The 57671-nt window shown below is 44.5% G+C and carries 47 protein-coding genes (2 of these 47 running past the window's edge); 5 read left to right on the top strand and 42 right to left on the bottom strand.

Annotated features, from left to right (window positions below):
• From S4054249_RS24220 to tssJ, 29 genes are all read right to left on the bottom strand, one after another.
• Positions 1-210, bottom strand: partial view of a hypothetical protein gene (locus S4054249_RS24220; RefSeq protein WP_069949116.1) — the 5' portion only. 66 nt of this gene lie to the left of the window's left edge; 210 of the gene's 276 nt are visible here — the first part of the coding sequence; it begins with the start codon at positions 208-210; the stop codon falls past the left edge of the window.
• A gap of 91 nt (positions 211-301) precedes the next feature.
• Positions 302-751 carry a hypothetical protein gene (locus tag S4054249_RS24215; RefSeq protein WP_063881421.1) on the bottom strand — a complete coding sequence of 150 codons (450 nt, stop codon included), beginning with the start codon at positions 749-751 and terminating at the stop codon, positions 302-304.
• 23 nt (positions 752-774) lie between these two features.
• Positions 775-1248: a hypothetical protein gene (locus tag S4054249_RS24210; protein ID WP_069949115.1), complete on the bottom strand. Its 474-nt coding sequence runs from the start codon at positions 1246-1248 to the stop codon at positions 775-777.
• A gap of 53 nt (positions 1249-1301) precedes the next feature.
• A complete protein-coding gene (locus tag S4054249_RS24205; RefSeq protein ID WP_069949114.1) occupies positions 1302-2186 on the bottom strand; it encodes a hypothetical protein in 885 nt (294 codons plus the stop codon).
• Between the two features lie 36 nt (positions 2187-2222).
• A complete protein-coding gene (locus S4054249_RS24200; RefSeq protein ID WP_235611273.1) occupies positions 2223-2669 on the bottom strand; it encodes a hypothetical protein in 447 nt (148 codons plus the stop codon).
• Positions 2659-3057, bottom strand: coding sequence for a hypothetical protein (locus S4054249_RS24195; protein ID WP_069949112.1), 399 nt, complete (start codon positions 3055-3057; stop codon positions 2659-2661). The genes S4054249_RS24200 and S4054249_RS24195 overlap by 11 nt, the downstream gene beginning before the upstream one ends.
• A 34-nt stretch (positions 3058-3091) precedes the next feature.
• On the bottom strand, positions 3092-4009 hold the full coding sequence (locus S4054249_RS24190) for a hypothetical protein (protein ID WP_069949111.1): 918 nt from the start codon (positions 4007-4009) through the stop codon (positions 3092-3094).
• 57 nt (positions 4010-4066) lie between these two features.
• Entirely contained in the window at positions 4067-7882 is a 3816-nt protein-coding gene (locus tag S4054249_RS24185; RefSeq protein ID WP_069949110.1) for a toxin VasX, read from the bottom strand.
• The gene (locus S4054249_RS24180; protein ID WP_046357738.1) at positions 7879-8901 is read right to left on the bottom strand and encodes a PAAR-like domain-containing protein; all 1023 of its coding nucleotides are present in this window, start codon (positions 8899-8901) and stop codon (positions 7879-7881) included. Before S4054249_RS24180 ends, S4054249_RS24185 begins: the two co-directional genes overlap by 4 nt.
• Positions 8888-9832, bottom strand: a complete 945-nt coding sequence (locus tag S4054249_RS24175) for a hypothetical protein (protein ID WP_046357737.1) — start codon at positions 9830-9832, stop codon at positions 8888-8890. The genes S4054249_RS24180 and S4054249_RS24175 overlap by 14 nt, the downstream gene beginning before the upstream one ends.
• Positions 9829-10875, bottom strand: coding sequence for a DUF2169 domain-containing protein (locus S4054249_RS24170; RefSeq protein ID WP_052961111.1), 1047 nt, complete (start codon positions 10873-10875; stop codon positions 9829-9831). Before S4054249_RS24170 ends, S4054249_RS24175 begins: the two co-directional genes overlap by 4 nt.
• Positions 10862-12013: a hypothetical protein gene (locus tag S4054249_RS24165; RefSeq protein ID WP_046357736.1), complete on the bottom strand. Its 1152-nt coding sequence runs from the start codon at positions 12011-12013 to the stop codon at positions 10862-10864. Before S4054249_RS24165 ends, S4054249_RS24170 begins: the two co-directional genes overlap by 14 nt.
• A 10-nt stretch (positions 12014-12023) precedes the next feature.
• Positions 12024-12446: a hypothetical protein gene (locus S4054249_RS24160; protein WP_046357735.1), complete on the bottom strand. Its 423-nt coding sequence runs from the start codon at positions 12444-12446 to the stop codon at positions 12024-12026.
• Between the two features lie 13 nt (positions 12447-12459).
• A complete protein-coding gene (locus S4054249_RS24155; RefSeq protein WP_046357734.1) occupies positions 12460-14490 on the bottom strand; it encodes a type VI secretion system Vgr family protein in 2031 nt (676 codons plus the stop codon).
• 16 nt (positions 14491-14506) lie between these two features.
• Positions 14507-17224 (bottom strand): type VI secretion system ATPase TssH, encoded by a 2718-nt coding sequence (tssH, locus tag S4054249_RS24150; RefSeq protein WP_046357733.1) that lies wholly within the window; start codon positions 17222-17224, stop codon positions 14507-14509.
• A gap of 69 nt (positions 17225-17293) precedes the next feature.
• The gene (gene tssG / locus S4054249_RS24145) at positions 17294-18262 is read right to left on the bottom strand and encodes a type VI secretion system baseplate subunit TssG (RefSeq protein ID WP_039610627.1); all 969 of its coding nucleotides are present in this window, start codon (positions 18260-18262) and stop codon (positions 17294-17296) included.
• A gap of 2 nt (positions 18263-18264) precedes the next feature.
• Positions 18265-19989 (bottom strand): type VI secretion system baseplate subunit TssF, encoded by a 1725-nt coding sequence (tssF, locus tag S4054249_RS24140; RefSeq protein WP_052961110.1) that lies wholly within the window; start codon positions 19987-19989, stop codon positions 18265-18267.
• A 2-nt stretch (positions 19990-19991) separates the two neighbouring features.
• Entirely contained in the window at positions 19992-20396 is a 405-nt protein-coding gene (gene tssE, locus S4054249_RS24135) for a type VI secretion system baseplate subunit TssE (RefSeq protein ID WP_039610626.1), read from the bottom strand.
• Between the two features lie 63 nt (positions 20397-20459).
• Entirely contained in the window at positions 20460-20945 is a 486-nt protein-coding gene (locus S4054249_RS24130; RefSeq protein ID WP_046357732.1) for an Hcp family type VI secretion system effector, read from the bottom strand.
• A 234-nt stretch (positions 20946-21179) separates the two neighbouring features.
• Positions 21180-21572, bottom strand: coding sequence for a hypothetical protein (locus S4054249_RS24125; RefSeq protein WP_046357731.1), 393 nt, complete (start codon positions 21570-21572; stop codon positions 21180-21182).
• Positions 21573-21772: 200 nt separating this feature from the next.
• Positions 21773-22261, bottom strand: coding sequence for a hypothetical protein (locus S4054249_RS24120; RefSeq protein WP_230851946.1), 489 nt, complete (start codon positions 22259-22261; stop codon positions 21773-21775).
• Between the two features lie 308 nt (positions 22262-22569).
• Positions 22570-24096 (bottom strand): type VI secretion system contractile sheath large subunit, encoded by a 1527-nt coding sequence (gene tssC, locus S4054249_RS24115; protein WP_039610624.1) that lies wholly within the window; start codon positions 24094-24096, stop codon positions 22570-22572.
• A 9-nt stretch (positions 24097-24105) separates the two neighbouring features.
• Positions 24106-24633, bottom strand: coding sequence for a type VI secretion system contractile sheath small subunit (tssB, locus tag S4054249_RS24110; protein ID WP_039610623.1), 528 nt, complete (start codon positions 24631-24633; stop codon positions 24106-24108).
• 58 nt (positions 24634-24691) lie between these two features.
• The gene (locus S4054249_RS24105) at positions 24692-26254 is read right to left on the bottom strand and encodes a TssA family type VI secretion system protein (RefSeq protein ID WP_046357729.1); all 1563 of its coding nucleotides are present in this window, start codon (positions 26252-26254) and stop codon (positions 24692-24694) included.
• The gene (tagF, locus tag S4054249_RS24100) at positions 26254-27246 is read right to left on the bottom strand and encodes a type VI secretion system-associated protein TagF (RefSeq protein ID WP_046357728.1); all 993 of its coding nucleotides are present in this window, start codon (positions 27244-27246) and stop codon (positions 26254-26256) included. The genes S4054249_RS24105 and tagF overlap by 1 nt, the downstream gene beginning before the upstream one ends.
• Positions 27247-27255: 9 nt before the next feature.
• A complete protein-coding gene (gene tssM / locus S4054249_RS24095) occupies positions 27256-30981 on the bottom strand; it encodes a type VI secretion system membrane subunit TssM (RefSeq protein WP_046357727.1) in 3726 nt (1241 codons plus the stop codon).
• A 4-nt stretch (positions 30982-30985) separates the two neighbouring features.
• Entirely contained in the window at positions 30986-31708 is a 723-nt protein-coding gene (gene icmH, locus S4054249_RS24090; RefSeq protein ID WP_046357756.1) for a type IVB secretion system protein IcmH/DotU, read from the bottom strand.
• Positions 31709-31723: 15 nt separating this feature from the next.
• On the bottom strand, positions 31724-33061 hold the full coding sequence (tssK, locus tag S4054249_RS24085) for a type VI secretion system baseplate subunit TssK (RefSeq protein ID WP_046357726.1): 1338 nt from the start codon (positions 33059-33061) through the stop codon (positions 31724-31726).
• A gap of 3 nt (positions 33062-33064) precedes the next feature.
• Entirely contained in the window at positions 33065-33517 is a 453-nt protein-coding gene (gene tssJ, locus S4054249_RS24080) for a type VI secretion system lipoprotein TssJ (RefSeq protein WP_145925132.1), read from the bottom strand.
• Between the two features lie 490 nt (positions 33518-34007).
• Between tssJ and S4054249_RS24075 the strand changes: the two genes are divergently transcribed.
• On the top strand, positions 34008-36083 hold the full coding sequence (locus S4054249_RS24075; RefSeq protein WP_046357725.1) for a contractile injection system protein, VgrG/Pvc8 family: 2076 nt from the start codon (positions 34008-34010) through the stop codon (positions 36081-36083).
• A gap of 25 nt (positions 36084-36108) precedes the next feature.
• Here the strand turns inward: S4054249_RS24075 and S4054249_RS24070 are convergent, their stop codons facing one another.
• Positions 36109-36525 carry a BLUF domain-containing protein gene (locus S4054249_RS24070; RefSeq protein WP_046357754.1) on the bottom strand — a complete coding sequence of 139 codons (417 nt, stop codon included), beginning with the start codon at positions 36523-36525 and terminating at the stop codon, positions 36109-36111.
• Between the two features lie 101 nt (positions 36526-36626).
• Between S4054249_RS24070 and S4054249_RS24065 the strand changes: the two genes are divergently transcribed.
• Entirely contained in the window at positions 36627-38411 is a 1785-nt protein-coding gene (locus tag S4054249_RS24065; RefSeq protein WP_046357724.1) for a sensor histidine kinase, read from the top strand.
• 63 nt (positions 38412-38474) lie between these two features.
• Here S4054249_RS24065 and S4054249_RS24060 read toward each other — a convergent pair whose 3' ends face one another.
• The 6 genes from S4054249_RS24060 to S4054249_RS24035 are packed head-to-tail and all read right to left on the bottom strand — an operon-like array spanning position 38475 to position 45655.
• Positions 38475-39791 (bottom strand): sensor histidine kinase, encoded by a 1317-nt coding sequence (locus S4054249_RS24060; RefSeq protein WP_080928439.1) that lies wholly within the window; start codon positions 39789-39791, stop codon positions 38475-38477.
• The gene (locus S4054249_RS24055; RefSeq protein WP_046357752.1) at positions 39781-41046 is read right to left on the bottom strand and encodes a sigma-54-dependent transcriptional regulator; all 1266 of its coding nucleotides are present in this window, start codon (positions 41044-41046) and stop codon (positions 39781-39783) included. The genes S4054249_RS24060 and S4054249_RS24055 overlap by 11 nt, the downstream gene beginning before the upstream one ends.
• Positions 41047-41106: 60 nt before the next feature.
• On the bottom strand, positions 41107-42330 hold the full coding sequence (locus S4054249_RS24050; protein ID WP_046357723.1) for an FtsX-like permease family protein: 1224 nt from the start codon (positions 42328-42330) through the stop codon (positions 41107-41109).
• A 10-nt stretch (positions 42331-42340) separates the two neighbouring features.
• Complete coding sequence (locus S4054249_RS24045; protein ID WP_046357722.1) at positions 42341-43630, bottom strand: ABC transporter permease; 1290 nt, start codon at positions 43628-43630, stop codon at positions 42341-42343.
• 9 nt (positions 43631-43639) lie between these two features.
• A complete protein-coding gene (locus S4054249_RS24040; RefSeq protein ID WP_046357721.1) occupies positions 43640-44362 on the bottom strand; it encodes an ABC transporter ATP-binding protein in 723 nt (240 codons plus the stop codon).
• Between the two features lie 24 nt (positions 44363-44386).
• Positions 44387-45655: an efflux RND transporter periplasmic adaptor subunit gene (locus S4054249_RS24035; RefSeq protein WP_046357720.1), complete on the bottom strand. Its 1269-nt coding sequence runs from the start codon at positions 45653-45655 to the stop codon at positions 44387-44389.
• Between the two features lie 440 nt (positions 45656-46095).
• Here S4054249_RS24035 and S4054249_RS24030 point away from each other — a divergent pair, with 440 nt between their 5' ends.
• Both S4054249_RS24030 and S4054249_RS24025 read left to right on the top strand, forming a co-directional pair.
• Positions 46096-46662 (top strand): hypothetical protein, encoded by a 567-nt coding sequence (locus tag S4054249_RS24030; protein ID WP_046357719.1) that lies wholly within the window; start codon positions 46096-46098, stop codon positions 46660-46662.
• Positions 46663-46717: 55 nt separating this feature from the next.
• Entirely contained in the window at positions 46718-47284 is a 567-nt protein-coding gene (locus S4054249_RS24025; protein WP_046357718.1) for a hypothetical protein, read from the top strand.
• A gap of 111 nt (positions 47285-47395) precedes the next feature.
• On the opposite strand, the gene S4054249_RS24020 is transcribed toward S4054249_RS24025, so the two are convergent.
• Together S4054249_RS24020 and S4054249_RS24015 are read right to left on the bottom strand one after the other, a co-directional pair.
• Entirely contained in the window at positions 47396-47860 is a 465-nt protein-coding gene (locus S4054249_RS24020) for a hypothetical protein (protein WP_046357717.1), read from the bottom strand.
• 21 nt (positions 47861-47881) lie between these two features.
• Entirely contained in the window at positions 47882-48520 is a 639-nt protein-coding gene (locus S4054249_RS24015; RefSeq protein WP_052961108.1) for an NAD(P)H-dependent oxidoreductase, read from the bottom strand.
• A gap of 493 nt (positions 48521-49013) precedes the next feature.
• On the opposite strand from S4054249_RS24015, the gene S4054249_RS24010 reads away from it, so the two are divergent.
• The gene (locus S4054249_RS24010; protein ID WP_046357716.1) at positions 49014-51191 is read left to right on the top strand and encodes a fasciclin domain-containing protein; all 2178 of its coding nucleotides are present in this window, start codon (positions 49014-49016) and stop codon (positions 51189-51191) included.
• Positions 51192-51258: 67 nt separating this feature from the next.
• Here S4054249_RS24010 and S4054249_RS24005 read toward each other — a convergent pair whose 3' ends face one another.
• The 4 genes from S4054249_RS24005 to S4054249_RS23990 form a co-directional block, all read right to left on the bottom strand.
• Entirely contained in the window at positions 51259-52134 is an 876-nt protein-coding gene (locus S4054249_RS24005; protein ID WP_052961107.1) for an ROK family protein, read from the bottom strand.
• 2 nt (positions 52135-52136) lie between these two features.
• Complete coding sequence (locus S4054249_RS24000; protein ID WP_046357715.1) at positions 52137-53390, bottom strand: MFS transporter; 1254 nt, start codon at positions 53388-53390, stop codon at positions 52137-52139.
• Positions 53391-53916: 526 nt separating this feature from the next.
• Entirely contained in the window at positions 53917-54390 is a 474-nt protein-coding gene (locus S4054249_RS23995) for a YbaK/EbsC family protein (RefSeq protein ID WP_046357714.1), read from the bottom strand.
• A gap of 454 nt (positions 54391-54844) precedes the next feature.
• A protein-coding gene (locus S4054249_RS23990; protein WP_230851945.1) for a TonB-dependent receptor crosses the window boundary here: on the bottom strand, positions 54845-57671 show its 3' portion. Its footprint extends 149 nt past the window's final position; 2827 of the gene's 2976 nt are visible here — the last part of the coding sequence; its start codon lies beyond the right edge, outside the window; it ends in the stop codon at positions 54845-54847.

Raw genomic sequence — 57671 nt, 5'->3', positions numbered from 1 at the left:
AATGTACACCAACTCAACATCGGCGTTGTTATTGTTTTGTGTGGTGTTGGCAAAGCCCAGTGGAATTTTATAAAAACCGGTTTTAGCCTGATCTTCGCTGTAATCTTTGATCATCAATGAGACTTGCTCTGAGTCACTGGCATAGCCTTCAAACACCAATTCGCGATAAGCGCCTTGCTCATTGACGCTAGTGGGAGCTGTACTTGTCATCCGATCTTTTCCTTGATCTATAAAATACTACTGGTGCTTTTTCATTCAAAAAGCTTCTACTTTAGTTGAAGTGTATTTTTACGGTTTCTAACTACCAAACCTCAAATCGGTTTATCTGCTTATCCTCTGCATCCAAGTACTTTTTCATTGATTCAGGAAAAGGGCCTGTGCCCATGGCGTTTTTATTATCACGAAAATGCTCTTCTATGGTTGTGTGAACATCCATGTCTATCGGTTCATTAATATCCATAAACCTTACAATGCTGGCCCAATGCTCTTGCTCCATCCCACCAAATACCGTAATGGTTGGCCTAAACCAGTAGCGCTTAGGGTATTTGGTTAACACTAGACTGCCTGTGGCCATTTCTCCGCCGCCTCTTGCGGCTTGTACCACAGGACCTTCACATAGCTCTATGTCTTCAATTGGCACATAAAAACGTCGTCTCAGAAATGAAAAAGGCATACGCACCAATCCGGTGTGGCGATTAAATTCTATTTTATCTATCCATGCCCCCCACTCCCAAATTTTGTGAACCGCCATGGGACCTAATATACTTACGGGGATTAAATATGCGTACGAAAACTCCCAAAAAAAGACAACATTAACAACACTAAAAAAAGCATATAGACACATAAGATAAACCATAAAAAACAAAACCCACCCCAAAATGGTGCCCTGCGGATCCCAACAATTTGTCCATCGCACCAGCCAATGTGGTTATCTGTACCATGGTGCTCCCGCGATGAAAACGGCTTTTTAAATGGCTTAGCTTCTTTAAACTCACAGCCATTTAGTTGTGCAGCTTTTGCAAGGCGTTGCTCATATGTCTGATGATGAAGGTGGTCTTTTGAAAGCTCATCAAAAAATACCCCCTGTTTATCATATTTCTCTCGATTGCGACTTTTTCTCTCAAGCTCATCATAAGCAGCTCGCATATGACTCGGGGCATTCGCTTTCTCTTTTTCAAATTCTCGTCTCCGTCGCTCTTTTTTAGACAAACTTTCAGAAGAAGGTGAACCAACTTTTTTCACGTTCATGACATTCCTTGCTACAAACTCAATCCTTTTAGCTCGGCTTGACAGCAAAACCGCTACCAAACCTTCCACCGATTAATTTGCTTATCCTCTGGGTCAAAATACTTTTTCATTGACTCTGGAAACGGGCCTATGCCCATGGCATTTTTATCTCTTTTGTAATGCTCTTCGATCTCGGTGTGAACATGCCTATGAATCAACTCATCACTGTCCATAAATTTAAGAATGGCCGTCCAATGGTCTTTTTCCATCCCACCAAAAGTGGCAATGGTTGGTCGCCACCAAAATTTAGCTGGGTATTTAGTCAACACTAAACCACCCGTTCCCATTTCACCTCCTCCTCTCGCCGCTTGAATGATTGGCCCTTCACACATTTCAACATCTTCAATCGGGACATAAAATGGCCGTCGTAATAGTGTATGTGAGGTGCGTACAAGCCCGGTATGGCGGTTAAACTCAATCTTGTCTAACCAATCCAGCTGTTCCCATAACTTATAAGTCAGCCATGGGCCGATAAAGAATAATGCTATACTTGCCAACATCCACCAAGCGGGCCCTGTGATTAGTCCAACGATGAATAGGCCAAAACCACCCAAAAAGCCAAAAAGAGAAAGAAAAAAACAAACAAGCCAAATTCCGGGCGCTCTGCGCAAAGCCAACACTTGTCCATCACATTTACCGATATGATAATAACGATCTGTGTGTTCTCGCGATGCAAACTTTCGTTTAAAAGGTTTTGCCACTTTAAATTCACAGCCATTCAAGCAAGCTGCAAACGCCAATCGCTCCTCGTAACTTTTATGGTGTAAATGCTCCTTCGAAACATCAAAATAATAGATACCTTGATCTGTATATTTACTAATATTTTTCGCATATAACTTTATTTCTTTTGATTTTTCTAGCCGCCATTGTTCGAGCGACTCATCAGATTCTTCTTGCATATTCAACCCATTTGGCTCACTTTAACAATAATCTCACTACCACACCTTCCAGCGGCTTACTTGCTTGTCTTCTGGATCAATATACTTTTTCATCACTTCAGGAAAAGGGCCCGTACCCATAGCATTCTTATTTTTTTTATAGTGATCCTCTATTGAATCATGTACGTCTTCATGTATCGGCTCATTGATATCCATAAACTTCAAAATGGCTGTCCAATGATCTGTTTCCATCCCCCCAAAAGTGGCAATGGTTGGGCGCCACCAAAATTTAGCTGGGTACTTAGTCAATACTAAGCCACCCGTTCCCATTTCACTTCCCCCTCTCGCCGCCTGAATGATTGGCCCTTCACACATTTCAACATCTTCAATCGGGACATAAAATGGCCGTCGCAATAGTGTATGTGAGGTGCGCACAAGTCCGGTATGGCGGTTAAACTCAATCTTGTCTAACCAATCCAACTTTTTCCATAACTTATAAGTCAACCAAGGGCCGATAATAAATAATGCTATACCTGCCAGGATCCACCAAGCGGGCCCTGTAATTAGTCCAAAAACAAAAAAGCCAAATGCCGGGTGCTCTGCGCAAAGCCACCACTTGTCCATCACAATCGCCAATATGATGGAATTCATCAGTATGTTCTCTATCACTAAATGGTCTTTTGAAGGGTTTTGCTACTTTAAATCCACAACCATTAAGTTTTGCAGCCATAGCCAAACGGTCTTCATAGTTACTATGATGCAAATACTCTTTTGATAAATCTAAATAATAAAAGCCTAAATCTGTGTATTTTGAAACATTGCTACTTCTCAAGCGCATTGCTTCCAGCTGCTGCTCTCTAATCTCTTCTTCTGTTAGCGCTTCTTGGCTCATCTTCATCCTTAAATTTGTAAATCTCCGTTATTTGCTACCAAACATCCCTTCTGTTTACCTGCTTATCCTCTGCATCCAAGTACTTTTTCATTGATTCTGGAAACGGACCTGTGCCCATGGCATTTTTATTATCACGAAAATGGTCTTCAATTGTTCTATGTATATCCTCATGAATAGGCTGAGAAATATCCATAAACCTTACAATGCTGGCCCAATGCTCTTGCTCCATCCCACCAAATACCGTAATAGTTGGTCTAAACCAGTAACGCTTTGGATATTTGGTTAAAACTAGGCTGCCGGTGGCCATTTCTCCGCCGCCTCTTGCGGCTTGTACCACAGGGCCTTCACATAATTCTATGTCTTCAATTGGCACATAAAAACGTCGTCTCAGAAATGAAAAAGGCATACGCACCAATCCGGTGTGGCGATTAAATTCAATTTTATCTATCCATGCCCCCCACTCCCAGACTTTATAGACCGCCATGGGACCTAATATACTCACAGGGATTAAATATGCGTACGAAAATTCCCAAAAAAAGACAATATTAACAACACTAAAAAAAAGCATATAGACACATAAGATAAACCATAAAAAACAAAACCCGCCCCAAAATGGCGCTCTGCGGATCCCAACAACTTGTCCATCGCACCAGCCAATGTGATTATCTGTACCATGGTGCTCCCGCGATGAAAACGGCTTTTTAAATGGCTTAGCTTCTTTAAACCCACAGCCGTTTAACTGTGCAGCTTTTGCAAGGCGTTGCTCATATGTCTGATGATGGAGGTGGTCTTTTGGCACGTCTTCGTAAAAAACATTAGATCTTCGATAAGAAATACGATTCTTTCTCCTTAGTTCCAGTAACTCAAAAATTGCTTTCTCGTCACCTGTAGCATTTTTTTTCTGCTCTTCCATATCAGCTCTAATTTGCTCGATACTTTTTTTAGCACTCATAATTTACTTTGCCTTATTACCCCAGTTAATACTAATTTCACCTTAATCGAGAGAAAATCAATGTATGACTGGAAAGTCAGACATTAAAAATACCTTTTTAACATATATACCACCTTGAAACTCTTGAATTGGCTTTGGCTTGTCTCTTATCTGTTGCCACAAACTGTCGTATTCTTTTTTCATTCTTATAGGCAATGCATATTCTTGCTTAGTATGCTCTAGAATCTTGGCGCCTTTTCCATAAGGGAAAGTCACAAACTCTGCTTTAAATTCAATTTCTTGATTGTGTGCCAAACCGAGTACCTGTTCTAACTTGGTATATGTGGTGCTAAATTGCCATCCTGTTCTACCTGGAAAAATTTCTATTTCCGAGGTTAGCAAGCTAATTTGATGATCAGTTATGCGTTTAAATGTTTGCTCCCCTTGACTGATATTCCTCCAGTACATTCGGACATCAGCACCATTTTTTTTGTTTACCATGGGCGCAAAAAGCTGGTATTTGACTGTCCCAAAACTCGACGTCACTTTAAACTGTGGAGCATACAGGGCATTGTACAAATCATGGATAGCCAACTCGGGGTTATCCTTCCATAGTGATGCACGCATTGTAGACTGATTACCATCGTCATCTTTAAATCGGGTTTTATATGTCCCCCAATGGCAAGCTTCTAACCAGCCTTCAATTGGTGCTTCTGAAAACGCCCACACCACACCAGCGCCAATTAGCAATAGTAATAAACCTACAATTGCCAACGCAGGTGCTAACACAGCCACGGCAGCCCCTTGCAAACTGGTGGTAAAAACAGCCCCAATAGCAATAGCAGATGACAAAGTCATGCCCGCAAATCCTGTCATCATTAACCCATGGCCTATGGCCTGAGCGGTATCTCCTCTTCCAAGCGTCCCCCGCATGTTATAAAACGATACATAGGCGCTCACGGCACTGGCTAAAAATGTCGCGGCATTGCCAAGCAAACCAAAATACACTCCAAATTTCAGTTTTGAGACCAACCAAACACGCTTCTTGAAAGCGCTCGCTGGCACAGGCTTATTCCGAAGTACCGCATAACTTTGCTTAACTGATGGTAGCCCCATGCGCCTTTCAACCATATTCAGGCCAATATTCCCTCCAATATCTAGCGCATCTAGCCATGCAGATAAACGATCTAGGGGAGTTGATGAATCATCACTGAGTACATCGAATAAGTTCGCAGCCTCTAGGATACCTACAGCAGGAAGCACCCCCTTTAATAAACTATCAAACTTTTCAGGGTGAATATTCATTGAGGCCATTTTATTTAATGCACTATTATCGCTTTTTAAGCCTTTTAAGGACCATTCCGTCTCAAGTTTTTCTAGCTTTTTTTTGTCAATAGATTCGCTATCTTTGTCAATAGAATCTTCAAGCCCCTCAATGGCACTCACATCCAAAACTAATAACTTCTTTTTAAGGCTTGCTTGACCACTTTTCATTTCAGCTTGATGCCTCTCTATCGCATCAAGTATCTCATCTAATGCCCCATCAAGCGCTATCATTTGGTCAATTCTAGATTGCACGCTGTGCAACTTATTCATTTTTAAAGTAACCGTTGGCCTTCGAGTTTTTTGTTCCTTATATGCATCATCAAATCGCTCAGCCAAACGTCCAAGTTTTTCAATCCGCTCTTCTGCACGCTTTGCTCGGTCTGTAAAGTTTAAAGGAAGCTTTCCATCTGGCAGTTTATTTGAGTAATAATCACCTACATCAATCTCAATCTCTTGAAGCAGGTCACCAGTAGCGACTTTGGCTAAATGTCTGAATCGCACATATGGGCGCAAATGTACTTTGACATTCCTAAAATCAACTTTTTCATGCGGCATGCTGGCAATACGCATATTTTTTACACTTTGCTGTGCGCGAATAATTTGAGCCTGTGCTTTCGTATGACCATCGTGTAGCGCATCAAGTTCTTGTATTCTGTCTTGTAAATAAAGCTCTAGTTCCTGAGGGAATGCTTGACGACCTTTAATTCCCATAGCCTCTTCCAATGCTTCACGAACTTCATTGTGAGCACGCTTTATCTCATCAATTTCGCCATTCTTAGATTTAATGTCTTTTTTGAGTTCTTTTATTTCATTATCCAAATCTCTGATTTGGTCTTTTAATTTAGCCTCCTGTTCATTTCGATCTACTGTACGAGCTTTTAAATTCGTTCCAGCACCACCTACGGCAAAAAAACTTGCTGGCGCTGCGAAACTAATCGCCAGCACCCCCCAAATCATTTGCGAAGCACGGCGCCAAAATTCGCGCTGCTCGCCAGACATTAAGCCTTCGTCTATGTCTTGCTGAATTTGTTGCTGTAATTCAACTGAAAAAACCGTATCAAATGGGTCACTGCTTTCTCTGCGCGCGCACTCATAATCGCTCAATGCAGTGCCGGTCTTTTTCGGGTACATCAGTGCCGTCAGTTTTAAGCTGTTGGCTGCGTTTTCAGTATCTAGGGGATGCGTGCCCAGCACTTTTAACATCAGCTCTTGGCCCATGTCCTCTTCGTCTATTTGCTTGGCAGCCCTAAAATCTGAGTCATGTACTAAAAAGCTTTCAATTAAGGTTTTGGTGAGATCGGTGTAAGGCGCGGTGACATCGCTTATCAGCTCATACACAAAGTTTCGTCTTACATCTTCGTAATAGCCATAGTCCTTCACCGCTTGGTAAAAGCTCATTGGCTCGTCTTCGCGGGTGATATGGTCAAAGCCAAATGATTTTTGCACATTGATGGCGCGGGCAGAGGTCAGTGCCTGTTCGGTCTTTAAGTAGCGTCTAAACTCATACTTTGAAAAACCAGCGCGCACCCAGCTTTTGTAGTTTTGTGCCATGTCTTGCTCATGCTCAGAGACCGACATGCCAAGGTCCACTTTTTGCTGGGTGGTATTGGGAAACGCAAAAAACTGCGACTGAATGGTGGTCGCCAGCACATGTTTAGAAATGTTTTTTTGCTCTGGTGCAAAGTCTTCAAAATCATCTGGGGTGAGGGGCGCGCCTTTGATAGACTCCATCGACAATTGCTGGATGTTTTTACGCTCTGAGACGATTTCAGCGGCAAGATAACGGGCTACGCCGATTGGGTCTTTTAATACCGGGCGGTGCAGGCCATTTTTTGGCATACGCGGTAGCGGGATGTGCTGTGGCGCCTCATCATTGCTGTAGCCTTGTGCATAGTTACCCAATTTATCAAGCACTTGCATACGTTGTCTGCGGCGCTCGCTGGCGGCGTCATCATTGGTGCCCGGCTTTACGCTTGGCCCATAGTTTAAGCGCGGATCGTTTTCGCTCATGCCGCCAAAGGCTTCAATTTGCCGCCAGCACCACTGAGTTTCACTGAATGCAATTTCTACTCGGCATGGCTGACCATACAATTTATTGGGCACCAAAACTTGCTTGAGCTGCTCACCCGTTGCCACGCGCTCACCAACTTGGCCGTGCTCATCAATGCGCCACGCTTGCGGGCCTTTTTGGTACGCGAGGTTCACATCTTTAAAATAAGAAATGTCTTCTTCTTCGTGCTCTGTGACTTCCAGCTCGCGCCATAAGTGACCGTCCACATAAATGTATAAATATCCGGGTCTTAAGTTCGTTAGTTTGCGCTCAGCGGCGCCATCTGGGGTGCACTCACACAAGGGGTAAATGTACACCAACTCAACATCGGCGTTGTTATTGTTTTGTGTGGTGTTGGCAAAGCCCAGTGGAATTTTATAAAAACCGGTTTTAGCCTGATCTTCGCTGTAATCTTTGATCATCAATGAGACTTGCTCTGAGTCACTGGCATAGCCTTCAAACACCAATTCGCGATAAGCGCCTTGCTCATTGACGCTAGTGGGAGCTGTACTTGTCATCCGATCCTGATCCTTTCCTGTGAATTACTGACACCTGATACCACCAAGGTGATATTTTTATCGCCCTCTTGCGGTGCTTGAGTGGGGCGGTTTTCAACGCGCAGTCGCTGCACTGGCATACTCCCTGACTGCATTAATGGCGAAGGCGGGGTATTTTTGTTGTTCGATATCATGATATCCCCTTGGCGCACCGCTGGCTGGTTTTCAATAAACACATTGAATGAGCCCAACATAAACTCCGCTTTGCCTTCGGTTACACCGCTCATAATGCCTTTTTTGTCGCCGGGTTGATCGCCTGTACTCTCGGTAAATTCGCTATCTCTTGTCCCTGCTGGGTTACCGTTAATTTTCACTGAACTGGCGGTGTTGGTGATGTCATCGGTTTTTGCCACATTGCAATAGGGAATGGGCACCACGGGAATGCCTATGGTGGTTAAGCAAATATCCAAACTCATCAGTTTGCCTTTGCTTTCAACATGGACTGCGGAGCGGCCATTGATCAGTACATTTTTCCCACTGGCCATGCGCACTTGTTGCTCGTTTGCCTCTGTGTCTTTAGTTATCTCACTTTGCTCACCGGCCTCCCAGCCAAGTTCTTCGCTGGCAAGGCGCAATAAGGCATCGGCATCGTTCACAGGCTTGTTGACGTCCATGCCCGTTACAGGCTCGATGTGCGGCAAGATGGGCTGATTGGCTTCTTCATCCCATTCTGGGGGCGGAATAATGTAGTCGGGAATAAACTCTGTGATCAGGTCGCCCAAAGTATGGTCGCTGTATTTGGGCCTATCTATTTCGTCACGAAACGCGCTTTCGCCACTGCTTTTATCAGCAAATATCGCCACGCCACTGGCTTGGCCAAGTGCGCCATTGCGCTTTGCCGCTGCGGTTAAGCCCAGTAAAACAGGGTTGTTATGACGCCAAGTTTGGCTGCCGCCACTGCGCAGCTCTGCACTGATGGCATCAATGTCATATTGTACCGTTCCGGCTTGCTTTCCTTGGCCGGCATTAATGTAACTCATCATCACTCCTTGTCAGTTGCCAAAGTTGTGGTTGCGTGTGCTCAACTATCAACCACACTTTGGGGGATGTGTACTGAATGGGTAAATCTAAATAGGCAAAGCCAAGTACCAAAGCCATTAATGTTTGCGCGACCCCAGCATGACCACATAACCTGCCCGGCTCTTTTAATTTAATCAAAGAGGCGGGGTCGCTGCTGTCCGACTGCGTTGCTGCTTGGTACAGATGACAGCTGGCATCAAACCACATATTGTGCCACGCCTTGGTACTCGACATATTGGAAATATAAATGTCTTTTAGGCCTGCTTTGACTTGTTTTAACTGGCTTTTTAACGGGTTATTGCTGCTTTTTAAGCGCATGGCTTGTTTGTTTTTACCGAGCAGTAACGCACAGGCTCCTTCGCTCATGATCATGCCTTCAGTGCCATCTTGGCGCTGTAGCTTGTCTTGCCAATCACCGTCATACAAAATTTCATGGCCTGTACAGGCATCTGCCGCCACCACCACAGTGCCATCGGGCAGGGTTAAATCAATATCGTCACTTTGACTTATCAATACATCTTGTAACTCGCATTGCTGGCAAAGTGCGCTGAGGGCTTCATCATTGATTAACGGATCTGTGCCTTGCTGAGGGAGCACAAAATGAATACGGTTAGACCATGCGATGGCACCCGTTTTTTCTCCCCGCAGCAAAGCAGGGATAGCCAATCTTGTCATCAAGTCGCCCAGCATCAATTCAATACGGGCAGCGCGAGGTAAATTGGCCAAAGGTCCAAGCTTGGCGACAATGGCTTTCGCCATGCCTTCTTCTTCCTCTAGGTTACTGGTGGCGGTATAAGTCATGCCATTTTCAATGGCGCTATAAAACGCGCTTAAAGTTGTGCCCGACGTATTAATATGTCCTAAATAGCTAATGTAACGTTCGCTGCTCATACGCTTGACTCTGTTTCCGGCAGTGGTGCTTGCTCCGGCATGACTATCAAGGTATCCATTGGGTGGATCCCGTCTTGTTTCACCGTGGTGCGCCATAGCAAAGAAAACTGCTGAGTATGGGTGTCGAGAATTAAGCTATCACACACCATATTTAACGAGGTTTGCATGGCGCCACGCATCATCACCAACTCAGGTTTAATATAAGGCAACTCAAAGGTGACTTTTTGGCCATACGGCTGGCCCTTGGTTAAGCCACTCAGTGCGATTGTGGTATGTGGCTTTAAGGTGCAAGGCAAGCACTGATCCGCTGGTGCATAATTATGAAAATGCGCGCACAAGTCTTCACTATATGGATAGTCACCAGCGACCACAGCCTGAACATCTAACTCAGGTTGCAACTCCAAACGCGGTGACCAAAAATGCGGAATGGGTGCAAAGCTGGCCACCGGTGTGGTATCTCGCGGCTTTCTTAACACCTGATCGGCATACTCCACTTGCGGTAGTAGCAGCCCAATACCGTCTCGATTTCTGAGTTTAAAGCCACGGCCTATGGGGTTTGCTCTATCCATGATTTGTGGCTTATTGGGAACTTGCCCACCAAAAGCCAATGCATAGCTGAGCAGTGTAGGTTTGAGTGGCTGTAAATCTTTTGCTACTGCGCCAAATAAAGACCAACGCCAACGGCGCTCTCCAGTTACTCGCAAAGTTTTATTCATTAATACGCCATGCTCATTAATTAACTCGACGCTGACTTCCATCACATGCGCTGCGCGATCCGTTGGTGGAAAGCACGTCAAATGACCGTACCATTCAAACCCTTGCTTAAATGGCACCATATCATTGGCGGCAATCAACTCACAGAGTGCTCCCTCTCCTTGGTAGCCATCACCCATCGTGATGTCAGGACCCGAAGGCTCAACACTCACCTCGCCTTGATTGCTGTATTCAAAGTTTTGCTTTACCACCACCACGTAACATGGCTGAGAGTCTTTATCCCAGCTTGGAGCGATTTCAGCAAACCATGCTGAGTCATTCACTAACATCCGTTGTTCTCCTTTCTATAAACTGCCAGTGCCTTGGCGTACAGGGCAAAAAGTACAACATGGCGGCGATTTTGTTTTCGTACTTTGCAGCCGTCAGCCTTTGTGCCAATGTGCCCTTAAATTGCTTTATCAGCTGAGCATCCAAAGCCGCAAAGCTTTTTCCTTGCAGCACATAGTCGCCTTGCTCCAACAATATTGTCTGACGGCAAGTCTCAGCCTGTTTTACACACGGGATCTGTAAGCTTGTCTCAGGTTGTCCCTCCCCTTTTGCCAATCTGATGGCCGCCACCCACTTAAGTTCTTTATCTGTGAGTATTTGCCATGCCTGATAAGCAGGCTGACTCATAGGCTGCTTATCGAGCCAACTGACTAACAGTTTGAGCGTTTTTTTATGGGCAAAATGGCTAAGTACATGCGCACTGTGCAAGGGGTAATGCTCACAAAATGCCACACAGGCATCTTGCCAATCAGGCAGCTGTGCAATACCTACAAGACAAAGTAATTGCGCTTTATGCTCCGCCTCATCGGTAGCACTGAAAGTTTTTAATAACCGCGCAGCAAATTCATCATGCTCAAACAACCACATGTTGACTAACGCCGCATGAACAAACTCAAAGTTGTTGCTTGCAAGGGCTTGCTGAAGCTGTAAAGCATTTAACGGCTGGCCTGCAAACGCCAATCTCACCAGCCAAGGCTCTGGCGTTTCAATATTGGTCAGCATAGTCTGGCGCTCAGCGTCGCTAAAATCGCTCAGCCACGCTTGTGCACTCATTGCAAACAGCGCACTTGCGCCACTTTGGCGCCAAATGGGCAGATCTGTACTGGGCACCTTGGCCTCTACCAGCCACATCGCTAAAAAAGTATCTAGCCAAGGGGCTTGCTGCGCGTTCTGTGCATGCCAAGGCAGTAACGTCTGCCAATCCGCTTTAATCATTGCATTGAGCGCTTGCTCATCTAACCACTCAAACTCGCTGGGCTGTGCTTGCGCCAAAGTGTAAACATGGTTAACCAGAAAGTAGTGTAAGTCATCAAACCTTTGTTGACGCTCAATCCCTGACTTTTTAAGCTCGCAAAGCTGTCGCCACAACTTTTTTATCTGTTGCTTGTGAAGTGGCACCTTGGTGACTGCTGAAAACATACCTACCCTGCTAGTTCAATCTAATTGGCCAGCCTTGCAGGCTCAGATCTTTTTTGGTTTCAGCGGATAAGCTATCACCTTCCAGTAAAATCGAGCCATCACCATAAATCTCAATCGAGCCTTTGGGCGTTTTAATGCAAATGCTTTGGTCAGCTTTAATGCTCACTTTGCCTCGATTATCATCAAACTTGGCACATGGAAAACCGCCGCTGGTTGCCAGTTTGCCAATCACCACCGGCTCTTTAATGCTCAGTAACACCACTTGATCGCCTTTTTGAGCACGCGACACACTTTCCAGCTGACCCACCACATCGACCTCTCGGCCACTGTTAGCCAACATCACACTGACTATTTTGCCCACCTCATCCACCAGTAATACGCTGGCCACCAACTGACTGGCCGCAGGTAAATACGCCAAATTATGACTGTGCATTTCCCATCTCCTCTTAATTGTTCGCTAATGCATTGCCAGAAATAGAAATGTTGCGCGCGCTTAAGGTCAGGTTGGTGCCGTTAATGGTAATGTTGCCAGCCCCATCAATTTCGATGCTGCCACGCCCTTGCACCAATTGAATAGACCCTTGACCTTGCGTTGATAACGTCAGGTTATTACCACTGCTTAAGGTAATTTCACCGGCGTTTGCGCTCATTTCGATGTTGCCTTCCTGGCTGTGAACATTGATCTCTTGGGCTGCTTCCATACTCAATGCTTGTGTTGCTTCGAGGTCAATATCGCCATCCGTTGCTTGAATTTTAAAGTTTAAGTCCGCGGTTAAGCGGATCCCCCGCGCACCATGCAGTTCAAGTTCTGCATCTGTACTTTGAATCGCAATGCGATCTGCGGCTTTGACTGTTAGCTCGTCAGAGGCGGTGACATTGAGGTTGCCACCCGCTTGCATGGTCAGATCTTCTTGCGCCTGCAAGCGCATTTCTCCGCGACTAGATTGCAACATCACCTTTTCTTGTCCATCGGTTGCATCTAACAGCAGGCTATTGTCATCACTGGCCGTGGCCACTTTAATTTTGCGCTCTCCCTCTTTGTCACTCATCACCAGCGTATTGCCAGCACGGGTAACAATTTTGTTTTCATAGGGATTATTGCTGCTCACAGGGCTTGGGGCTTGGGCGTTATAAAGCGCGCCTAAGATCACCGGACGATCCAAGTCGCCATTTTCTCCACACACTAAGACCTCTGTGCCTTGGGTGAGCGGAAAATGCATGCCATGGCCTTGACCACCATAGGTTTGTGTTAATCGGGTTGGTCTGCTCTGCTGGCCTTCGCCATCTTGGTTAAAAGGCAGTTTGACTTGATATTGACCTGTCTCATCCACCTCTTGCTCAATGGTGGCGTTAAAGGTGGCAAAGACCCGTCTTTTTGGTCTGGGCTGGGCACAATAATCTTGCGCAATTGGCAGTAACACGGCCTGATTTTTATAAGTTAGCCCAGTGACTTTGCTGCCATATGCCACGCTGCCAGCCTGACAGCCTTGATGGGATACATGCGTCACTAGATATTCACCGGAATAACTGGGATGATCTGTGACGGTTAAGCATACGCCCGGGCGCAATGCACGGCAGTCCGTATCTGCGATCAGGGTTTCTCGCTGGCAATCTAGGCTGCGTTGATGCACTTCAGCTAAGTCATTGCCATCACCGTCACTGGCCAAGTTGTCACCAAAATGCGCGCTTTCGCCAAAGCCGCTGATGTCTGTTTTATTGCGGCTACTGCCCTGTATCTGGCCGCCACGCTCGTAATGGCTGTCGTAATAGCGCACTTGCTCGCTGAGCATGGTGGCTTTTTTAGAAAACGCGAACACGCTTTCGCATGTGCGCACCTGCCCGCTCGGTGAAACAAAAGGCAAGGTGATCTCTTTCAGCGGTCTGGCAAATTTATCGCTCGACTCGCAAATGGCCAGCTTGGCAATGCCATAGTCAGTTTCTCGCCAGCCGTATACATAGCCGTATCGGCGCATCAAACGAGTGATAAAGTCGTAATCACTTTCATCATATTGCACCACCATATCAAGCGTTGGGCCGCTGACTTGTAAGTCGAGCTGAGCCGATGGGAAATCACACTTTTGCAGCACGCTTTGGATGATCTGCCCGGGGTTCATATCGGTAAATATCCGGTTTGAACGGTGCTGCTTAAGCTTTGCAAGGCCTGATTGCAAAGTTAAGGTATACACATACCCCTGATGAGACTGACCATGGCAAATATAGTTGGTTAAAAATCCGGTCACGGTAAGATCTTCAGTGCTCCACGCAATGATCAAGCTGATGTCTTTGCCGATCAATACATCCGGCTCCACCAGCTCTTCGCTCAGTACTTGAATGTCAAATATGCAATCATCACACAAGGCATCAAGATCCGCTTGAAAGGATTGCACCTGAAACAGCGCATCACTCAGCCCCGCAATTGTCACCCCAAAGTGGCTTTCATCGGCGCCGGTCAGTTTTCCCGCATCTAGTCCAAACATGGTGCTGCTCCCTCAGTTAGGCCAGATCGGCAAATACAGCTTCAATTTGCCCGTCATCATTTAAGGTTAAAGTCAGCAGATCTGGCATATCTTCTTCGCTCAAAAAGCCTAAAATTGAGCGGGCAACACCCGGCAATATCTGCTGTTCTATGGTGGCATTAACTAAGCGAGCGCCGCTGTCAGACAGCGCACATTGCTTTGATAAATGGCTCAATACACTCTGATCAACCCGCAGTGTAATTTGATGGTTCTCACTTAAGCGTGCAGCCACTTTCTCAAGCTTTAAGGCGACAATATTCTCTAGTGCATCGCTGTCTAGCGGCTTAAATGGGATCACCTGCATACGCGCCAACAATGCAGGCGCAAAATGATTCAGTAGCTCAGGCTTAATCAAGTTATTTAGCTCAGATAGGCTTGGCATGGTCCAAGGCGTTTGCGCCTCTTCGTCGCAGCCCTCGTCAGCGGTTGGCGTCTCATCTGCTTGCTGGTTTAACAAACCTTGCGCCTCACTGATGGCTTTGGCTAACACGTCTTCGTCGTCTTGATTTGGCGCACGGCACGCCTTAGAGATTTGCTCAGCGGCGATGTTAGAGGTCATGATGATCACGGTATTTTTAAAGTCGATTTCTCGGCCTTCGCCGTCGCGCATCATGCCCAGCTCAAACACCTGATAAAACATGTTTAATACATCCGGGTGGGCTTTTTCGACTTCATCAAGTAGCACCACAGAATAAGGACGCTGGCGCACCGCTTCGGTCAACACACCGCCCTCACCATAGCCCACATAACCCGGTGGTGACCCCTTAAGCTGCGACACCGTATGTGACTCTTGGTATTCGCTCATATTGATGGTGGTTAAAAACTTATCACCGCCAAATAGCACATTGGCCAAATGTCGAGCGGTTTCTGTTTTACCCACCCCAGATGGACCACTGAATAAAAACACCCCAAGCGGGCCTGAAGATGCCGATACCCCAGCTTTGGCCACACGCAATGACTGCGCCAGCGCACTTAGCCCTTGCTCTTGGCCTACCACCTGCGCACCTAAGCTTTGCTCAAGCGCAAGGAGGTTTTGCAGCTCATCTTTGACCATATTACCCACGGGGATCCCTGTCCAGTTAGCAATCACTTGTGCCACGGTATCTTGATCAACTTCGCAAAAGACTGCATTGCCCTCTTCGTTTAACGATTTCAATTGGCGGCGATATTCTGGCAATTGGCTTTGCTGTGCACTGGCAATCGAGGCATGGGTGTCTAGTTGCTCAGCGCGGCGCGCTTGCATTGCAGCGAGCTCTGATTGCGCTTGGTCAAGTTCAGCGGCTAACTCTGCACTGACCACATCGCTCTCAATGCCCAGCTCTGCCTCTTGCTCTAATCGCGCCAAACGCTCGGTTAAATAGGTGACGCGCTCTTGGGCATTTTCGATGATCACAGGAGAGGTGGCGGCGCCCATTCTCACTGCTGCCGCCGCAGTGTCGAGCACATCAATGGCTTTGTCTGGCAACTGTCTGCCCGTGATATATCGCGCCGATAAACTCACTGCCGCTTCAATGGCGCTGTCGGTAATATGAATTTGATGGTGTTGCTCGTACTTTTCTTTAATGCCACTCAACATCAGTTTGGCATTGTGCTCGCTGGGCTCGTCGACTTTAATCAACTGAAAGCGTCTTTCAAGGGCAGCATCGCGCTCAAAATACTGTTTGTACTCGCTCCAAGTGGTGGCCGCCAGTGTACGCAGCTCGCCTCGCGCCAGTGCGGGTTTCAGTAAGTTCGCTGCATCGCCCATACCGGCATCGCCACCAGCACCGATCAAGGTATGCGCTTCATCAATAAAGAGAATAATGGGCGTGCTGGATGACTTCACATCGTCAATCACTTGCTTTAAACGGCGTTCAAACTCGCCTTTTACCCCAGCGCCCGCTTGCAGCAAGCCCATATCTAACACCATGATCCGCACACTCACCAATTCATCTGGCACCGTTTTGGCAACGATGCGCTGTGCAAGGCCTTCCACCACCGCCGTTTTGCCAACCCCTGGGTCGCCGACAAAAATCGGGTTATTCTTGCGCCTTCTACACAATACATCGATTGCCAAACGGATCTCTTCGCTGCGTCCAAGTACCGGATCAATGCCGCCACTGGCCGCTTTTTCAGTTAGGTCTTCACAAAATGAGTCCAATGCCGTTTGCTCTGCATCTTGGCCATTTTGCAGCAACGTGCTCGCTCTGCCCGACTCCACAGGTTGAAACGCCATGCGCTCAGTCGAGCCTTTACAAATTTTATCGAGATTGTCTTTTAAAAAGTGAATATCGAGCTTATCAAGCTCTCGCGCCAACCCAAATGCAGGGCTAAATGGAACGAGATCTTTAAACGCATCAAGCAAGGCAGCCCCAGTGATCCACTCACTGCGGTGCTTCACATTGGCAGTGAGCCAAGCACGCTCTAATAATTCATATAAACGACGGGAAAACACAGGTTTGCCCTGATTGGCTGCGTCTTGTTGATTAATAAAGTTCAGCGCTTCGTGCCACAGAGTATCTTGGTCAATTTCAAAAAAAGGCAGAATTTTAGCCACATCACCTTCGTGGTGATCTTCCATCAGCTTAAGCAGTAGATGTTCAGGCAAGACTTCATAGTGCTGGCGGCTAGCTGCAAAGCCTGCCGCTGCTTCAAGCGCGCTTGCGGTATGTGCGTTTAATTTATCAATAAGTTGCTTAATGCCTGTCGCGTCCATTTTATTTCCTTGCGATTTAAAATTATTCTGACTCTTTCCTACTTCAGAGCGCGCTCTGAAGACGCCTATTTATGACTGATAATCACTGTCTAAAAAGTTTCTTTGCGCAATGTGCGCTTCTACAATGCCCATACAACTGCTGGTGCCAAGCTCACATTCCCCCAAGGGCACTGGATGCTGCTCTTTCACCTCAATTAAAATTTTGACCTGCCATGCCATTTTGCTGCCGGTATGCCACGTCAGTAACTTATGCATTTTTTTCCCTTCGTCGCCATTGGGAAACAACGCGCGAGCCTGCGCTTCACTCAGCGGACCTATGTCAATTTGCACACGATTGCCTGTGATCAATACCTGCCCGCCCAGCAAGCTGTCTTGGCCTAATGTGACGCTATTCTCAGCGCTGATAGGCGGTTTTTCTGTGACTTCTTGCCACTCCACCATGTTGTCAGCAATTTGCAAATTCGGCTGTTTTAGCCCTTGGCGCAGCACTTGTTGCAAGCCCGCCGCACTGGTTTGATTAGCGCTGGCCAAGTTGAGTTTGCTGCTTTCGCCTTGGCTATTTTCATAAATCGCCGCCACCATTTGGTCAAACTGACGCGCGCCGACGCCCGCTAAATTGATCTGTGATTTTTTCCATGCTTGGTACAATTGGCAGTACAAAATATGATTAAAAATATCTAAAAATGCCCGTGTACGTGCGCCCATTTCTTCATCGTTTGCGGCCTGCTCAAGCAAATAATGGGGCATGGGCGCATCCACGCCATACAAGCCTAAAAATGCGGTTTCTAGCTTCAGCTTACCGCGCTGGCTGAGCAGCAACTCACAAGCGCGAATATCCGATGCTGGAAAGCCTAACTCTTTGAAGGTGCTCACCAGTACACGTTGGCTTGCGCCTTGCTCTAACTCCCCCTCCATCGCCCAATGCTTTTCGATTAACGACATGGCTTTAAACAAACTAAATTGCCATGGCGCGTCCAGCAATGCGGCGATCGGAGCGGGCAGTTTGGCCCAAATTGGGTGCTTTTTTTGCTCTGTCATGGCTATATCTGATAACTCTCGCCGGAACTTATCTGCCAACACCAAGTGTGGTAGCTAGGTACGCATGTCACCTTGGTTTGCAAACACTCGTTAATGGGCGCATAAAGCTTAAAAAACTGATGCAATACATCACAAAAATGATATGCATCTGACAAGCACACAAACTGCTTTTCATTGATGGTCAAATGAATTTCCAGCCCTTTCACAAACACCCCTTTTTGCAGCATGGAAATTGGCTTTGAGTGGGCATCAACAATACTGGTGATCCGACTTTGGTTTTCTGAGCGCCCTGACCAATCAAACAGCGCTAAGAGTTTTTTTAATTGGATCGGATCGGCAAGTTGAGAAAAGCGCATATTCAATAGGCCAATCAACAGCCAGTGTTTTTGCTGCTTGGGACAGTGCAGCATCTTACTTGGGCGGATCACATTTTTCATCGTCAGCGCAAAAGGGGCATTGGCTTTGGGAACATGAATGTCGCCCTCTTTTAACAGTTGCCTTGGCCACACGGCATTGTGTGCAAGGGTGCTCGCTGACAGCGTTTGCACAGCATCAATATCATCCATTGAGATCTGCACATACACCTTGGGGGCAGCGCCCCCCGTGTCTTTGGATACCAAGCTGTAAAGGTGCTTCTCGTCTTCAAATACACTGGTATAACGAGACTGAAAATCAACGCTCTCTCCTGAGCTGCGGTTTTTCCCCTTGAGCTCGGTGACCTCAAAGCAAAATGCCTCTGCGGACTTTTCTTGTATTGGGGTAATAGGGTATTCGGTTTGATTATCTAAGCAGCGCATTGGCTCTGCGTCACACGCAAACAAATTGACTGCGGGCACACAGTTGAGCATGATATTTTCATGGCTGACTTTATGCCCAGGTGGCAGCTTCACTTGGCTGGTGATCTCAATATCGAGGGTGTTGAGATTGGCGTCAAACTTCAAAAGATGGAAGTTGTTTAGCTCTACAAAATAAAAGCGCTCACGACTATTAAAGTAATCAAGCAGTAGCGCGTAGCCCGGATGGCACTGATCGCTGTTGGGTAAGATACCAAACTCGCCATGACCAAAGGCACTGCTCACCGATGACTTAGGGAGCAGCTGGGTGAGTTTGTCAAAGTGGCTGCCATAACTGACTTCAATGTGTTCACTGGCGTTGGTCATTAGGTGATATAAGCTGGCACACAGTGGCGTGTCACCACACAAGTAAAACCGCAAAGATTTTAACTCATAGTCACTGACCACACCTTGGCCCAAGCGCTTGAGCTTTAAACTTAATTTGGCGCCACTGTGAAACTCCTGATAATCCACCGCATAGACTTCAAACGGGGCAATCGGTGTATCTGTCGATGTGGTAAAGTGGCATACCACTGGGGTGGTTTTATCCCCATGGGAGCTAATTTGCGTACCCGATTCGACCGTTGTGGCCCCTTGCATCGTCATCTTAGGGGTAAATTGCATAATGGTCGTGGACGGATAATTACTCAGCATCAGCGGACACACTTGTCGCAATACTTGCTCAGAGACTTCTGGCAATGACTCATCAAGGCGCTTTTGCGTATATGCCGTCATATAGGCAACGCCTTCTAATAAGCGCTCAACATGCGGATCGCGGTCTTTGAGCGCATCAATGTTAAGCTGCCCCGCATGCTCTGGATATTGCTGAGCGAACTCCTTGCCAGCTTGTGTTAAGAGACGCATTTGCGCATCAAAATACTGTTGCATATCCATGTTTATTCGTCCTTGATCTGAGTATCTACATCGGCTTTGCCGCCTGATGCAAAACGGGTATTCAGTCGAATGATCTCACCGCTTTTTAGCTCTGCACGAATATCAAAGCGGATCACGCAATTATGTTCTTTAATCTCCACAGGGCGTACAACAATATTGGCAATACGTGGCTCGTATTTTTCTATGGTTTTTTTTACTTCGTTGGCCAACGTATGTTGTGAATAAGGCAGTCCTTCGTAAATATCTTCTACATCGGGTAAACCATAATCTTCTAAATGCCCCAACACACCGCGCCGTGCATTGAGCAACTGCGTTAGATGTTCACACACGCTCAATGAGCGCGTCGCTGTTTTATTGGGGTTATATGCTTGTTGTTGAGACTGCGCCAACAGATCAAATAAAGCCATATTGCGTCACCATGGAGTTGTTTAAAAAGAGGCAAAGCACTGCTTTGCCTCTGATGAGTGGTCTTAACGACCCTCAGTCCAAGAATCAGAAAACTCAATGTTTCCGTCTAGGTAAGTCCAGGTGATACGCTTATAACGCATGTTCACTGTTTCAAGATGCGGATAACGCTCTTTGTCCAGATCTTTTACGTTGTGCATGGTTGGCGTAATAGATGTGATCTTTACATCTTCAAGCGTGTGGCGGAAATACTCGCGCTCAGTACCAGTGTCATCAATACGGTACCACTTAAGCTCTAATTGCTTTAGTGTTTGACCATTTGAACACGCTTTGTACAAATACGGTGTAGATGCATCCACAGCTTTTGTGATGATGAAAGGTTCGTGCTTACGAGTCCCTGTTAGCTCTCCTGTGTCATTGTCCGTTGGGATACGGAGTTCATGGTCAAAGTGTAAAATTTCAATTGACCCTTCACGCTCAGCCACAGTGACTGAACCTTTTACTTCATTCCCTTGGTCATCCTTTAACCACAAATACGCTGGAATTGCCATTTCTATATTCTCCTTTTAATATAAGTTGTTTCCTGATAATTAATGGCATCGCTCTAACACCGCCTCGGCTGTGTTAGATCCCAAAAAAAGCGCCACGCTTCATGCCAATTTGGGAACATGTCCTGGGTTGGTTGCCGCCAACCCAGGGCAATCTTTCAATACTTTATAAATCCGTTTATTTCATTAGCGGCCTAACGCACACCAAGCTGTAATGGCTTATACAATCAACTTTATTCATGTCTTCGCTGTATCACTTACAAAAGCGCCATACTTGAGTACAGGCAAAGAAAATAAAATTAAAATCCAAATTATATTCCCCATAAATAACATTTCAGATGAGGTATAACCGCCCAAGTAAAACTCGTTTAATAAACAAAAAACATTAACAAACCACCACAATAAAACTATCAAAAGCCACACTTTTTGACTTAGAACGCGCACTTGTAAAATCAGAAAAATATTTGCAGCTAAGACTAAAAAGTCAGTTACCAAAAGAAAACTCTGCATAAATGAAGTACTCGCTTCATAAAAAGCCGAGCTTTGATTTTCGTATATTGAAAACAAGGTCACAGCCACTTGCACCACACAAATAATTTTCCAAATAAAATGATCTGCTTTTATATTCATCGATACACCAATTAGCGCAGCTAGCCATGCGCATCACCGCTTGCTATTTCTTCTTTTTATATGCAGTGTGTCCAAACTAATAAGGCATAACTCAACTCTGAATTTGTATACACAATCACTTTTACAGATGCCCCTTCTATACAAACTGAAAAGCATACTCTGAGCTGATTTCAAGCATCTCAGAGTAATATCCACCTCTTTTACAAATCACCACGTAATTCCATCACTAGCGTGGCCACGTCAAATGGCACTTTTAGTACATCCAGCTGTAAAAAGTGCTGCTGGACCTCTTCTGGCAGCTGTTTAAATTCTAATTCCCCTTGTACCTCCTCTTTTAAGGAGTCAGTGACAAAACTTCCAACGGTAAGTTTTTCATCATTACTGACAAGGGAGTTATAAAACTCAACCGCGCTTAAAAAACGAATATATTCGTCTTTCATGCAATGATTAAGTGCCACGTAATGCAAATAATTTACTGCATTTACAACTAATTCTGTTTCAAGCCCACCTACCTCTAGCTGTTTTGGCCTAACTCGTGGAGTATGTTCAAAACACGTTTCCATTGCCTTGGTATAGGAGATAGTTGTTTCCTGTAATTTATTTTTTGCAAAAAGCATCTCGGGTGTTACGGTTTCTGCTGACAAACTCAGCGAAAAAAACAACACTAATAAGTAATAAAGTTTATTCATTCCGGCACCCATTTATTAATACTTTCCAACATTCTCTTTATGTGCGAGTTAGCATTCTTATGATGCACTACATGAGAGTGTCGCTTTCTGTAAGCTGCTTTCCTTTGGTACAAGATCTAAAGCTTTAGCCTTATACACCTATCACTATTCTTCGTTATCCCTCTAACCTATTTAAGGTTTTCAAAAACTGTCCTCGTAATCACCGACCTATTTATATTTGAGCAACCATACTTTTATTTTTAAGGTGACTTGAGGAGAAGGCAGGTTTCCCCGCCTTAAATACGCTTCACTGAACTCATGTCTGGTTTTCATTTCTCACCAGGCATTTGCCCCACCAGAGCTAGGCGTACATCAATGCCTTCAACTTGGAAATGCGGCACCACATAAGTGCTGACTCGGTAATAGCCTGGGTTACCCGGGATCTCCGCAACATTGACCTCAGCATCTTTCAATGGGTGTGTCGCTATCAACGACTCATCAGGGTTGTTCATCTTAGTCACTAAGGCACCCAACCAATCATTGAGCTGCTGCTCAAGCTCATGTCTTGGCTTGCTCGAGCCGATGTTTTCGCGCTGCAATACTTTCATGTAATGGGCAATGCGCGACACCAAGTAGATGTATGGCAAACGTGAGTTAATGCGGGCGTTTGCAGAGGCTTCTGGCGTTTCATAAATTTGTGGCTTTTGCGCGCTGTTTGCCGAAAAGAAACACGCAAAGTCTGAGTTTTTATAGTAACTCAGAGGGATGAAGCCCTGATTCGCAAATTCCAGCTCCTTGGTTTCGGAGATCAGGACTTCTGTTGGGATCTTGGTTTCTTGACCACGGCCCGCTTCAAATGAATGCAGTGGTAAATTCTCTACGCGTCCACCTGATTGCGGCCCGCGAATGTTCACTGACCAGCCATTTTCGTGGAAGCTGCGGATCACATTGGCTGCAAAGGCAAATGTCGCATTACCCCACAAATAACGCTCATGATCTTCACTGGTCACTTCTTCTTGGTAATTAAAGTTACGAATTGGGTTTAAATCCCCATAGGGTAAGCGCAGTAAAAATCTCGGGAACGCAAGGCCGATGTAACGTGAGTCTTCAGACTCTCTGAAGTTTTTCCAGCGCTGGAACTCAGCACGTTCCATGTAAGAGCGTAAATCTTGGATCTTAGAGACTTCTTCCAGTGAATCTTTCAAGAAAAACTTCGAGCCAACACTGGCTAAAAATGGGCAATGTGCGGCCGCAGACACGCGCGAGATCTCTTGTAAAAGGGAGACATCCGGTGCCGAGCAGTCAAATTCAAAGTTAGACACCATGGTTGAAATTGGCTCGCCCCCCGGCGTGTCATATTCAGCCGTGTAGACCTGTTTGTATAACACAGACTGTGTGGTATCTGGGGACTCTTCAAAGTCATCACGCAAGGTTTCTTTGTCTACATCTAACAGCTCAACTTTAACGTTGGCGTTGTTAGGACAGCGATTAATCAAATAGCGTAAAGAGCGCCATGCCGATTCAACTTTTTGAAAGTTCTCATGGTGTAAAATCTCATCTAACTGCTCTGAAATAATGCGGTCAACTTTGGCAATGTAATCATCCAATAGCAGCTTATCGATGCGGGATACTTGCTGGCCATCTGAGCTTGCCATGTCTAAAAAGACGTTGATAGCCGCGGTTAAACGCTCATTGGTATTGGTTTCAGCCAAGTTGTTCGCATCTCTGAATGTATCTATGCTGATCTCACTGCCGACCGGATCAATATCCACTAAGTCACAAATGGCCTCATACGTAGAAACCGCTTCGATTTCTTCTGCGCGTGCAGCCACATTTAGGTTTTCTTGCATATTCATAGGGTGTCCTTACTCCTGCGGTTGCTTAGGCTGCTTGTCTTGTTCAGAGGCAAGCGGTGCCAGCTCATCCAATTTCGCCTTGAGTTCATCGAGTTCAGGTTTGCTCTGTAAGATGCGCTCTAACTCTTTTCTCAATGATGAGTTATCCAATAGGTTTGATTTCAAATCCCGTAACAAGTTACGCATCGACATCATTTTGTTGAGCTCAGGTACCTGTGCGGCAACCTGCTCTGGGTCAAAAGATTTAAACTCGTCAAACTTTAAGTTCACGCTGATATCGCCATCGCCTGCAATGCGGTTGCGCACCTGAAATTGCGCCTTGGGCGAGATATCTTTGAGTACTTGTTCGAGGTTATTTTTGTCGATCGAAATACGTTCACGTTCAGCTAAGTCTGCGTCGTTTTGACCATTTGAATAGTCACCAACGACCAGCACTTTCATTGGCAGCTCACTTTTTTGTGTGGCGCCATCCGTGTCCAGCTCTAGCGCGATATTGATCCGCGCTCTGGGTATTTCTTTTTGAAATGTATCTGTCATGCTCTTCCCTATTGTTACTCTTTACGCTTTCCATAAAGAAAGGTCATCGTGTATCGATTTACACCCAGTCGATCGCTGAGCTCACTTTGGTTACCAATAGCTGCGATTCAATGGCAGCCACTTGTAAATCAAATTCATCTCCTTGCGTTTGAGACATCTCCTCAAAGCATTGCTTGGCGTAGCGCCAAACGTCCATTGCAAAATCCTCTTGCCACAAATCAAGGCGATGGGTTTGAATATCTGACAGCAATTGCTGAAAAATCGGCACTGCCAAGCTGGCTCGTTCGGCTCTCAGTAGCAGTCGCCCTTGATGAAGGCGTGCACAAGCTTTATCAAAGGCCGTGCTCATCGGCTGGGTATCTATCAGCTGCAATGCTTTTTTTAGTTCGTTATTATCTACCAGCTTTTGTGCTTCACTCATCGCCGCCTGCCACTGCTGCTGGCCAGCGTCTTGGCTTTGTCCGCCTTGAAACAGCGCGTGTTCTTGAATGCGCTCACGATTTGCCGCACTGCAAAAATCACTGCCGTCTTCATATTTAAGTTGCAACAATTTAGGAAATTGCTGCGCAATTGCCGCTAATTGCAGCTCCAACCAGCCTTTTAAAATGGACTTTGATAGCCCTGCCAACGCATCCAAGATGAACTTTTGTAAGTCCAAATTAAAATGCATGGCACCTTCCATAAACAGCGCCTCCGCTTTTGCCAGCGCTTCGGTATATTCTTCGTTTGCCAGCGCGTTTTTTATTGGTGCAAAAGCGGTTTCTCGCGGTGCGGGCAAGCGTGTTTTTAAATTATCGTCATGAGGCGGTAAGGCCAATGCGCCCCAGCGCACTGCGCGGGCTAGGTGCATAGCTCTTGGCCAGTTTTGCTGCGCTCTGTCATGCTTTAACAAGGTGCGAACCTGCGCCATATAATCGCTGTCTGAGTCTATTGCTTGCGTTGTCACCTTAGGCGGTACAACAATAGGCTCTGCCGCCTTGGCAGCTACCGCCGCAGGCTCAGGTTCAGCGACAGGCGTTGGCTGCGCTTGCGTAACTGGTTTTGGTTCAGGCTTAGGTTCTGGCTTTGGCATCGGCTGACTGATCCTGCCTTTTTCACACCACGCCCCTAAATCAGCCAAAGGACCAGCTTGGTCATCTAAAAATGGCACAACCTCTTTGGCATAAGTTTGCAATATTTCATCGAGTGTTTGCCAATGCTCAGGGGTCGTGCCGCCAATGTTATCCGCCACACTGAGCAAACGCTGCTGTTGCTGTAAGAACCACGTATGTACTGATGCCCGCGCTCGCGGCTTTTCAGGGTACAGGGCATTATCAAACTGCTTTACCAAGTCATTGAACAGCCTCAAGCTGGGCAATAAACCATTGATCCCGAACTCTTGTGTGGCTGCTAAACACAAATAAGATGCCACCCGTAAATCTTTGGTTTTTTCAGCCAGTAACTTACTAGAGATGATAAATATCTCTTTAAAATCAACTTCTGACGCGCCTGATGACGAGGCTTTCACACATTTAAAGTCATCGTCATAGCGCACATCTTCACCGCACTTATCTGGCTCAAATCCGCTCAGAAGTGCGCTGCTCCATGCTTGCCAAGACGGATAACCATGTGGTTGTGTCATTACACTTTGCTCCAGCTACGCAAGGTATCAAATACACTCATATTGGTGGCTTTTGCCAGCTCTAATGCTTTGCTTGATACCGGCTGATTGTCATTGAGCTTGGTAAAATCCATCACCGTTGAGCCTGTTGCTAAATCAAGCCAAACCGATGCAAAAAAAGAGGCGGGCACAGGTCGGCAATACACCACCAAAGACGCTGAGCAGCTGAGCTGTCCAAAGTTATAAAAGCACCATGGCTGCCAATGATTATCTGCCACTGTATTGGTGATCAAATGCAGCCAAAATGCGGCGACCAGCTTGCTGTCATCACCTAATTGTGGCATCGGTAACTTGATCCCAAATTGGCTGCGTTTGCAGCCCTGCGCCGATAAGCCTTTAAGTGCATGCATCAACTGCTCAATGAGTGCACCGCGCTGCTCAACAGTCGATAAGCCCAGTGCAAACCAGATGCGCTCAATGGGTTGCTTTCTTAGCGCTTCCATCGAGGTATTAAAGTCCAATTCCTGATCGCACATCTCACCTAAAGGCTGTAACTCATGTGCTGTTTTTTGCATCATCTCTAAAGAGCTCGCACTTTTGATCAGCTCATGATTTAAAATTAAAGAGCGAATAATGTTAAAACGTTCATACAATAAAAACGCCGGATGCGTTTTAAAGTCCGCATTACTACACAAAATAAATGAGCTAAATGGGTACTGCCTGCCGCTTTTGTCTTGGCTTGGCTGCAATACTCCCATCATGCTGTTGTCAGCCTCACCACCGGCAATAAAAAACAGCGTTGTCAATTGGTCGTCAAAATGGCTGTCGCCTTGCAACGCACTGCGGCACACATGGGCGTAACCCTCTTGCAGCCAGTGATCCATATTGATGGCTTCACGCGAGTCTACGTGGTACTTCACAAAATCGGCTTGTATCGGGCTTTTACCCATAAAGCCAAAAGGCAAGCTCACGGGTACCTTGTTAGGTTTTTTATTGGAAAAAAAGCTGAACATACTCATCCTTTACTGCACCTGCTTTGCTGCTTGACTGGCCAGTTGCACACGGCCTGTGAACAAGGCTTCTGGCAAGGCAAAAGACGACATAAAGTACTTGCTGAAGATACCGCTATTGCGACTAGATTTAAGCGCTACCTGTACCTGAATATGTTCAGGCGCTTCGCTGCTTTCTTCTTCAGGCAATAGTAACTCCCACGTCGCCATATACTCTGTGCCTTTAACCCATTTAACACGCGCTTCGTTGAGTATTTTCAATAGCGCCCATGGGCCGTCTTTTTGGATCTCGATCCGATTACCTTTGCGATCCATGCCATAGATGGTGGCCTTTTCTGCCCCTGTTCTTGCGGGCCAAGTAAATCTGCGCCACTCTTCAGGTTCGTTGCGATAGCGATAACTTTGGTCGCTGTAACCTATGTAGGTTTCACGCACACCACGCTGCGCAACAGGCATCATTTGGAAACTGATCCCCACTTCAGAGCCCTCTCTTGGGAACAATGAACGCGTTACTTTGCGCGCCTTGGTCAATTTATCCAATACGGGCTTGTCAAAACCAAGACCGATGCCATTCCAAGTTTTTTCTACCCACACACCGCGTTTAAGCTTTAAAAACGGTGCCAAGTTTGCATCCATAAATTCCCAAAAAATACCGGAGTCGCGATTAAGTAGCTCAGAGATGTCCTCAACTGCGGCATCTGGCCCAGTTAAGTTAAACGGGTATTTACCTTTAAGGTTGTCCTTGTAGCTGATATACACATTGTTGTACCAACGGTCGTTCAGCTGACTTCTTGCTTCGTTCATTACGGTTTGCACACTGGCTAATAGCGGCGCTTTTAATAGTCGCTCCAGCACTTGCTTACTGTCTGGGTCAAGCGCTCTCACTTGGCTTTCTACCACCACCCACGCACTTTGCAATGCGTTCTCTTTGTCTTCACCCGTTAATAGCGAGCGTGAAAATTCCATCGCCATGAAGTCATCATCATTACTGGCTGCGATGTCTTTGATATCCGAGTGGAATGCACTTAATGCACCTAAATATTGCTGCAGATAATCTGAGATCTGTGTTTCCTCAGAGACCGAGGTATAGCGTCTTAAATCCGCAAAACGCTGTGCCAATTCAGGTACTTTTTTGCTGCTTAAGCTTTCAAGCCCTTTGCTGTTGCCAAGCAAGGTATCTGACTTCACTTTATCAATGATTTTCTCACTCACCCCACTGAGCTTTTCAGGCTCTTGTAGCGGCGCATTACTCAAGTTAATGTTGGCGTCTATGGCCTTCATTAAATCCACCAGAGGCCCTTGCGTAGAAGACAATTGCCCTAATGTTAGGCTGGCTGCGTTGCTGGTATTAAATGGTCTTACTTCAACTGCATTAATAAAATCAAACCACGCCGTGGCGTACTCTTTAAAATATAAAGCCCGAATAGCGCTGGCCAGTTCATTGGCTTTGGCTTCATCAATGGCGCCTTCAGCACCTGCTTGCTCAGTCCCCATCACCCAATCGCCAGAAAAAGCAATGTTTGCGCGACGCTTTATCTCGCTGTATACCTCTGATTGCCATGCCTTTTGAGTAAAGACATACGGCACAGTCAACTCACTTTTCAAAAAGGTTTTATTATTTTGGCTCATCATTTGATCGAGCGTCAGCTCAGGGTTGGAAACGGAGACTTTGTCCTTGATCTGCCCATAGATCACTTCAGGCTGCGGATCTGTGGTTAAGTTGGCTCTGGCCTGTGCAATGAGGTGTTCCTGTGAAGACCATACATCCAGCCCTGGCGCTTCAGTGTCTTGGCGTAATTGCGCGATGTAAAAATGAACCAAAGCACGCATCTTCTCTGTGGTTTGCGCCGTTTCATCCGCCTCGATATCCAACTCTAAGCGCTGTGCCACCATGCTCAAAATCGCATTGCTCACAAACGCATGATCTAAACGCGCAAACTCATCACTCATCATCAGCTGAAACTTCATCAAGTTGTAATAGCTGTCTCGCAGTTGCGGTTCGACACGTTTGATCACTTGTTGTTCAGCAATTTGTAAGTCTTGCCACTGGGTATGTGAACTGGCCAAAGCTGTTGCAATTTGCTGTGCTGCAGGTCCACCAATTAATGATTGCACGCGCTGCTGCAAGATATGTTTTATCGGTGCCTTGGTGGTGTCAGCTGAATACACCCCCAATAGAAAGTACCAAGGTAACGTCTGCTCATACGCCTCGAGTGTTTGGTAGTGCTCAAACAACGCCAACACGGCATTAAACTGCTCAACCTCAGATTGGTGTTCCACGCTGGTGGCAATCACGTGCTTACTCAACAGCTCACCGGTATCAAGCAATTGCGTGTTATGGGTATAAGAGTTAAACAACAACCCAGACATCAAGCCAATCGCTGTGATGCTGGTGCAGATTGCCAAGCCTTTGACCCATTTTTGTATCTTGCGCTTTTTTCGGTTGCCTTTAGTGAGGTCTTGCAATTTAAACATCACGTCATTGAAGACTTTATTGACAAAAAATGCGCTGGTTAAACTTTGCTGACGGTACTCAAATAACACGGAGCGGAAGGTCGCCAGTTTGGTTTTAGAGCTGCGCTCAATGGGCACCCCTTCTTGCGTGCCTGAGGTAAAATAGACGCCCGCAAACCAAGGGATCTCTTGGAATGGATTTTCTTTAAATAAGATCTCAACAAACTCGCTGACCTTATCAGATGCCGCTTTAAACTGATTTGGAAAGTCGTAAATAAGCTGTTTACGTTGAGTATCGCGCTCGCGCGTCATCTTGACTAATCGCTGCTGACACAGTCGCTGATACATGCTTTCCATTTCAGCATTAAAGGTGTCGCACGCTTCATCGCTGGTTGGCGTTTGATTTTTGTCCAGCAAGTAAGCGCCCCACGGCTGCAAGCGCTCTTGCTCTGATAACTCGTTAAAAAACGGCTCAAACCCGCTAACTAAATCGGTTTTAGTAAACACGATATAAATCGGAAAAATAATTCCAAGTTGATTGATAAGTTCATCAATACGAGTGCGAATTTGCTTCACATGGTCTCGTACTTGTTCAGTATCAGAGGTTAAAATATCCGCGATGCTGATGGCGACCATCACACCATTGATGGGTAACTTAGGACGGTTTTTCTTAAGCAATTTTAAAAACGACAACCACTGCTCTTTGTCGCTCTCTTCAGTGGTATAACGGCCTGCCGTATCAATTAAAATCGCTTGATCTGAAAACCACCAATCACAATTGCGCGTACCGCCAAAGCCCTGAATGTGCATTTGATTCGATTTAGAATAGGGGAAATGCAGTCCAGAATTAGCAAACAAAGTGCTTTTACCGGTCGCAGACGGGCCGATGATCATATACCAAGGCAGCGCGTATAACGCCGTATTACCACGATATCCAGCGCCGAGGTGAGACGCCTTTAATGCAGCCAGAGCGTCTTGCATCTTTTCTTTAATTTCTGCCACTTCCGCCTCAGAACTGGCATTGTGATTAGCCAGTTCTGACGCCAACTTATCACCAGAGCGCTTTGCCCAAAGCCAACGCACAAACAGCACCAGCATGAAGACGACAAAAATGCCACCCATCAGCCAAAGTCGCTGATCAACACCCCCTAAGCCAATGAAGCGACCGCCGAACCAAGCCAAGCTTAGTAGGGCAAAAAGTCCTATCCATTTGGCTGTTGCTCGTGAAGAAAAGAAATTAAGTAAGAGGTGAATTAAACCACTTTTATTAACTGAACCCGCCATAGCACTACCTAATATTCCCTGTTTTTTCTAACTGCGTTAATACAGCAACCTGCTGCTCAAGCTCAATAAACTGCTCGTCTGCTTTGCTTTGCAAATATTGGTGAAAGCCCAAATACATCAACAGCAACACCGCCACGGTGATACTGAAGATCACCCAGTAAGGAAGCCTTCTGCCCAATTGCGTCACAACATGCTCAGCAGGCATGCAGGTGTCTGATAAATTCAGCGGTACTTTGCCTGATAACTCTTCCAACTGGGCGCGCACATCCAACATCAGGGCTTTAAGCTGCTCTACACCCTTAATTTTATAAACCCCTTCAAAACCCAGCTGCATACAGACGAAATACACTTCGATAACCGCACGTTTGCTGGCACCGGCTTGACGGATGTGAGTCAGCTTTTCAAAAAATGCTTCCCCAGCTCTTGAATTACCAAACAGCTCAAGCTGCAGAGGACGAGCCATCCAAGCCATTCTTGATTCCATTTCAGAGGCCATAATTTGCTCATCAAGATAGGCTGTGAGTGCAAATTTGGCTTCTTGCATGTCACTTGCGGTGATCCCATTGGCGTAACAATCGCGCTCAAATTCATCAAAGGCATTCAGCGCTTGCTCACGCAATGCCTCGATGTCTGTTGACTGGCAACCCCCTTGCCTGACCGAATGCACTATGTCTAGCACGGGCGAAATACAGGCCAATAATTCAGTGTGTGTTGATGTCCTTGTCATAACCGTCATTCACTCCTATTTGGTCACGCTCACCAATTCAATTTGTACGCTTTGCAAGCTATATGGCACAAAGATACGCAATGAAAGCTCTTGTTTTATTTGCGCCCATGCCGCACTAGAGGCATTGATCTTGAAGTATTCATAGCCGCCTTTGAGTGACACCTTGCTGGGAGGTCTTTGGCAGTGGGTCAGCTCAGCGCCGCCCAGAGCTGATGCGATCAGTATTTCAATTTGTGACGATGCCGCCACTTTCACTTGGTCGGCAAACAGCTCTATCCACTGTGTTGATTCGTGTTCAAAAAATGCCGCTAAATAGAACTCATTATTTCTAAACTGATCGGCTTCAAAGCCAGTGACTTCAAACATCGAGTCAGAGAGCTTTTCAAGTGGTAAATTAGCGGAGCGCTTAGTACTAATACTGCCGATAAGCTGTTGTATTTGAGATTCAAAATAGCCAAAAATTTGTCCCAAATTGTCATGCTGATAAGGCGGTATATCTATCTGTTGTTCTGCTTCAAAATGCGCTAACTGAGTCAGTAATGTACTCATGGCAATGTACATGTCTTCTGGATGGGTATACTGGGACAACAGTAAGTGGTTCAGATAAGGCATATTTGCAGACATGGCTTGTAGCAGCATAAATTGCTTTAAATCGCTGGGACCAAAATCTTCAACGACGCCCATCTGTGCACGACTTGATTGCAGCGCTTGATACTTGGCGTTTAAAACATTACCTGCACTATTTAGCCGAGAAAATGTCGGTGCATGAACACGCACGTTAAGTAGTGAGGGCACAAAATGTGTATCAAATGCAAACTCGCCTTGCTCATTGGTTATCACCTTTGCACACTGCAACTGTTCAATAAAGCTTTGGCTGGATGAGCTTTCAATTAACATTAGTTTGGGCTTGGCCACCATGACCTCTTTGCCTCGTGCAGGGTCATGCTCATCTTGTAGTTCGACAAATTCACATTGGTAGGCACTGAGTTGGCCATTTTGCGGATAACCTTTTATGTCACTCACTGCGTGATTGGTTGCCAGTGCTAAACTCAGCGTCACAGATTGCTGACCGTCATCGAGCTCATAAGTGAGCGCATCTGAGTCAGTAAACGACATTTCGATTAATCGACCACTTTTGAAAATAACGCTGACAGCCAATAGTTTAACCACGCCTTTTGCAATAGCGCTTTCATCAAACTGCAGGCGATAAAATCCATAAGGCACTTTTTGCGATAAACGACTACGCGCAGCCATTTCACTTTGCAAGTGCTTATCCAAGTGCTGAAAGTGCTGCTGACTCAACATCACACCTTCAGCCCACACTGGCTTAAAAGACAGGTTATCGAATATCATGAGCTAGTCTTCCGCACCCGGTACATGCAATGCATTGCTTTGGACTTCGATATCAAGCGACGTTGATAATGGTACTGGCCAATCGTTTAGGTCGTAGTAGGTGCGCCATTTACCATCGGTGCGCTCACGAAATAGCGCAACAAAGCCAACATACTTAGCAGAGTCAGCTCGCTCGAAATTGATTTTTAGGCGTTCAGAAGGGTTAATGGTGCGCTCTTCAACCGTGATCAGAGAGCTGGCCAAAATAGACCTATCTTCTTTCCAAAGTTGTTCAAACGTCGCGTTTCTAAAGGCTTGCACATCAGTAAGCTGATATACCTTTAACACCACAGGCAATGGCTCATCAAACTTATTTAAGTTTATGTTATCGGTCGCCTGAACATCTAATTTAACCTGAGTTGTCATACATGCAGACAAACTTAGCAGCGCCACAAAACAGACCATCAACCTCGCCATGATTTTATTCCTTGTAGTGAATTACGTAAGTTTTATTGTTTTGGTACAGGTGTTCACAACTGTGAATGATGTCCATTGAAGCCCTGCGGCATAAATGGCCTTAAATAAGCGGGTTGCAATTCGTCTTGCTTATAAACCGCAACTAAACACCTAGCTTAAACTTCAACATCAAAGCTTGATTAAAATCAAAAAGCAGTAATAAAGAACCATTTATTGTTAATATATTGATTCATTAATTACCCACACCTGTACCCTTGCCAAAAATCGACACAGACAATACATAAAATAAATCTCCAGATCAAACCATTTAATCAAAAATAAAATATTTGATTAACAAAAATACGTACTTTATGATCAAAAGAAAACTTAAATCATGAGCTTAACTCATATTAAAGCGTTAAAAACACGGTTTAAAAACAAACTTAAATTACAAAAAAGTTACATTTAAGTGAAGCATAAATAAAAAACTTCAACGATTAAGGATAGAAAAATGGCACAAACAAGGATGCAGATATATGGACTGAGTCATCAAGCTTTTGTTACAAACTTTGAATTAACCTCATGTATTAGTGAGTTTTTTTTATTAAACGCCAAAATAGAGTCTAAACTCAAAATTGATAATGATTTAGTATTAGGAAATACTGTTACTTTTGAAACAATGCATAAGGATGGTAAGAGTACATTTTTCACTGCAACCTTGAGCGATTTTTCAGCTCAGCATGTGCACTCACAGCTTTACCAATATCAGCTTACGCTCAAACCTAAGCTCTCAAGGTTGGTCGACTCTCACCACAGCCGCATTTTTGTAAACTCCGATGTACGCTCTGTTATCCAACAGCTACTGATTCAAGCGGGCTATCAAGCCGATCAAATTGATTGGCGGCTGTCACATCCTCTCCCTTTTGAAAAAATCAGAGTGCAACCCCTTGAGCAAGACCACCAGTTTTTACTTCGAACCTTGCAGCAATATGGGCTGTTTTACTGGTTTGAGTGCACTGGCTTAAACGAGAAAGTGGTGATCAGTGACAGTAACCTCAACTCGCCTTATGTCAGCCGAACTCAGTTAAGGCTGCGCAGCAGCGATGGTATAGAGCGCAATAACACCAGCCAGCATGTCGGCTTTTTTGAATTTAATCGAGAAGTTGCATGGCATTTAGAGGGCAGTCAAGTTCACCAATCCACCAGCCCACCAAGCACAGGAACGAGTGTCACAAAAAATTACTTTGAGCCCAATTTAAATGCACAAAGCACTGTCCAGTTAAGCACAGATTTTGAACTCTCCGCACGCGCTAAAAATGATGTGCTGCGCCTCACAGGTAATGTGCCTGACGCCTTACCTGGGTATTCATTCTCACTCGTATGCAATGCCATTGGCCAAGTCAGTGGAGATTACTTGTGCATTGAAGCAAAGCACATATTCAGTGCAGGTAGCAGCGAAGAGCCAGATAGTGCCCGCCATCATTGCACGATTACCTGTATTCCTCGTAGCAACCCATTCAAGCTCCCCATCCAACCAAATTTACCAAAACCTATGGTATTTCGCGCGCATGTGGTCACCGAGCAAGCAGGCAATGACCCGACTCAAGTGGCCCTAGATAGCAACGGGCACTATAACTATAAACCCCAATATGCAGAAGATATCTCGGTTGTGCCGCGCGCAATTAAGGCACTCACACGCTATGCCTGCAGTGGCCAAGCTCAAGCCACAGGCTGGCATTTTCCACTCTTGCCGAGCAGCCAAGTACTCATAGGTTGCATCAATAACGACCCGGACAATACATTTATTATGGGATTTGCCCCCGACCAGCAGCAAACCAGTTTGGTCACCAGTCAAAATGCCGAACACAATATCATGCAAACGCGCACCGATAACCAACTGCTTTTTGATGACAATGAGCGCACACCAAAGGTGCTGCTCAAAACCCTCAACGGCGAGCAGCATATCGAGCTAAACAGCGACCGCAGCGCACCTTTTATCCAAATAGCGGCTCAACAAGGCGCAATGACGCTGATCAGTGCCGATGACTTCACCATCCAAAGTAGTCACCGCATCAAAATGCAAGCAAGCGCAAGTGCGCAGCTCAAATCAAAAAAAGCCGTCGCTATGCGCACAGATAGAAGTACCATTGAAACGCACAGCAATAGCACTCAAAATCTTACCGGTAGTAAAATAGAAGCCAGCGCGAATACCCATAGCAGCATCAAATCAGGGAAACATATAAATTGCGTCATTGGGCAAGACTGTAACCTTGAGAGTGTCGGTGGCATTGTGCTCTGTGCGCCTAATGGTAGCCAGGTGATCCACGGGGACGATGGTATCACCATACGCGGCCTGGGTATGGGTACACTCGGTCTGTATAGCCAAGGCGCTTCTATCACCCTAGATACCAGCGGTAATATCGATATTATCGCGTCAAAACTACTGACGTTAAAAGGTAAGGCCGCAACCATACTAGATGGACCGGTAGAGTATGACTTTGAATCACCGCAAAGCCCTTCTGAGTCTGAAGAACCCAGTATTTCTGATGTCGAAGATAACAGCCGCGTCAGTATTCGCGATATATAGACCTGTGCGGTACAGGGTGCCGCCATTATATTTCAGTTTGAAAAGCTGCCATATCCACCAAAAAAGAAATGGCTTGAGCTTGCGTCATTTGCTCCGGATCGAACTCTGTTTGGCCATTTTTTCGCAGTAACTCATAAAAAGACTCAGATCCCCCCGCATAGCCCATTTGCCACTTTGCAAATGTGTGTTCAGACACTTCGTCATAGCTTATAATGGTGGCTTCTTCATGTCTCGGGTCATCCGCAATATCTAAGTAGAGCTCATTTACCGTTTCTCTGTCTCCCTCGAGTGCTTGTAAAAAAAACTGGTTTTCAAAGCACAACATGCCACACACCTCTAATTCGTCGTTATTCGAGCGCGCGGTTTGTAAAATATTACGTAAATCCGACAAACTCATACTACGCGATGCCTGACTGTAATAGACCAATCTCACTAGCTTCATATCCATACACTCCTAGTCTTCTTCATTGCACATGCCATTACACAGAAAGTGTAATCATTGGCTATAGTTATCAAAATTACAAGGCAAGAACCGCAACGATTATGGAAAGACAACAGCAGAGCGTTTTACACGTTGGGCCGAATTCTGACGCCCTTGATGCGCTATTAACGCAACGTAATTATCAACTCGAAGTCACCGATAATCTCAGAGCATGTAAAAAACTCATCCGCAAAAAAAAGCCTGGGTTAATTATTTTTTATGTTGAAGACACGGATTCGGAAGCACTTGCCGAGCAGGTATTAGAGTATGTGCGCATTGGCTGCCAAGATAAAGACTTAATCTTCATCGTTTCACACCCACCAACACGCATGCCTGATGCGCTGAGTTGGATTGAGAAGTATGATATTTCAAGCTTTATTAGCTTGGCACCAGATAAAAGTGAATTTAACTTAAGTGTGATTGAGCGTAACCTCAAAGCGTGGCAACGTTTAGAGCAGATCAATGCCCAACACAAAGCTGAGAGCGATCTGTTGATGAGTGTGGCGCACTTACATCGTAATAATAACGATATCAACGAGGTTATGCTGACCTTTATGCGTTCATTGGCCAACATAGCCTGTGCCACCACCCATTGCAGAATAAAAATCAGCAATCAAAACGAAGGCACATTAAGTCATGTTTGGCCTGAACAACCAACGCTTGAACAGGTGTTGTCCGGTGTTTTCGCGCTACCAGCCTTACCCGCTTATTTAGCGCGCTCTTTAACTGAGAAAAAGCCCCAAATAGATTTACTGCCAAGCGACGATGCTTTTCAACCACTCAATCAATTACTCGATGCAAAACTTAGCAGCTATTTAATATTTCCCATTGTTGTCTACGATAAAGTACTTGAAATGATGGTGTTTTTTATAGATGAACACGCCATGGAGTCCGTTTCAATGCGACAGATAGATGTCGTTAGCAAAGCAGCCGAGCAGCTTACTATTTTACTTGAGCGCAAAGAATCTGAAAGACGCCTTAAAAAACAGTGTAACCGCTTAAAAGAAGCGCTACTTGAGCTAAAAGAAACCCAAAACCAACTCGCACACAGCGAGAAAATGGCCACCGTTGGTCAATTTGCCGCAGGTATAGCCCATGAGATAAATAACCCTTTGTCATCTGTATTGAGTAATTTTGGCTCAATGGACAATTATCTAGATAGTATCCTTAATTTACAGAACCTACATGACCAATTTTTAACTGCTGTAGAAGGCGGTAATCAAAATGTGGGGGCAAAACTAAAAAGCCAGATCTCAGACTATAGAGGTCAGTCTGACATCGACTTCATTTATGATGATATTCGCGAAATAGTCGCTCAATCCCAAATGGGGTTAAGTCGTGTCAGCGACATTATCAAAGATTTACAGTCATTCACTGTCGTACAAAATCAACACCACAGTAAGCTAGACATACAAGCTATATTCAATCAAAGTCTGTCATTACTACAGGGCCACAACAAGTCCAATATTCAGGTCTCGCTCAACTTATCTCACACCTGTCAACCTGTCTCCAACTCTGGATTTGTTCAACAGATCTTAACCAACTTATTGAAAAATGCGTTTCAGGCAATAGAGCAAAACCAGCATGAATCTCCCTATGTGGAAGTCACCACTCAAGAAGCCGATGACATGCTACTTATCAAGGTAAAAGACAATGGGCCAGGCGTGCCACCCGATATCCAAGATAAAGTGTTCGACCCGTTCTTTACCACCAAAGCAGTTGGGCAAGGCAGTGGGCTTGGTTTATCTGTCAGTTATAACCTCAGTAAGCGTTTAGGTGGTCAATTAACCTTGACCTCTGATGGGCACACACCTACTCAGTTTACTCTGGCGCTACCAATAGACTAAACAGCGCCATTTTGGCGCTTGCCTGTTGTAAAATCGGGTATGGTTGCCCTATATGGCAACAATTTAGTGCGCTTTTGTCGACACGGTATAAGGTAAAGATACGCTGACGACAACGCCACTGGTGGCACAATTACGAAACGCTAATTTGCCTTGGTGCGCATCAATTATTTCTCTACATAATGCCAACCCTAGCCCCGTCCCTGCATGTTTTGTGGAGTAAAAAGGCAGTAACGCATTCTCAAGCACCTCAGGCGCCATGCCAGCGCCGAAATCTCGCACTTCAATGGTTAAGTTTTGCAGCTCATGATCTGCAAAGCTGACCTGCACCGCTGGTGCATCAAGCTGCTCACTTTGCGCTTCATGGGCATTTTTCAAAATATTGATAAGCACCTGCTCTAACTGATGCTCATCTGCATAAATCGAGGTTTTAGGTAACGCTGTAGTCAGCTCAAATGGATATAGCGCATTTAGCTGTTCCACTAAAACAGGCCAGTTAATACATTGTTTATTTGGCATTTTTAACTTTGATAACTCGCCATACCCTTTTATGAACTCATTAAGGTGCGCGATGCGACGGGAAATAGAACTAAACACTCTATCTAATCTTGGCTCAGATAAGTTTTGTGCCAATAATTGCCCTGAGTGGCACATGGAACTGATCGGTGCAATAGAGTTGTTCAATTCGTGGCTGAGTACTCGGATCACTTTTTTCCATGTTTGCACTTCTTGACGCCCAAGCTCATGGGTGATGCTTTTTAGCAGGTAAAGCGTATGGCTTGCCTGATGAATACGCACAATGGACTTAGCCAAGTGCCAAGCTTGCTCATCACCGTTTTGATCGTTAAGGGTAAAAATACTCTCTCCGCTATTTTGCAAGGCGTGCGCAAAGTCATCATCTAGTGTTTCACTGATGTCATGCCAACTGTGGCCTAACAAAGAACCCCCTTCTTTAAACATGAGTTCGGCGGCGCGATTGGCAAAAATAATTTTATGTTCAGGGCTGACCAGAAACGTGATCACAGGAGAGGTGTTGAGCACTTTATCAAGTAACATCTCACGTTGATAAAGATGCTGGCGTTCCTTTCTTAGTTTTTCAGTACATTGATTGAATAAATTAAACACGCGGTCATAAGTTGGATCATTTTTGGGCGCGATACTAACCGAAAAGTCACCATCGATCAGGCTCAAAAACCCCTGTTCTATACTGCGCTGAATATTGGCCTGAGTTTGGTTGTAAGCACGGTACAAATACCCGGTAACAGTAAACAGTACCATACCTAAAATCAGAAATATCCAAGGATATGACGGCCCATAGAGTGCTGCGGCTATGGTAAATGTCAGCTGGCCAATAAAAAGCAAAGCAATCACTTTACTCATCATGCTTTTCCAATTTGAACTTTTCAATACGACGATACAGAGTTTGACGGCTGAGGCCTAACTCTTGTGCCGCGTGCGCAATCGTCCAGTTATGCTTCTCGAGTACCTGCTGCATGTGCTCTTTTTCGCTCAATGCAGTTGTCTGCTCATGTCCTTGAAACGCACTGACATCCACTTGATTTCCATCCGCAAAAATCAACGCACGTCGACAGCTATTTTCCAGCTCTCGAACGTTACCTGGCCATGTTTGCTGCATTAAAAAGTGCTCAGCTTCTTTGGTAAGCATATGCTCCACACCAATAAAATGTTGAGCCAATGGTATAATATCTGCTTTGCGTTTATTGAGCGGTAAAATTTGCAGCTCCATTCCATTGAGGCGATAGAATAAATCTTCTCTAAACGCACCGCTTTTAATGTCGAGTATTAAGTTGGCGTTGGTAGCACTAATGACGCGCACATCTACCTTTTGCGTCACATTGGAGCCCAATCGCTCAAATTCGCCGGTCTGCAGCACGCGTAATAGTTTCATTTGGCCTGCAAGTGGTAAGTTGCCAATTTCATCTAAAAATAATGTGCCGCCATCCGCAGCCTCGAAACGCCCTGCCCTTGCTTGGTTTGCGCCAGTAAACGCGCCCTTTTCGGCACCAAATAATTCAGCTTCCATAAGATCCTGAGGGATAGCGCCCATATTCACTTTAATAAATGGCGTATTCGCACGCTGCGATTTATGGTGGACAAAGTCAGCCAATTTTTCTTTACCTGAACCATTAGGTCCAGTGATCAACACGTTGATGTCCGCCGCGGCCACTTTAGTCGAGGTAAAGATAAGCTCACTCATTTCTCTACTTTGATAAATCAATTTACACTCAGGGGTAGACGCAGCTTGCACTGATATATTTTCTTCGATTGCTTCTAGTAGCTTCTTATCATCCCAAGGCTTGGGGAGATAATCTGCTGCACCTGATTTGACTAACGTAATGGCAGTTTCTAATTGGCTCCAAGCGGTGATGATAATGATGGGTAAAGTGGGGTTTAGCTCTTTTAATGTGCCAAATAACTGCTTTCCTTCATCCCCTGATGTGGTCCCTTCACTGAAGTTCATATCTTGAATGACCAAATCCACTTTTTGTCGAGAGACGGTCAAAATGGCATCTTTAACGTTAGTGGCCGTCAATACAGTATAATTGTGAATGCTCAGCAATAAATCTAACGCATCTAAAATATCAGGGTTGTCATCGACAACAAGAATTGTGTTCATAACCATTTAAATACCATGTAGTGACCGTTTTACTGGCCACTACATGTCTTTCCTTAATTTTTATAACGTGCGGGTTGCAACCACTGGCGCTATTTTTGTTGTTTTCCATGCAGGCAACCAGGTTGCCGCAGTACCAGATATAAACACGATGATAACACAAGACAAATAACTGATAACATCTGGTTTTGGTATCACAATGACTTCTGCCAATAACATATTCACTGCAATCACACTCGCAACCCCAAGTAGTGCAGCAATGCCACTGACCAGCCAATTTTCGCTCAACACATAGACTAATACATCTTTTTTCCGTGCGCCCAATGCGCGTCTAATACCAATTAAACGCTTTTGCTTAGACACGTGAAAGTGTGCATGAGCAAAGCAACTTATCATGGTCACCAACAACATCATCCCGGTCAGCAAACTAAATAAGGTTGCTAAACTGCTCGACTCTTTAAAATAGTCACTGTGATGTGCTTCCATGGTCAGGATCTCTCGGATCTCTCGTTCAGGATGTACTTGCTTAATTGCCTCAGTGATCGCCGTTTTAGTCTTTTGTATATCACCTGAGGTGACTTTCACCATATATATTAAGCGTGATTGCGCACGCGCCATATTTCTAAACGTAAAGATGCCATAATGTGGACGTAGACTCGATGGCCTAATTGCAATATCTGACACCACGCCAATCACTCGCCCTTCTGAGGTATGCTTGCCAACCGCGCTTTCTCCCGGGTAAAGCGCCTCAGCTAAACTACGAGTTAAAATGATATTGGCTTCAAAGTCATAATTGTCTAAATAGCCTCGCGTTGCGTCATCATCAAAAGTGAAGTCTCGCCCAAGGTGCATTGGTGCGCCGAGCAACTCAAAAAACTGCTCACCAACATAATACATTGGCACACCACTAAACTGCCTTTCTACTGGTACATCTTCTGGATGATCCGCATCTTCAATAGAGTGAAAGTTACCCCCTTTCATCAGCGGTAATTGGTTAGTAAAACTCACCGTTTCAACCACATCAAGTTTATTCAATGCCGCCATATCTTCATCTACAACAGATAGAAAGAAGTTGGCATCTAAAAAGGCTTCGGAAGTTGGACGGACCTGAAATACCAATACATTTTCCATATCAAAACCCACATCTCGGGCTAATTTTTCATTGGCTTCGATACTCAATAATAAACTGTTACAAGCCAGTCCTATGGTTAAAACAAGTTGAAAAACAAGCAAACCTGTTGCAAATTTACGCAGCAACATGGATTTAAATAATGCTTTTAGATTCATAGTGCACTCCTTACTTCAAGATGCTAGCTAGCGGCGTACGTGCGCCCTGCACAAGCGGATATATGGTACTTAACAGGCTGGAAATCAGTGCGACACCCACACCAATCACTATCATGTGTAGCGGCAATTCTGCTACAGGTGCCAAGTCTTCGAATAACTGACGGTACAAAGCCAATAAACTCATGGCCAACACCAAAGATACCAAGGCACAGGTGATCCCTAAAATCACACTTTCTATCACGCCTTGATAAAATACTTGCTTGCGACTGGCACCAACCGCTCGACGCAAGTTCGCTTCAAATTGCCCAGCCTGAAAGCGAGATAACATCAAGCTGTTGGCATTAAAAATACACACCAGCAGAAAGATACCCGTGGCAAAAGTAAACGCTAAAAGGTCTTTATTGACGACTTCGTTCTCATCCAACCAAGCGTTTACATCATAAAGTCGGTTATCCACTTCATGGCGGTGATTACCTTTCTCTTTTTGCTGCTGCGCATAGCTATCAATAAAGGTTTGAAAAGCCAGGCGCTGCTGCTCATCTATCAACTCAACAAAGGTCTGAATATAATACGCATTGATCTGTCTCGTTTCACTCAGTACTGAGTAGCTATCTGTCGATAACGCTCGTGCATAGATGGCCCAGTTGTTGTCTATAGCCACTTCAATAGGCACAAACAAATCGTCAGTTTCATCAAATGCTTTTCCTTCAGAGGCATGATAAAAGAGCGGCCTCATATACCAAGGTTTCAATACTCCGACAATGTTATAAATTTTACCTTGTAGCTCAACTTGCTTGCCGACACTATTCTCGCCACCAAATAAGGTCATGTTGAGCTTATGGCCAATCACAACCTCTGTACCATGCTCATTTTCCCACGCTTTACCATGAGCAAACTCAGCGCCCATCATGTCAAAAAATGAAGCGGTGGTCGCTCGTGTATTACTTGAGTAGCGAGTCAAATCTTCTGAGTCTGCGCGGCGACTATAGACATGAGTTGCATAGTGCATGGTTGCATTTTCTGCGACATCGGCATCCAGTATCGCTTTTGCATCACCGTATCTGAGCGTGTGCATGCTACCAAAGTTATTCGTTGAACCTGCGTAAGTATTCATATTGACAATGAATATTTGATCACTTTTACCGGGTATCGGGTCTTGTGACATCAAAGACAGCATAGATAAATTAGCCAACAAGGTGCCGATCCCAATCGACAGAGTTAAAATAATCAGGGAAAAAAACAGCGGTGTGCGTTTAAAGTTGCGCACGCATAGCTGCACATAATAAGAAAACATATCCATGTTTACCTCCTAAGCCACTGGCTGGTTCTGATTTATGATTGGTGCCTGCTCAACTGGCGCATAAATGCTGTAATCCGTGATTTGACCATCAATGATTTGTATATTGCGGTTCACTTCTCTGGCTTGATCTGGGTCGTGCGTGACCATGATGATGGTACTGCCTTCTTTATTAATGGTTTTTAGCAAGTCCATGATTTGCCTTGCCATTAGTGAATCAAGGTTACCAGTCGGTTCATCAGCCAATAAAATCTTAGGTTCCCCTGCCAGTGCTCTTGCAATGGCAACTCGCTGTTGTTGACCCCCAGACAGCTGACTGGGTAAATAGCTATGGCGACTTGATAATCCGACCAGCTCAAGCGCATACTCAATGCGATTACGTCTTTGCTTAGCACTTAAGCCACGATAACGCAGTGGCATATCCACGTTATCGTAAATACTGTAGTCTGGGATCAGGTTATAGTTTTGAAAAATAAACCCAATTTTTTCGTTTCTCAAACGCGATAAGTCATCATCTGATAGCCCTTTAACAGAAGTGCCATCCAAGACATACTCCCCCTCGTTAAACTCATCAAGTAACCCCGCCACATTCAAAAATGTCGATTTACCAGAGCCTGATGGGCCAGTCACCGCGACAAACTCTCCGGCATCCACTTGTAGGTTAAAGTCACGTAACGCATGCGTTTGAATTGTTTCGCTGCGATACACTCTGCTGATATTGTTCATTGAAAGCATAATTAAATCCTTAATTCTTGTTGTTTATTTTGAAATCTTAAAAGTTTGGCTTTGGCTAAATGCGTCGTAATCAGAAATGATGATTTCTTCACCTTCTTGAACGCCGCTGATCAATTCAACGTAGTCGACGCTAGACACTCCTATTTTAATGTCACGTAACTGAGCCATTTGATCTTGAATGACGAAGGCTTGCTTGCCTCCAAAGCTTGATAAAAACGGGCCGCGCTTGACTTGCAGTACCTGCGCTTTTTTCTCAAACTCGATGCGCCCATTTACGCGCTGATTCTGACGTAGCGTTAAATCACTATTAGCATCAATTTTCACACGCACCGCAACTTGATTTTGTTGGATCTCTGGAGACACCGAACTCACAGCCCCCTGATAAGATTGCCCGCCAAGGGAAATCTCCACATTAAGCCCTATGCCTAAATCATCCGCATAGAATTCTGGCACCTGTAACTCAGCTTCATATTCAGATAAATCCACAATGGTCATTAGTGCTTGAGCATCTGCAACTTGCTCTTTTTGCTGAACTAACCAACTTCCCACTACACCAGCAACTGGTGCACGGACTTCCAGAGCTCGTTGCCTGCGCTTCAATTCGTCGAGAATTTGCGTTTGACGCTGAACCGACAATGCTCGCGTTTGTGCCTCAAAATCTAGGCGCTTTTTAGCCATGGTGACACGCTTTTGCGCATGCTTGTGCATCAATTGAGCCTCAAGGAGCGTATCTTTACTGCGAGCAAAGTCCAACTCACTGATCACTTGTTTGTCATAAGATTCTTTGGAGCGACGCTGCTCACGCTGCGCTGCATTTAAACGCACTGTCGCCTCATCTAAACTGCGCTCTAGTTCAAGTTGCGCTTCATCATCTGCTAATAAACCTCTATTAGACTCCAGCTGTAACTGAGTAAGCAACGAACTTTGCTGATCAATCTGTGCATCGAGTTCTGGGCTGTGGATTGTTGCCAGTAACGCATCTTGCTCCACCTTGTCCCCAGGTTTAACTAACAAGGTCGCCTGGCCGGGTTCCGGACTGTAAACTTGCGGTGCATTGGCAGCCACTAAACGTCCAGAAACTGACACATCTCTCACTAAATCTTTTTTAATCACTTTGGATGTAACCAACTGCGCGTAAGATACCGTTTTAATACCTGAGTACCATTGGCTAATTGCAGGGATAGACAATACGGTGACCAGCGTCATCAATACCGCCGAAACAACGAATTTAAGTTTACTTGAACGCTTGCTTGGCGCGATGACTTCATCCTGGGACTGAGTTCCTTTAATCATTTTATAACACCTATTGATTTCGATACTCAGATATAAGCGAGGACAATGCCAACAATCAAAATAAAATAAATACATGAATTATATAGACTTTTAAAAAACCCAATTGTCTCTAGTGTCCGAATGGACACCCAAGCTGTCCAAAAGTGTCACAGTGACACGGGTGTGGACACACACTGTCCATATCTCAATGTTGGTGAAGACACCTTAAAGAATACACTGGGCTCTTGTCTTGATATTCTTTCATAGCAACCCTAATCACTGACCTAGAATCGAGCAATACATCCAAGCTCACTTTGTTAACTAGACGTAATAAAGTGTAATAGAAATTTATATTGCCCAGTCTAAGCTCTGAATTGTTTACACAACCCTGAAATAATGCAAGGGACCTCTACAGACAGGTAAGTCTCTATTATTTTGAAATCAAACTTGAGGATAAAATGATGGCTAAAGTATGGACGATTAATGTTCAGGTAAATACCTTATATATGAGTCAACTCAGTGGCACTGGTACTTGGGAAAATCCCATTGGCAGAGGTCAATATTTTAACGACAATGTAAGAATGACCGCCGTTAGTAATGACCCTAGCGACAACGTGCATGTAGGTAATGACAATGACTTTGTACTCACTGTGGGTGCAGATGACCAGATTCGCTGGCAAATCAGTGAAATGAATCCAATCTTCGGAAACCACAGAAGCGTCGTAATGTACGGCTTTGCAAAAGGAGATAACTGGGATAATAACCTAACACCGCCAGGGCTAGATCCTGTAGAAGTGACCTCTGCCGTATTATTAAATGGCTTTGATGCAACTTCTCAACCAAGTGGCGAGTTTTTAAGAACCGACAATGTCGACTCATCGGTCCCACACACGACCGTACGAGCAAAAGCTAAAAGTGCGACCATCAACTATCACATGAAAGTTTTACTGTTAGATACCAGTGATATAGAAAACCCAACCATCTCAAAGTATATTCAAATTGATCCAAAGATTTCTATTCAAAAATAGTTAAGAATCGTGTGCTCACAGTGAGTGTGAGTACACGATTATATTGGGTGCTCCAATGACAAATTGGCTCGTTAATATCTACATTAATGATGGTTTTTTTTCTACTTTAGAAGGCATCAGTTGTTGGTCTACCCCACTGTTGATACCTAAAACTGTCCACGTTCTTATGGAAACATGTGCTATAGATGACCAAGGTAACTGTCAAATTTTTCATGAAAGTGAATTACTCTTACCGTCTATTGGGGATACGATAACTTGGTCACTCAAACCTATTGGTAATAGTCGCAATTCAGCGCGTTTAATATCGTGTATCTACCGACTACAGTGGTCAAAAGGCAATGAGAAAAAAACATCTGCTATTACAAAGCTTTGCACGAATTATATTGCCTCTCTTAAATGTGGTTTTGATGCAAAGCAATCACCACAATATCACCATATTACTTTAATGAAGCAGGTGCATCCCATCCCTACAATGACCATTAGCTCCCCTTACCAAAATGAAGAGTTAAGATTTGAGCTAGATTTCATGCTACTTCGTCCCAATGGCGATGCTCAGCCTACAATCATGCATTACTGTAAGCTAAAACAAGTATTATTTATCCGTACACTTCCCAATAATTAAACGACCATATAGCGGTGAACTGTAAAACTTAATATGTTCGATTCATCACTTTGAAACGTTTCATATTACAATTCACTCATCCTCTTTGATGAGGGTGCAGGGACTATCTGGTCAACCATGATGTCGTCGTATATGTTTTATCAACCCCTTATTATTGAACTCTAGCGACACTATATTGGTCTTGTTATATTCAATTTCGCTATCCAAGTGGGCTGGTTTCACCTTGCCAGACTCCCGCATTTTGATAAAAACAACATTATGTCCGACCAAGATATCAAGAATGTCAATTTTACTATGAACAACTTTGTCTTTTAACTTAGCGAGCATGTCTTGGCGCAGTTTAGCTTTATCTGTGTAGGTAAAACTATATTTCACATGCTCATCAACAAATTCATCTGCAAGTAGCGCCATAAAGTTGTCGATGTCTTTTACTGTGGATGTGGGTTGTTGGCGAGCATTTTTGGCTGACACAAATGCGTTTGCCTTGGCGATGATATCATCATGAGTCAGCGCAGCCTGAGAAAAGGCGATATTAGGTAAGGCAATGGCGACTAAAATGAGCAAGTATTTATGCATAATATTTCCTTATTACGTAATCTAATCTTCGACAAGCTTAATATTATTCAATGTTGTTTTTAGATATGCTTCATAATCTTGCAATAGCATTTGACGCGCTTGATGACTTTTTTGCTGAACACCATGAGCGATAAAAGGTGATATTATCTCCCACTTCATAAAACCAAATATATCTTGGTAAAGGCCCTCAATCTTTTTTTGATAGTAATCGATTTCACCTTGATCAGATGCACCACCTGTTGTAATTGAATACATCACTTTCTTTGGCTCAAGCGTAGCACTTTGCCCATAAGCGAACCCTGAGGTTAATACACGATCAATCCAGCCTTTTAAAATGGCAGGAAACGACCACCACCAAAGTGGAAACTGCAAAATTAATAAATTACATTCGGAGAGTTTCTGTTGTTCTGTGGCAATTTGCTCAGTAAATTTATTGTTAGCAAGCGCATATCGCTGTGCTTTAGCCAAATTGAACGTTTCTTGTGTTCCTGCATAGCCCTCTACATCTGTTGGCCCAGCTATGGCCTCAAACTGATCCGCATACAAATTAGATTCACTATAGCTAATACCCAAATCAGTGAGCGTCTGTTTTGCAACTTCGTGCAGCGCACAGTTAAACGATAACACTTCAGGGTGCGCGACGACTAAATGAACCCGCATTACACCTCCTCCTTGTATTAAATAAAATTACATTGCTCGTTATCTGACTAGGCGTCCTGCTAATAGTTCAATTTAGGGACATTTGATATCAACTCATAAGCGATAGCTTAAATATAAGATTAAAAATAAAATCAACAATACTTAATTCGATAGTTCTACATCGCTCAATTTAGCAATTCCCCTTAGCCCTAAAAAGGACCTGATTTATACCGCTACTCCCAAATTGTTTACAACAGCAAGGTGCATTTCATCATCTAAATCGATTCTATTTAAAAAAAACATATATTTTTTTGTCTGAAAATTATTTTATATTTTCCTCATAAAACATTGAAAATTTAAATAGCAAAAGCATTAACTTAGCGAGGGAACACGTCAATTACTCCACTCGATATTTAAACCATCAAAATCGCAAATAGTTGAACAACACGAAACTTTTCTTGATCTGCTTGCGACTTAAGTGCGTATTGCTGGAAAATTAGCCACTCCAATGGAGATGATTGTGAAAGTACTTACAAAATTGGCACTTGTTGCCGCCATAGGCCTGTTGTCTGCTTGCTCAGATGATGATGACCCAGTAACGACACCAGAACAACATCAACCTGAAACGTCAGTGTATGACGCAGCTAAAGCCGCGGGTTCTTTTACCACGTTGGTTGCTGCGCTTGACGCAACTGGTTTAAACGCAACACTAGATGATACAAACAACAAATTTACAGTGTTTGCACCAACTGATGCCGCATTTGAGATATTAGGAACAGACACAATTAACGGTTTGCTTGCCGACACTGATACTTTAACTAAAATTCTGACGTACCACGTGCTCAACGCTGAAGTAAACGCTGAAACAGCCATTTCTTTAGCGGGCCAAACAACAGCAACTGTTAATGGTGCTAAAATAGCCCTTTCACTTTCTGGCGATAACTTACTGATAAACACAGCCACCGTTACACAAACAGACATAAAAACTGACAATGGCATCATACACGTCATCGACGCAGTATTAACTCCGCCGACAGATGCGACATCGACCCAAAATATTGCAGAAGTTGCTACCGCAGCTGGTAATTTTACAACATTGCTAACAGCCGTTGAAACAGCTGGACTCACTAGCGCACTGACAGGGTCGGACCCGCTTACCGTGTTTGCACCAACAGACGCTGCCTTTGCTGCGCTGGGCACAAAAACCATCAATACATTACTCGCCAATCCAGAAGTGTTAGGAGATATCCTTAAACAACACATCGTCACTGGCAATGTTGATGCCATTACAGCAATGTCTTTGAATGGAAAAAGTGCGACAACTCTGCTTAATAACCAGCAAACCGTCACGATTGATACAGCGTCGAATATGCTAAAATTTGCAGGCGTCACAGTCACTCAAACCGACATCGCTGCTTCCAACGGTGTCATACATGTACTCGATGCGGTCGTTGTTGGGGATGTCACGGTGCCGGATTCACTAGGTCTGATCCCTGAAGTGGCAACTGCGGCGGGTTCATTCAATACGCTGGTAAACTTGCTCGGCGCAACAGAGTTAGATCAAGTCCTGTCAGATCCGACTGTCAAATTCACAGTTTTTGCACCAACTGATGCTGCATTTTCGGCACTGGGTCAAGAGACGCTAGATGCGCTTGGAGCAAATACGGAGCTTTTAAAAGATATATTGCTATACCACGTGGTATTAGGACAAAGCGTCATGTCTGATGCCGCATCTGCTATCGCATCTTCAGAATCAAATATGGTCACAATGGCGAATAGCGATATGGCAGCGCTAAGTACAGTCGACAGTAAACTCTTTATTGATGATGCTGTTATCAGAACTGCCAACGTGCAAGCAGATAATGGCGTTATTCATGTACTTGATAAGGTCATTATGCCGCCGGCGGACAAAGTCGAATCAGAGAAAACCATTGCTGAAGTAGCCGCTGACAATGACGACTTATCAACCTTAGTTACTGCGCTAACCACGGCTAATTTAGTAGAAACACTTTCAAATAAAGAAGCTACATTTACAGTGTTCGCACCGACAAATCGAGCTTTCCAAAAAATACCCGCTGATACGCTTAATGCCTTACTCGCTGATAATACAGGACTAACTCAGGTACTCACTCAACACGTGCTTGGACTTGAAGCTTCGGCTCTGACCGCATTAAAGTTAAATGGTAAGAAAGTAGACACCCTTGCGTCAAACATGCTTGATATCAGAGTCGTCGATTTTGCAGGGACAACCAACACCCAAACGGATGCTGTCGGTTATGACCAGAGTAAGCAGATTTTGGTCGCTGGTAATGGCAGCGAAAAAGCTGGATTCACACTTTATACATTTGATAATGACCTAACCTTCGCGCAGAGCCAGTGTAACGATGCCTGCGCAACTGCATGGCCTCCCGTGATTGCCACAGAAGCACAAATCACAAATATACCTGGCCTGTCGCTAGTCGCTCGACAAGACAACTCGATGCAAGTGGCTTATTTAGGCCGCCCATTGTACTTATATGCTGCCGACACTGCAGCTGGCGACATGATGGGTAGCAGTATAGCTAACTGGTCTCACGTCATGTTACCAACTTCTGGGCTGCAAGTTGAGGGCAGCAACGTGATACAAAAAGACATTTATACCGCCAATGGGGTCGTACATTTAATTGATACTGTTATCACCTCGGTAGACTAAATTACCCTTCCTTTGAATTTGGTATGGCACACCCTATAGGTTTGCCATACCTTTTTCTATTTCATAGTCAAATGCAATCTAATTCAGGAGACACCACCTTGTATTTTTGTTCGAACAAAGCAAATGCCCCTAATAATGCCGCATGAGGAAGCTGGCTCACTCTTATATTCAGCTGTTTACATTGCTCGTACTGTGTAAATGATGCAAACATACGTTCACCAAACAAATCAAACGCCTGTGTAACGGAGCCTCCCATTACAATGACATCAGGATCGTATGCCAATTGCATATGCGCAAAGGCTATACCCAAATGCGTACCCAATTGTTCAAACAGCTTCAATGACTGAACATTGCCAGCTTTTGCAGAAAGATACTCTAACTCTCCATCAGTGCCCCGTTGTTTGAAAAACTGACCGCTGCAGTAATCTTCAATGGTCTTACCTAAATAAGGTGCACTGCCAAATTCACCAGCTAGCCCATATCGACCTGTATACAACTGCTTGTCAATAACGACGCCAGCACCAAGCCCAGTTCCTAGACATACCCCTAATATATTTTTACATGGTGTCAAATTCCCACCATGCTCACCATAACGATACTCGCCATACGTAAAACAATTCACATCGTTATGTACCAACACGGGCACATTGAAACGCTCACATAATATTTTTGATAACGGTACATCGCGCCACGCAGGAATATTGGTCACTTCAAATACTTCACCAGTGGCACTATTCACCACCCCAGGGATCCCAATTGCAATGCCTATGCACTCTGTCGTGATGGTTTTTCTAACCAGCTCTATAACGTAATCCGTTACTTCTTGCTTAGTGCTAGAAGCAGGTACTGGGTAGCGTTTAACGTTCGCGATATATCCTTGTTTTGCAATACCACACAAGGCTTTAGTACCACCTAAATCTATACATACAACCATCCCTGACATGCTTATGCTTCCTGCTCTGCTGATTTTTTCTCAAAAAAACGTAATGTATGATTGTTTACGAGGGGGTTAGATGAATTAGCCACACGTAACATATAGCCCAAAGGCAAGAAGAGCACTAATAGTGCGAGTTGTAGTGAACCCGAAGTTTGTACTAACAATCCAATGAGTGGAGAGATCACAGCGCCTCCCACAATACCCGTGCATAAAATCCCTGCAATCGCACTGTGGCCATCAGAAAATGAGTTCAATGCCAATGAAAATATTGCTGACCACATAATTGATAAAAAGAAGCCCGCGGCGGGGAATGCCCAAAGTGCCATAGTTGCGGAGCCAAATATTGCAATGGCGAGGCTAACGCCCGCTCCAATACAAAACCATGCCAAAACTTTGCGTACATCGAATAACTTCATCATGGCTAAGCCGACCACGCACCCTACGGTCAACATTAACCAAAACTCGCTTACAACACTGGCTCCAACTTGTTGAGTGTCCATATCATGAACTTGCAACATAAAAATCGAAATAGAATTGGCAACCCCTTGCTCTAATGCCACATACGCTGCAATGGCAAAGAAATACTTGACCACCACTTTATTTTTAAACAGTGCCATACTTTCAGCCAGTGAGTATGTTTTCGCATAATCATCAGAATGACCACGTGATTCAAATCTAGTCACTGCGCCCCAGATAAACATCACAAAGCAAAGTGCAGCAAACAACCAATACATACTCAGCCAACTCATGTGTTGTGGCACTAAACTAATCAAAAAGCTATCTGGCTGTTGAGACAACTCAGCCAAATTAACATAAACAATCGGAGATAACGTCGCACCCGCACCAAACAGCAATTGCGCCACCACGGATAAAACAGCAAAATGCTCACTGCCACCAGCTCGACGTAACATCGGGTTAATGGCCACCTGCAAAAATGCCATCGCACTGCCCACTAAAAACAATGCAATCATAGCAAGCTCAAATGTTGGCCAATAAGCAAACAACAGCGCACCGACCATAGCAATGCAAAAGGCCAATAGCATGACAAATTTCTCACCTATTCGCTGGGCAAGCAGACCAGCAGGAATAGACATCACGCCATAAGCAGCAAAAAAAGCAAATGGAAAAAAGCCGGCCAAGGTCATACCGATAGCAAAACTTTTAATCAATTCAGGAAAGATGGGACCAAGAATATTGGTGATAAAGGAGATCATAAAGAACGTCGCGAGAATCACGAAGATCGCTGGCAAATTCTTATTCATTACTAGTACCTTATTTAATAAAAAGGTGATGGCAAAAATAGGATCCTTTTGTTGGCAGACAAATGATCCAAGGGGAATCCACCATCACCTTAACTCGTCAAATAAGGCTAGTTTGCCGTCAAATAAACGAATATTGCGACACTTTTCAAACCTTTATCAATACAATTCAAGCTCACATAAAACGGCAATATAAATTATTCAAACAAATCCCCATTTAGGATGTCGTTTTATCTAACTGAGGAACAAAACGTAACTGATTTAAATTTAAAAATAATTTGTTTATGACCTTAAGTATAGCGGCTAAAAATATAACTCAGTGGACGTCACCAATGGTGTAGCGCTATGCGGGATTTAGACTTGATAAAATTTAATTTTATGTCTCTATAAAAATAACTACTTAATATTTATGTTTCTAAAAACATGTTATTTATATTATGAAACTTAAAGCCCCAAATTGGGGCATAAATAGTAGACTGATGACTAATTACACAAAACAAACGTTAAATCGGCATCACCTGAATAGATACTATTTGACTGTAATGACTTGCCCACTTGTTAATTCAAGTAGCTTATACGGCGGAAGAGAAAATACGGCATGAGGCGTGCCAGCTGCTGCCCAAACAGTCTCATACTCTAACAAATCCTCATCTATGAAAGTGATAGGCGGCTCCAAATGACCCAATGGTGGAATACCTCCGATAGCAAAGCCTGTTACAGCTCGCGTGAAGTCAGCATCAGCTTTACTTAACTTTTCACCTAGACACTGAGCAATTCGTTTTTCTTTTACGCGATTTTTTCCACTCACTAACACCAAAATAGGTTTGCCACTCTCTTTACCTTTGAAGATAAGTGATTTGACAATTTGGCCCAATTCACAGCCAATAGTGATCGCCGATTCATCTGCCGTTCTTGTACTGCCTGGTAATTCAACAACTGAAAATTTACATCCTGCAGCAATAATTGCATCTTGAACTCGTTGTGCACTTTTACTTAAATTCATATCCTTCCTTAATTAATCATTTAATTTAATACTTATTTCTCAACTACTCACTTTCAAAAATACAATAGATAAATCCTACTCCAGAAAGCCAAGCAGTAAAATAATTTATTTACACCCACCATATTATGAATAAAACTCAATCAATACTGATACTTCTTAATATATATGGATACGCTTGTCATCAATGACTTGCTATACAATCAAATATTAATTTAAAGAGATCAAGTACTGCCTAACAAAACAATTTAATTAAACCAGTAAAATTAAAATTTTCATAAAAACCAATTAAAAAGTTAGTTTATTCGAGTGGAAATACAGGCTGTTTTTAATATAGGTAAAAAACAAAAGTACGAAACATGTATAATGAAAAGTAATATGGCAGGGTGTGAGCCGACAACAAAAAAAGAAAGGCCGCTAGGCCTTTCAGAATATAATGATTAAAGGAAATACGTCCTTACCAGCGTCCACGAACACCTAATGTAAAGCGACGTTCATAAATGTTCTGGGCGATACGGTTATCTTTCCACTGCGCATACTGTGATTCATATTCTTCCGTTAAGTTACTGCCAGACATGTAAACTGTCAGAGAATCACTAATATCATAACTTGCCGACATATCAATATATGTTGTCGGCTCGGTCCAAATTCCCACGTTACCCATACCACCTGGTGTCGATACTGTATGTAATCGTTTGGAGCGGTAATTCGCCGCTAACCTAAATTGCAAACCATCTTGCTCATACCATAAAACAGCATTGCCCGACTCTTTGGAGTTATCTTCTAACGGTAATGCCTCTCCGCCAAATCCTGTCTTACCACTTTCACTTTCTGAGTAAGTATAATTAAACGCTGCACCAAACCCACTCCAAAACCCAGGTAAGAAATCAAAAGCTTGTTGATAGCTAAACTCAGCACCTTCCATCGTGCCACCAGTTCCATTAACTTGGCCATTTACATTGACGTTACGACGAGTCACACCATCGCCATCTTCAGCAGGTATTTGCCATTGCGCTGATTCAATAAACGACTCTAAATCAATCTTGAACAAGGCAACACTCATTAAACCGCTTGAAGAAAAATACCATTCTAATGTCACATCAGTATTGTCTGCACGCCAAGGGTCAAGGTCTGGATTACCCTGCATCTGTGCATCTGTAGCAATCAATAAGTCTGGACTAACGCCTTCTTCAGCTGCGATATCGTCCCCTGCTCGAGCACGGCTAATACTCAATCCCCCAGCGATTGCCTCAAGATCCAAACGCGTCATGGTCTTACCCCATGAAGTACGCAAAATCAGATCGTCTCTGAGGTTGAATGCGACATTCACAGCAGGTAAAAAGTCGTTGAACGAGCGATCTGTAACAATATCACCACCATCCGTAGCTACCGACCCTGGGCAGTTTGAACAAATAGATTCACCCACCACGTTTTGGAGTATATCCAGCTCAGTTTTTATGTATTGAAAGCCCACGTTAGCGCGATAGAAATCATTGGAAAGATCAGCACTCCAATAAATTGATTGAGTCATTTCCTCAACAGTATATGAACTACCTGGTACACCGCCTTTGATATTGCCCGCGTATAACGCATTTTGAAACCCGAAATGATCATCAAGCTGGCGAGGATCAATAAAGTAATACTCATTCATAGATATAGGGCCAAAGTCACCGCTCTTTGATACCCAACCACTTGGTAAACCACTAAAGTTTAGAGGATTATCTGCACTTATCGTGATATCCCCTTTTTCCGTATTAATCTCACCATTGCCATCAGTGTCAAATGCTGCCAACCCTTGGTCTTTCCACATAACATTGACACTCCCTTCACCAGCTGGATTAGAGAATGGTGCCAATAATACATATTGCTCGCGAGTCACATCACGCTGACTTGTACGAACACCAAATGACATTTTTTCTAAATGGCCAAAATCAAACAAGTATTCACCATCAAAACGTAAAATATCTAAATTCGCATCTTCATCATAGTTATTTTCAGAGTATGTTGACACAATCGCATAACGGTCGATATTTGACCCAAATGCCTCACCTTGCAGTTGCTCTGGACCACGTAGCGTTGGATGTTTTCCAGTATAATTTAGACGCATTGGGACAGGTTCTGGGCCATATCCGCCCGGGTTTACCGCAATTGCACCGGTACCATCATTTCGCCTCAAACCATGAGCAAGTCCATTGGTTAAATAACCTTGTGCAACATTTTCTGTGTGGCTGCGCGATGCCTCTGCGGTTATAAAACGTACTTTACCCGAAAAGTCGCCGTCTCCTTTGTACTCTAGTTCAAAATTAAAGTTGGTCGATTCGCGTTTATTTGTGTGACTTTCAGAGTGCGATACAACACGGGGGGCATGGAGCGTAATATCTTGCGCAGTATACAAATTATGGCCATTATCTAATTGACCTCGGTTGATTGGATCGTGTTGTTCTTGCCAATCCCAATGACCATTCCATGCGTTATCTGCGGTGATCCCTTTTTGACGATCTGCATCGTCCATATCGGTGTAAAATACATCACTGCTTAATGTCCAATTATCACTTAATTGCGCTTGGAAGCTGACCGTAGCACCTAAACGCTCCCGCTCAGTAAAGCGGTTCATAATACCGTAGTTTACATACGTAAATTCGGCATCATCCGAGTCCCCATCCCCATTCATATCTGTCTTCGGACAGTACCAACATTTTACTTTTTCATGATTCTCAAATGGCGCGTAACCCCATTTGTCATTTAGGGCACCAAAACGATAATTGGCAAGGTTTGCTTCATCATATGAAACGGTCGCTAACACGGCAAACCGGTCGCCATTGTAACCGCCCGACACCATAAATTTAGGATCCGTTTCTTCAGAGTATGAACCCGTAGAGGCTTCAAGTAGCGCCGCACCACTGAACCCGTCTTCCAAATCAAATGGCTTACGGGTGATCAAATCCACCGTACCGGAGATACCGCCCGCTAGCGTATCTGCAGTTGGTGATTTCATTACATTCATCGCACCAACCAAACTTGAAGGAATATCGGTGAAATCAGGCTGTACTTCTGTGATTGACCCAGCACTTAGAAACTGCTCACCATTAAGTAATGTTGTCACCTGAGGCATACCACGTACATTAATCGTGGAGCCCTCACCTGCACTGCGACGGATCTGTATACCTGGCACACGCTGCAATGAATCAGCAATGGTCACGTCCGGCAGCTTACCAATGTCTTCAGCAGTAATGGAATCGACCACCCCATCTGCAAAACGTTTCGTATTTAAACTTTTTTCCGTT

This window comes from Pseudoalteromonas luteoviolacea (assembly GCF_001750165.1).
Classification (GTDB): domain Bacteria; phylum Pseudomonadota; class Gammaproteobacteria; order Enterobacterales; family Alteromonadaceae; genus Pseudoalteromonas; species Pseudoalteromonas luteoviolacea_G.
The sequence above is the reverse complement of the archived record's forward strand: the minus strand, read 5'-3'. Positions and strand labels throughout refer to the sequence as shown.

Excerpts from the sequence above, each read along its gene's own strand:
- S4054249_RS24020 (WP_046357717.1), bottom strand. The coding sequence starts at position 47,860 with ATGCATAAATACTTGCTCATTTTAGTCGCCATTGCCTTACCTAATATC.
- S4054249_RS24155 (WP_046357734.1), bottom strand. The coding sequence starts at position 14,490 with ATGTTTGGACTAGATGCGGGAAAACTGACCGGCGCCGATGAAAGCCAC.
- S4054249_RS24165 (WP_046357736.1), bottom strand. The coding sequence starts at position 12,013 with ATGTTTTCAGCAGTCACCAAGGTGCCACTTCACAAGCAACAGATAAAA.
- S4054249_RS24210 (WP_069949115.1), bottom strand. The coding sequence starts at position 1,248 with ATGAACGTGAAAAAAGTTGGTTCACCTTCTTCTGAAAGTTTGTCTAAA.
- tagF (WP_046357728.1), bottom strand. The coding sequence starts at position 27,246 with ATGTTCAGCTTTTTTTCCAATAAAAAACCTAACAAGGTACCCGTGAGC.
- icmH (WP_046357756.1), bottom strand. The coding sequence starts at position 31,708 with ATGACAAGGACATCAACACACACTGAATTATTGGCCTGTATTTCGCCC.
- S4054249_RS24000 (WP_046357715.1), bottom strand. The coding sequence starts at position 53,390 with ATGAATAAGAATTTGCCAGCGATCTTCGTGATTCTCGCGACGTTCTTT.
- S4054249_RS24195 (WP_069949112.1), bottom strand. The coding sequence starts at position 3,057 with ATGAGCCAAGAAGCGCTAACAGAAGAAGAGATTAGAGAGCAGCAGCTG.
- S4054249_RS24075 (WP_046357725.1), top strand. The coding sequence starts at position 34,008 with ATGGCACAAACAAGGATGCAGATATATGGACTGAGTCATCAAGCTTTT.
- S4054249_RS24130 (WP_046357732.1), bottom strand. The coding sequence starts at position 20,945 with ATGGCAATTCCAGCGTATTTGTGGTTAAAGGATGACCAAGGGAATGAA.
- S4054249_RS24120 (WP_230851946.1), bottom strand. The coding sequence starts at position 22,261 with ATGAATAAACTTTATTACTTATTAGTGTTGTTTTTTTCGCTGAGTTTG.
- S4054249_RS24180 (WP_046357738.1), bottom strand. The coding sequence starts at position 8,901 with ATGAGTTACATTAATGCCGGCCAAGGAAAGCAAGCCGGAACGGTACAA.
- S4054249_RS24065 (WP_046357724.1), top strand. The coding sequence starts at position 36,627 with ATGGAAAGACAACAGCAGAGCGTTTTACACGTTGGGCCGAATTCTGAC.
- S4054249_RS24030 (WP_046357719.1), top strand. The coding sequence starts at position 46,096 with ATGGCTAAAGTATGGACGATTAATGTTCAGGTAAATACCTTATATATG.
- S4054249_RS24105 (WP_046357729.1), bottom strand. The coding sequence starts at position 26,254 with ATGACACAACCACATGGTTATCCGTCTTGGCAAGCATGGAGCAGCGCA.
- tssC (WP_039610624.1), bottom strand. The coding sequence starts at position 24,096 with ATGAATATGCAAGAAAACCTAAATGTGGCTGCACGCGCAGAAGAAATC.
- S4054249_RS24045 (WP_046357722.1), bottom strand. The coding sequence starts at position 43,630 with ATGGATATGTTTTCTTATTATGTGCAGCTATGCGTGCGCAACTTTAAA.
- S4054249_RS24160 (WP_046357735.1), bottom strand. The coding sequence starts at position 12,446 with ATGCACAGTCATAATTTGGCGTATTTACCTGCGGCCAGTCAGTTGGTG.
- tssG (WP_039610627.1), bottom strand. The coding sequence starts at position 18,262 with ATGACAGAGCAAAAAAAGCACCCAATTTGGGCCAAACTGCCCGCTCCG.
- S4054249_RS24010 (WP_046357716.1), top strand. The coding sequence starts at position 49,014 with ATGATTGTGAAAGTACTTACAAAATTGGCACTTGTTGCCGCCATAGGC.
- tssE (WP_039610626.1), bottom strand. The coding sequence starts at position 20,396 with ATGGCTTTATTTGATCTGTTGGCGCAGTCTCAACAACAAGCATATAAC.
- tssK (WP_046357726.1), bottom strand. The coding sequence starts at position 33,061 with ATGATATTCGATAACCTGTCTTTTAAGCCAGTGTGGGCTGAAGGTGTG.
- S4054249_RS24025 (WP_046357718.1), top strand. The coding sequence starts at position 46,718 with ATGACAAATTGGCTCGTTAATATCTACATTAATGATGGTTTTTTTTCT.
- S4054249_RS24070 (WP_046357754.1), bottom strand. The coding sequence starts at position 36,525 with ATGAAGCTAGTGAGATTGGTCTATTACAGTCAGGCATCGCGTAGTATG.
- tssH (WP_046357733.1), bottom strand. The coding sequence starts at position 17,224 with ATGGACGCGACAGGCATTAAGCAACTTATTGATAAATTAAACGCACAT.
- S4054249_RS24170 (WP_052961111.1), bottom strand. The coding sequence starts at position 10,875 with ATGTTAGTGAATGACTCAGCATGGTTTGCTGAAATCGCTCCAAGCTGG.
- S4054249_RS24205 (WP_069949114.1), bottom strand. The coding sequence starts at position 2,186 with ATGCAAGAAGAATCTGATGAGTCGCTCGAACAATGGCGGCTAGAAAAA.
- S4054249_RS24040 (WP_046357721.1), bottom strand. The coding sequence starts at position 44,362 with ATGCTTTCAATGAACAATATCAGCAGAGTGTATCGCAGCGAAACAATT.
- S4054249_RS24125 (WP_046357731.1), bottom strand. The coding sequence starts at position 21,572 with ATGAATATAAAAGCAGATCATTTTATTTGGAAAATTATTTGTGTGGTG.
- S4054249_RS24005 (WP_052961107.1), bottom strand. The coding sequence starts at position 52,134 with ATGTCAGGGATGGTTGTATGTATAGATTTAGGTGGTACTAAAGCCTTG.
- S4054249_RS24060 (WP_080928439.1), bottom strand. The coding sequence starts at position 39,791 with ATGATGAGTAAAGTGATTGCTTTGCTTTTTATTGGCCAGCTGACATTT.
- S4054249_RS23995 (WP_046357714.1), bottom strand. The coding sequence starts at position 54,390 with ATGAATTTAAGTAAAAGTGCACAACGAGTTCAAGATGCAATTATTGCT.
- S4054249_RS24015 (WP_052961108.1), bottom strand. The coding sequence starts at position 48,520 with ATGCGGGTTCATTTAGTCGTCGCGCACCCTGAAGTGTTATCGTTTAAC.
- S4054249_RS24190 (WP_069949111.1), bottom strand. The coding sequence starts at position 4,009 with ATGAGTGCTAAAAAAAGTATCGAGCAAATTAGAGCTGATATGGAAGAG.
- tssJ (WP_145925132.1), bottom strand. The coding sequence starts at position 33,517 with ATGGCGAGGTTGATGGTCTGTTTTGTGGCGCTGCTAAGTTTGTCTGCA.
- tssM (WP_046357727.1), bottom strand. The coding sequence starts at position 30,981 with ATGGCGGGTTCAGTTAATAAAAGTGGTTTAATTCACCTCTTACTTAAT.
- S4054249_RS24215 (WP_063881421.1), bottom strand. The coding sequence starts at position 751 with ATGGCGGTTCACAAAATTTGGGAGTGGGGGGCATGGATAGATAAAATA.
- tssF (WP_052961110.1), bottom strand. The coding sequence starts at position 19,989 with ATGGATATGCAACAGTATTTTGATGCGCAAATGCGTCTCTTAACACAA.
- S4054249_RS24175 (WP_046357737.1), bottom strand. The coding sequence starts at position 9,832 with ATGAGCAGCGAACGTTACATTAGCTATTTAGGACATATTAATACGTCG.
- S4054249_RS24185 (WP_069949110.1), bottom strand. The coding sequence starts at position 7,882 with ATGACAAGTACAGCTCCCACTAGCGTCAATGAGCAAGGCGCTTATCGC.
- S4054249_RS24035 (WP_046357720.1), bottom strand. The coding sequence starts at position 45,655 with ATGATTAAAGGAACTCAGTCCCAGGATGAAGTCATCGCGCCAAGCAAG.
- S4054249_RS24050 (WP_046357723.1), bottom strand. The coding sequence starts at position 42,330 with ATGAATCTAAAAGCATTATTTAAATCCATGTTGCTGCGTAAATTTGCA.
- tssB (WP_039610623.1), bottom strand. The coding sequence starts at position 24,633 with ATGACAGATACATTTCAAAAAGAAATACCCAGAGCGCGGATCAATATC.
- S4054249_RS24055 (WP_046357752.1), bottom strand. The coding sequence starts at position 41,046 with ATGAACACAATTCTTGTTGTCGATGACAACCCTGATATTTTAGATGCG.